Source organism: Mycobacterium sp. NTMscope_MAC_269, assembly GCF_976985695.1.
Genome location: NZ_OZ335668.1, coordinates 2,152,742 through 2,208,712, shown reverse-complemented (window position 1 = coordinate 2,208,712; position 55,971 = coordinate 2,152,742). Strand labels below are relative to the sequence as shown.

Genomic DNA, 55,971 nt, shown 5'->3' with positions numbered 1-55,971 from the left:
GACGTGCGAGATGTGGCACATCACCAGCGCCGGGGTGCCGGACTCGGCCAGCGACTCGGTGAGCGCTTGGGTCACAGCGGCTTTGAGCGTCGGGATGTTGGACCAGTCGGTGGCGGTCTCAAGGGTCTCGCACAGCGCGCCGGCCGCGAGCAGCGAGTCGCGCAGGTACGGCGCGCCGAATCGGCCGCGCTCCCACGCCCGCGCGGGCCCCTCGCCCAGTGAGGTTCCGCCCCGCGCTGCGAGCAGCGCGCTGGTTTCGGCGTGCCGGCTTTCGACGTGCTCCTCGGTGCCCTCGAACATCGTGATGCCCAAACACCCTCCGGTGATCTGAGATTCGCCGATCGCCTCGGTGGTGGCCAGGTTGACCCCCGTCTCGACCTCGTCGGAGAGCCGGACGACGGTGGGGCCGGTGGCAGTTTGAATGACGGCCCGCAGCGCCGCAGCGCCGGTCTCGAAATCGGGGAACGACCAGGCGTCGTAGCGCACGGCTTCCGGGGTGCGGTGGACCCGCAGCCGCACCCGGGTGATCACGCCCAGGGTTCCCTCCGAGCCGATCAGCAGCTGACGCAGGTCGGGGCCCGCGGCCGATTCCGGCGCGCGTCCCAGATCCAGCGTGCCCACCGGGGTGATCACGCGCAGCCCCCGCACCATGTCATTGAACCGGCCGTAGCCCGCCGAGTCCTGTCCCGAGGAGCGGGTCGCGGCGAAGCCGCCGATGGTGGCGTACTCAAAGCTCTGCGGGAAATGACCAAGCGAAAAGCCTTGCGCGCCAAGGAGTTTTTCGGCCGCCGGACCGGTGACGCCCGCCTCGAAGACGGCCTGGCCGGAGACCTCGTCGAGCGAGATCAGCCGGTCGAGACGGCGGAGGTCGAGCGAGACGACGGCGCCGAACTCGGCGCGCTCGGGGTCGAGTCCACCGACCACGCTGGTGCCCCCGCCGAAGGGGACGACCGCGATGCGGTGCTCGCTGCAGTGGCGCAGGACCGCGGCGACGGCGCCCTCGTCGGCGGGCAACAACACCGCGTCGGGTGCGTCCTGCGGGCCGCGTTCCGCGCGGTTGAGCAGGTCGAGGGTGGACTTGCCACCGGCGTGCAGCAGCCGGTCGGAGTCCGCGGTGCGGCAGTAGTCGGCGCCGACGATGGCGGCCAGCGCCTGCCGGTCCGAGCGGGAGAGCCTCGACGCGTGCAGTTCGACCTGGTCGGGCTGCAGTTCGGCCGTGGAGGACCCCTCGACCCCCACAGCCTGCTGCAGCAATGACCGGATCCCTTCCGAGAGGGGCTTGGCCGCGGCGGGATCTCCCCACGCGTTCCATTTCATGGGCGGCACGAGCCCCTTCGGATGCGTCATGCGTTACAGTATTACATATGTTGTCAATCCGTAACGAGCTGGATGTCGGTGAGCGGATCCTCGCGGCGGCCGCCAGCTGTGTGGTCGATTTCGGCGTGGACCGGGTGACGCTTGCCGAGATCGCCCGACGCGCGGGTGTCAGCAGGCCGACGGTGTACCGGCGCTGGCCGGACACCCACTCGGTCGTCGCGGCGCTGTTGACCCGCCACGTCACGGACGTGATGAGCGACGCGCCCCTGCTCGGCGATGACCGTGAATCGCTTGTGCGACAGATCGTTTCGGTGGCCGATGTGCTGCGCCGCGACCAGCTGGTGATGTCGGTCCTGCATTCGGAGCTCGCGACCACCTACATCACCGAGCGCCTCGGGACCAGCCAGCGCATGCTGATCGAGGCCCTGGCCGCCCGCCTGCGGGCCGCCCAGCGCCACGGCAGCGTCCGAAGCGGCGACCCGCTCCAGATGGCCACCATGGTGTTGCTGATCGCCCAGTCGACCATCCAGTCGGCGCGGATCGTCGAACCCATGCTCGACGCCGACGCGCTGGCCGCCGAGCTCGCCCACTCGCTGAACGGATATCTGTCGTGATCCCCGACCCGACCGCTCTGAACTCCGCGCGGCGCGCCGCCGACCTGACCGCGCTCGCCGAGGGTGAGCCGTTGGACGTCGTGGTGATCGGCGGCGGCATCACCGGCGCGGGGATCACGCTGGACGCCGCGGCCCGCGGGCTGCGGGTGGCGCTGGTGGAAAAACACGATTTGGCGTTCGGCACCAGCCGCTGGAGTTCCAAACTCGTCCACGGCGGCCTGCGCTACCTGGCGACCGGCAACGTGGGCATCGCCCGCCGCAGCGCCATCGAGCGCGGAATCTTGATGACCCGCAACGCGCCCCACCTCGTCCGGGCGATGCCGCAACTGGTGCCGCTACTGGGATCGATGAGCGCGAGCAAGCGGGCGCTGGTGCGCGGTGGGTTCCTGGCCGGCGACGCGTTGCGGTTCCTCGCCGGGACGCCGGCGTCGACGCTGCCCCGGTCGCGCCGGATTTCGGCGCGGCGCGTCGTGGAGATGGCACCGACCGTGCGCCGTGACGGCCTGGACGGGGGTTTTCTGGCCTACGACGGCCAATTGATCGACGACGCCAGGCTGGTCACCGCGGTCGCGCGCACCGCCGCGCAACACGGCGCCAGGATCCTCACCCATGTGTCGGCGTCCCGCGCCACCGGCACCTCGGTGCGGTTGACCGACGCGCGCAGCGGGGACTCGTTCGTCGTGTCGGCGGGCGCGGTCATCAACGCGGCCGGGGTGTGGGCGGGCGAGATCGACGGCTCGTTGCGGTTGCGGCCCAGCCGCGGCACCCACCTGGTTTTCGACGCGCAGACCTTCGGCAATCCGGTTGCGGCGCTGACGATTCCGATCCCCGGCGAGCTCAACCGCTTTGTCTTCGCCATGCCCGAACAGCTGGGCCGCATCTACCTGGGGCTGACCGACGAAGCCGCGCCGGGACCGATTCCGGACGTGCCCGAACCGTCGGTCGAGGAAATCACGTTCCTGCTCGACACGGTGAACACCGCGCTGAGAACCGGGCTCACCGCCACCGACGTGATCGGCGCCTACGCCGGGTTGCGCCCGCTGATCGACACCGGTGAGGGCCGCACCGCCGACGTCTCGCGCGAGCACGCCGTCGTCGAATCGGAGTCCGGGGTGATCAGCGTCATCGGTGGCAAGCTCACCGAATACCGTTACATGGCGCAAGACGTGCTGGATCGCGCCGTGCGGGTGCGGCGGCTGCGCGCCGGGAAGTGTCAGACCCGCAACCTGCCGCTGATCGGGGCGCCGGCCAACCCGGGGATCACCGCGGCGCCGGACGTCGGGCTGCCGGAGTCGCTGGTGTCGCGCTACGGCGCCGAGGCGGCCAAGGTCGTCGCCACCGCCGCCTGCGAGCGGGCGACCGAGCCGGCCGTCGAGGGAATCGACGTCACCCGAGCCGAATTCGAGTACGCGATCACCCATGAGGGCGCACTGGAGGTCTCCGACATCCTCGACCGGCGGACCCGGATCGGGCTGGTGCCCCGCGACCGTGAACGAGCCGTCGCGGTGGCCGAGGAGTTTCTGGCGCGGTTCGGCTAGGGCGCCCGCCCGATGTCCTCGTGCCACACATCGGGGTGCTCGGCGATGAAGTCGCTCATCATCCGCGTGCAGCGCGGGTCGTCGAGCACGGTCACCGCCACGCCGTGTTGCGCCAGCCACTCGTGCCCGCCGCTGAACGTGCGGGACTCGCCCACCACCAGCGCGCCGATGCTGAACTGGCGCACCAGGCCGCTGCAATACCAGCACGGCGAGAGCGTCGTCACCATGACGGTGGACCGGTAGTCGAGTTGTCTGCCCGCGGCGCGGAACGCGTCGACCTCAGCGTGCAACGACGGATCCCCTTGTTGCACACGGCGATTGCGGCCGCGCCCGAGCAGGGAGCCGTCGGCGGTGAACAGGGCGGCGCCGATGGGGATGCCGCCCTCGGTTAGCCCGGTCTGCGCTTCCTCGTACGCGACATCCAGCATTTCAGGCGCGGAGGGGTGCACGTGACGATCTTCCACCACGTCGTAGCGTAGGGAGAGCAATCTCGGTATTTAGTGTCGCGCCGGAGGGGGCGAGATGACGACTCGTGTTCCGGTCCTCATCGTCGGGGCCGGCGTCGGCGGGCTGAGCATGTCGGCGCTGCTGGCCCAGCACGGCGTCCGCTCGCTGCTGGTCGAGAAGCGTCGGGAAACCTTCCTGTATCCGAAGGCCCGCAACGTCAGCTTCCGCACCCTGGAAATCCTGCGCGGCCTCGGGCTCAGCGGCGCGGTCCACGAGGTGGCCGAACACGTTTCGAACATGGTGGTCAAGCCGGCGCTGAACAGTACCGCCGAAGAGCCGGCCATCGACCTCGACGCGGTGTTCGCGGGGCTCGACACGCTCAGCCCGGAACCCGTCGTGCAGTACTGCCCGCAGAGCAGGCTCGAGCCGATCCTGCTCGCCGAAACGCGTCGGCGTGGCAGCGAAGTGCGCTATGGGACCGAGCTTTTTTCGCTGGACCTGGACGGGGCCGGCGCCACCGCGGTGCTGCGCGACCGGGAGTCGGGCGCGTCGGAAACCGTGCGCGCCGACTACCTCGTCGGCGCCGACGGCGTGCACGGCCAGGTGCGAAAGCGGCTGGGTATCACCACCTCTGGGTACGGTGCGTTGCCGATCTATGTCGTCTTCATCTACTTTCGGGCCCCGTGGCGAAAGTTTGTCGCCCACTTGGGCGACGGCGACGCCGTACAAGTACGAAACGCCGACGTCGACGGAATATTCATCGTGGTCGAGGGTGGCCTCGGCATGTTCATCACCACGTACCTGCCCGCCAAAGGCGAGACCGCCGACCAGTTCACCCCCCAATACTGCCGGGTGCTGCTGACCAAGGCGATCGGCGAGCGGATCGACATCGACATCATCGAGATCGCGGCATGGCAGCCCTACGAACAGGTTGCCGACCAATTCGGTTGCGGACGGGCGTTTCTCGTCGGCGATGCGGCGCACACCATGCCGCCGTTCAAGGCCGGGGGAGCCAACACCGCGATCCAGAGCGCCCACAACCTGGCGTGGAAGCTGGCGGCCGTGCTGCGGGGCACGGCGGGGCCGGAGTTGCTCGCCACCTACCACGCCGAACGCCACCCGGTGGGCCGATTCGCCGCCCGCCAGTCCCTCAACAGCCCGATCGTCGATTTGCTGCAGTTGGGCGATGACCGCCCGCGATTGCCGGCTGACGAGGAGTGCTCGATGTTCGCCCTGCTCATCGGCTACCGCTACCGCTCGGCCGCCGTCGTGGCGGGCGATCCGGACGAGGGAGACCTGGTGGAGCAGCTGCGCGGCCAACCGGGCACCCGGGTTCCGCACGTCTGGGTGCGCGACGGGGTTTCCACGCTCGACCTGCTGGGCCCCGACTTCACCCTGCTGACCGGTGACGAGCGATGGTGTGCCGCAGCGGCTTCGGCGTCGGTGGCTGCACACCGCATCGATAGTGACGAGTGGGCGGCGATCACGGGACTCTCGCCGCAAGGGGCGCTCTTGGTGCGCCCCGACGACTTTGTCGGCTGGCGTGCCGACGAGCTACCCGCCGATCCCGAAGGGGAGCTGCGCCAAGCGCTCTCGGCGATCTTGCGCCGCTAGTAGCCCTGGCGAGCAGACGCAGAATCGTACGCGGGAGGCCCGCGCAATGCGATTCTGCGTCTGCTCGCGCCGATTAGCCAGCCTTGGGCAGACGATCTAGGTGCGTCGCGATTCGAGTGGCCAGACGGTCGGGTTCCAGTCTTACGTCATGGATGACGATGGGAATTACCGTCCACCCGAGTTCTTGAATTTTGCCCAACCGCCTTTTGTCACGGAGCATCTCGTCGCGCCCCGCGTGCCAGTCGATGCTCTCGTATTCGGCGGCCAGACGTGCTGCGGGCCATGCGAAGTCGACGCGCCACAGCTCGCCGTCGCGGCCATGGATTGGATATTGGAGCTCCGGAGGCGGTAGTCCGCGGTCGATCATTACCAGCCGAGCTTCGCTCTCCATAGGCGATTCGGCACGGCCGTCGGCGACAGCGAGGAGTTCGCGCACTGCTACGATTCCCCGACGACCTCGCTGCTCGGATACTGCGACTTCAATTTCGTTGCGGGAGCAATGCATTGAATGCAAGGCAGCGTCCAGAGTTGCCAGCGCCCGCGGACGGCGCTGCTGCCTTGCGACCTCGACAGCCGTCCATGCTGGGGCGGTTGCGAGACGCCCGGCCACCCGTTGTAGCCGAGCGCCTGTACGTTGATGAACCATCAGACCTACGGTGGGCCGCATCCGCACACCAGGATCAAGCACGTGGATGGCAGTCGTGTTCTCCGTGTCGAACCCGTACAGAGCGGCAGCTGTGCCCATACACGGCACAGCTTGCTGTCCCATGAAGATGTCAAGAGCCGCCAAGCGGCCCAACAGACCTTGGTCCTGGGCTGCGTAAACCCCATACCAGATGCGCTGGAGAGCGCCATTTTTGACCTGGACGTCGAGCTGTTGCCGAGTCATGACTGTCAACAGTTGGGCCGTCGTCGCGAACCCGCCGGCCATCTTCAGGAGTGCAATCGCATCGGCATGCACCGTGAAAGCATGCGAAGGTAGGCTCGAATCAGCTAGTCACCGCTGGGGATGACGCGCGAGCAGACGCAGAATCGCACGCGGGAGGACCGCGCAATGCGATTCTGCGTCTGCTCGGCAGAAACGCCCGCGGGAATCCAGGCGGGTTACAGCGGGATGTTCTTGTGACGCCCGCGGCGCGCCGGCGCCTGCGCGAGCGCCTCGGTGAGCTTGCTGCGGGTGTGCGACGGGTCGATCTTCTCGTCGACCACGCCGATCTCGATGGCGCTGTCCACACCGCCCGCGATCCGCTCGTGCTCGGCGGCCAGCTCGTCGTGCAGGGCCTCGCGCTCGTGGTCGGGCGCGGCGGCCAGCTTCTTCTTGTGCAGAATGCCCACGGCGGCCTTGGCGCCCATCACCGCGACCTCGGCGTCCGGCCAGGCGTACACCTTGGTCGCGTTGAGCGACCGGGAGTTCATCGCAATGTAGGCCCCGCCGTAGGTCTTTCGGGTGACCAGCGTGACACGGGGAACCGTGCACTCGCCGAACGCGTGCAGCAGCTTGGCGCCGCGGCGCACCACGCCGCCCCACTCCTGGTCGACGCCGGGCAGATAACCCGGCACGTCGACGACCACCACCAGCGGGATGCCGAAGGCGTCGCACAGGCGCACGAAACGTGCCGCCTTCTCGGCGCTTTCGGAGTTCAGGCACCCGCCCAGACGCAGCGGGTTGTTGGCCAGCACGCCGACCGTGCGGCCCGACAGCCGGCCCAACCCGATCACCATCGACGGCGCCCAGTTGGCCTGGAACTCGTCGAACGGCGTCTCGTCGTCGAGGATCGCGGTCACGATCGGGCGCACATCGTAGGCCCGCCGCGCCGACTCGGGCAGCAGCGCGTGAATGTCGGTGTCACCGGCCTCGGCCTTGGTGCGGTCGAAATGGCCCTGCTGGCAGAACAATCCGACCAGCCGGCGGCCGCGCTCGTAGGCGTCGAGCTCGTCGTCGGCGACGATGTGACAAACCCCGGACTTCTTGTGGTGGGTCTCGGGACCACCGAGCGAGGCCATGTCGACGTCCTCGCCGGTGACGCTGCGGACCACGTCCGGGCCCGTGACGAACACCCGGCTTTCCGGCGCCATCACGACGACGTCGGTCAGCGCCGGCCCGTAGGCGGCGCCGCCGGCCGCGAAACCGACGACCACCGAGATCTGCGGGACGTAGCCCGACGCCCGGATCATCGCCTCGAACACCAGGCCCACCGCGTGGAGTGCCTTGACGCCCTCGGCCAGCCGGGCACCGCCGGAGTGCCAGATGCCCACGATCGGGCTCTGCTCCTCGATGGCGGTGTCGTAGGCGTTGACGATGTGCGTGCAACCCTCGATGCCCATGGCGCCGCCCATCACGGTGCCGTCGGTGCAGAAGGCGATGGTGCGCACGCCGTTCACGGTCCCGGCGGCGGCAAGCACGCCGGAGCGGTCACGCTCGTGCAGGAGTTCGACGCTGTCGTCGTCGAAGAAATTGCTCAAGCGCAACAGCGGGTCGCGGGGGTCGAGCGACTCGCCAACCGCCTCGGGGGCCGTGATAGTCATCGCAGTCTCCTGATATTCCGGTGTTGCTCGGTTTAGTACCGCCCGAAGGCGATGGCCACGTTGTGTCCGCCGAATCCGAACGAGTTGTTGATCGCGTACTGGTAGTTGCCCGGGCGTGGTTTGCCCGCTACGACGTCGAGATCGATTTCGGGGTCGAGGTTTTCCAGGTTCAGCGTCGGTGGGACGACCTGGTCGCGCAGCGCGAGCACGGTCAGGATCGATTCGACCGCGCCGACGGCGCCGACCGAGTGGCCCAGGGCCGCCTTGGGTGCATAGACCGCGGCGTTGCCGCCGTGGGGGCCCAGCGCGTTGTTGATGGCCTTGCCCTCGGCGACGTCACCGACCGAGGTGCCGGTGGCGTGGGCGTTGACGTGGTGGATGTCGCTGGGGGACAGACCGGCGAGCTGGATGGCCCGGCTCATCGCGTGCCCGGCGCGTTCGCCGTTGGGGTCCGGGGCGACCATGTGGTAGCCGTCGGAGGTGATGCTGGCGCCCATGATGCGGGCCAAGATGTTGGCGCCGCGGGCTTTGGCGTGCTCCTCGGTTTCGATCACCATGAGCGCGCCGGCCTCGCCGAACACGAAGCCGGTCCGGTCGCGGTCGAACGGGCGGCACGCGCCGGCGGGGTCGTCGTTCTTGGTCGACATCACGATGCGCATCTGCGCGAACGCCGCGATCGGCACCGCTTCGATCTTCGTTTCGACGCCACCGCAGATCGCGATGTCGGCCTCCCCGAACACGATGTTGCGCCACGCCTGGGCGATGCCCTCGGAGCCGGACGCGCACGCCGACACCGGGGTGATGACCCCGGCCTTGGCGTGCCGTTCCAGACCCACCGCCGCGGCCGCCCCGTTGGGCATGTACTTCTGCACACCCAGCGGGGAGACGGCCTTCATGCCACGAGCGCGCATGTCGTCGTAGCTGAAAACCATCTCTTCCGACGAACCCAAACCGGTACCGATCGACACCAGCAGGCGGTCGCTGTCGACCTCGGGCGAGCCGGCGTTCTCCCAGACCCGCCGGCTCAAGATGGTCGACATCCGCTGCAGGTAACCCGACCGGCGCAACTCGACGCGGGTCAGCTGGCTGTCGAACTCCTCTAACAGATGACCGCCGATGCGTACCGGCAGGTCAAACTCCTCGACGAACGGGTCCTCGAGTGTGCGGATACCACTCTGGCTGTCTTGCAACAGCTTCCAGGTGGTCTCGGCGTCAGTCGCCAGTGCGGTCGTCATGGCAACGCCAGTGACGACCACGTTCGGGAGTGTCTTCCCGGTAACCAGCTCTGTCATGGGTCTTGCGAACGTTCCTTCCGTGCTTAGCGGTGATCGCGAACCCGGCGAGGCCGGGGGACGCGGGTCACCACCTTCTAGACCATCCAGCTTTAGTAACGCCCGAAGGCGAGTGCCACGTTGTGGCCACCGAAGCCGAACGAGTTGTTGATCGCGTAACGGAAATCGCCGTAGCGAGGTTCGCCCGCAACAACATCCAGGTCGATCTCGGGGTCGGGGGTTTCGTAATTCAAGGTGGGCGGAATGACGCCGTCGCGCAGGCTCAACACCGTGAGCACCGACTCCAGTGCCCCGACCGCACCGATCGAGTGGCCCAGCGCCGACTTCGGCGCGTAGACCGCCGCCTGCTGGCAACCGGCGACCCGGATGGCGTTGGCCTCCGCGGTGTCACCGATCGGCGTCGCCGTCCCGTGGGCGTTGACGTGGTCAACGTCCTTGGGGGACAACCCCGCCAGCTCGAGCGACCGCGTCATCGCCCGACCCGCACGCACACCGTCGGCCGCCGGGGCCACCATGTGGAACGCGTCGGAGGTGATGCCGGCACCCATCAGACGGGCCAGCGGCTTGGCACCGCGGGCCTTGGCGTGCTCCTCGGTCTCGATGAGCATCAGGGCCCCGGCCTCGCCGAACACGAAGCCGTCGCGGTCCTTGTCGAACGGCCGCGACGCGCGCTCGGGCTCGTCGTTGCGGGTCGACATGGCCCGCATCATCGAAAACGCCGCGATCGGCAGCGCCTCGATGGGGCCCTCGACGCCACCGCACACGGCGACGTCCGCGTCACCCATGACGATCTGACGCCATGCGTGGGCGATCGCTTCCGAACCCGACGAACACGCCGAAACCGGGGTGATCACCCCGGCGCGGGCGCCGAGCTGCAGACCCACCACGGCGGCGGCGCCGTTGGGCATGATCATCTGAACGGCCAGCGGCGACACCTTGCGGGGGCCGCCCTCGTTCATCAGGTCGTAGCTCTCCACGATCCTTTCGGCGCCACCGAGGCCGGTGCCGACCACGACCGAGAACCGGTCGGGATCGAGCTCCGGGTTGCCGGCGGTCTCCCACAGCTGGGTGCTGAGCACCTTGGCCAGCCGTTGGACGTACGACATACGCCGCATGTCGAGCCTGCTCATCTGGTCGTCGATGGGCTCCTTGAGGTGTCCACCGATCTTGACGGGCAGGTCCCACTTGGTGATGTATTCGTCTTCGAGGACGTGGATGCCGCTTTCGCCGGCCAACAAACCCTTCCACGTGCTCTCGACGTCCGGCGCGATCGACGTCGTCGCCGTGACGGCGGTTACCACAACGCTGGGGTAACCGCCGTTAGCAGTGGAAGGCTTACTCACTTGTCCGCTTCCAGCCTCGCCTTGACGTTGGCGACCGCGTCGGGGTTGTCGGACTCCAGCTTGGCGCGCAGCGCCTCGGCAGCCTCGGGGTTTTCTTCCTCGAGCTTCTGGATGTAGGAGACGACGTCACCGACGGTGCGCAGACCGGCGAGGTCCTCGTCCGGGATCTTGACGCCGTACTTGTCCTCGGTCTGGACGGCGATCTCGACCATCGACAGCGAGTCGATGTCCAGGTCGTCGACGAAGGACTTCTCCGGGGTGACCTCGGAGGGCTCGATACCGGTGACCTCTTCGATGATCTCGGCGATACCGGCGATGATTTCTTCCTGGCTGACAGCCACAGCGTGCTTCCCTTCGTAATGTGTTGTGAGTTAGTCGAACTGACGTGTTATGTGGTTGTACTGGGCCTTTGGGGAGTCGAGCTGGTTTAGAGCTCGGCCAAAGCGTCCAGGTCTGCGGGCGACTTGACGGCACGGGCCGTAACTCCCCGAAGTTCTCGTTTGGCGATACCGGTGAGCGTGCCCGCGGGCGGGAACTCCACGGCCGCACCAACTTCCAGCTCGCGCAGCGTGGCGGTGCACAGGTCCCAGCGCACGGGCTGGGTCAGCTGGGCGACCAGCGCCTCCATCGCCGCGGCCGCCGAGGCGACCGGCTTGCCGTCGCGGTTGGACAGCAGCGTCGCGGTGGGCTCCGCCGTCTGGACAGCGGCCGCCGCGGCGGCGTAGCCGTCGAGCGCCGACGCCATGTACTTGGTGTGGAACGCGCCGGCCACACCCAGCGCGCGCACCCGGGCCTTGGCCGGGGGGTCTTCGGCGAGCTTGTCCAGCGCGGCCAGCGACCCGGCGGCCACGATCTGCCCGGCGGCATTGCGGTTGGCGGGGAACAGGTCGAGCTGCTCGAGGCGCGCGAGGACCTCGGCCTCGTCACCGCCGAGCACCGCGGACATGCCGGTGGGCTCCACGGCGCAGGCCTTGGCCATCTCGGCGCCCCGCGTGGCGGCCAGGGCGACGGCGTCGTCGGCGGCCATCACGCCGGCGATCGCGTAAGCGGCGATCTCACCGACGGAGTGGCCGGCCACGACCAGGTCTTCACCGGCGAGCAGGCCGCGCTTGGCCAGCTCCTGGTGCGCGAGCAGCGTGGCGGCGACGACCAGCGGCTGGGTGACCGCGGTGTCGGTGATCTCTTCGGTCGATGCGGTGGTGCCCAGGCGCACGAGGTCGAGGCCACTGGCCTTGGACCACAGCGCCAACTGGTCAGCGGCGCCGGCGAGCTCCAGCCATGGCGAGAGCATCCCCTCGGTCTGCGAACCCTGTCCGGGCGCAAGCAATGCAATCACGTGTTTAAGAGAACACTGTGGAAACGGTTTTGGCGGGTGTAACAGATTATGAACCTCGTCTTAGGTTTTTGTGCACACCCTACAAAACGGCTCCGTAAGCTACGGGTTTGATATCGTCCCGCGACCTGTGCACTGGGTCACTATTACCCGATTTGACCGGTGGCAGCCCCCTTGACCGGCAGCGGAACCGCGGGCATGGCGTTGTTCGCGGCGCTAGCGGGAGTCGTCGGATAGTTGAGCTGGCCCACCGTCGCCGCCACTCGCAGCACATATGCATCGCGCGGCTGCATGGGATCGCGGCCGGTGAAGTCGGTGATCCGCCTGAGTCGGTAGCGCACGGTGTTTGGATGAACGAACAACTTTCTGGCACAGGCTTCAATCGCGCCGCCACAATCTAAGTAAGCGTCAAGAGTCTCGATCAGCGTCGGACCCGCGTCGGCCAACGGCCCCATCACGTCGGTGTGCAGCGCCACGATCGCCGACGCGTCGCCCATCAGGGCCCGCTCCGGCAGGAGCTCGCGGGCCAGCACGGGACGCGGCGCCCCGCGCCATCCGCCGACCGCGTTCATCCCGGAGATCGCCTCGCTGGCGCTGTGATAGGCCGCGGTCAGCATGGGCGCCGTCGGCCCGACGACCACGGGGCCGTCGGCGAACGCGGCCAGCAGTTCCCCGAGGAACTTGTCGGTCGGCGACAACTGCCCGGAGACGATGGCGACCAGCCAGGTGCCGTGCACGTCGGTGAGGGCGGCACGGCCGTGTTGTGCGGCGATGTCGCGGACGTGCTGGCTCGCGCGCTCGCTGTCGCCGGGGCCGGTCGACCCGTCGCGGCCCGGCGCCGGCGTCCCGACCACCACCGTCGCCGGCTCGGTGGTGTCCCAGTTCAGGGCGGCCGCGCGGGACAGCAGCTCCGGGCCGGTGTCGCCACGGACCACCGCGTCGACCACGCTGGCCTCCATCCGGCTGTCCCAGGTGCCCCGCGCCTCGGCCGCGTCGGCGTACGCCCCCGCCGCGGTGAACGCCAGGTCGCGGGTGTACTTCAGGATGCCCACCGTCAGCGCGGTCAGCTGCTCCTCGGAGCGGGCCAGCAGCGGGACGACCTCCTCGAAGATGTCCATGGTGACGCGCACCATGTCGACGCTGTGGCGCAACGCGATCCGGCGTTGCAGCTCCTGGGGCACCAGCTCGAAGGCCTGGGCGGTGTAGCTGACGTTGCTGTGCGGGTCTTGCATCCACTCGACGAAGTTCACGACGGCCGTCTGCACCACCAGCGCCACGCTGGCCCGCTGCGACGCCTCCAAATCGGCGAAGAACGGCAGCCGATCCTGCATGGCGTTGACCGCCTCGGTCGCCAACCGCCCGGAGTACTGCTTGAGCCGCCGCAGCACGGAGTCGGGGACCGAATCCAGCGTTTCCAGCGGTGACCGGGGATGCTTGGCGAACGGACCGGCGAAGGGGTTGTCACTCACCCCTAAAACCTACGCGACTTTTCTAGATGTTTCCGCCAAAGAAGGCGCAAGGCGTTCTTAAGAACGCCTCAAGGTAGCCGGCCGCGGGCCTTGGCGCGCCCCGGTGTGGCTCCGGCGGGCGTCGAGCGTGAAACTAACTTCACGCTCGACGCCCAGCGTGAAATCAACTTCACGTTCGGCGGGCGGTGGGCGTGGACCGGTGAGGGTGAGGTCCGCGTCAGGCCACGCCGGGGTCGGACGTCTGCTCCGGCGCGGCGTGCACGTCGTCGATCCGGTACTGACGGGCCGCCGCGACCGGCACCGAGGGGTCGATCTCGCCGTCGCGCGCCAGCGCCTCGAGCACGGCCACCACCTGCGACTCGGCGTCGGTGTTGAAGTAGCGCCGCGCCGCGGGCCGGGTATCGGAGAAGCCGAACCCGTCGGTGCCCAGGGTGACGTAGGTGCCCGGCACCCACGGCCGGATCTGCTCGGGAACCGCACGCATCCAGTCCGAAACGGCGACCACCGGGCCGACGGCGTTGGACAGCGCCTGGGTGACGTAGGGGACGCCGGCCGGCCGGTCCGGGTGACGCAGCCTCGCCCGATCCACCGCGACGCCGTCGCGGTTCAGTTCGCCCCAGCTGGTCACCGACCACACGTCGGCGGCGACGTCCCATTCGGCGGCCAGCATCTGCGCGGCGTCCAGGGCCGCCGGCATCGCCACCCCCGAAGCCAGGATCTGTGCCTTATTGGCGCGCTGCTCGGTGGCGACGTGGTAGCGGTAGAGGCCCCGCAGCACGCCCTCGGGATCGAAGTTGTCCGGCTCGGGGGGCTGCACGTAGGGCTCGTTGTAGATGGTGATGTAGAAGAACACGTTCTCCGGGTTCTCCCCGAACATCCGGGCCAGCCCGCTCTCCACGATGTGGGCGATCTCGAAGGCGAACGCCGGGTCGTAGGCGACCACCGCCGGGTTGCTGCTCGCCAGCAGCAGCGAATGGCCGTCGGCGTGCTGCAGGCCCTCGCCGGTCAGCGTGGTGCGTCCCGCGGTGGCTCCCAACAGGAAGCCGCGCGCCATCTGGTCGGCGGCCGCCCAAAGGCCGTCGCCGGTGCGCTGGAAGCCGAACATGGAATAGAAGATGTAGATCGGGATCATCGGCTCGTTGTGCGTGGCGTACGACGTGCCGACGGCGGTGAACGAGGCGGCGGATCCGGCTTCGTTGATGCCCTCGTGCAGGATATGGCCGGCTTCACTTTCCTTGTACGCCAACATCAATTCGGCGTCCACGGAGGTGTAGAGCTGGCCGTTGCGGTTGTAGATCTTCAGGTTCGGAAACCACGAGTCCATCCCGAACGTGCGTGCCTCGTCGGGAATGATGGGTACGAGGCGCGGCCCGATCTCCTTGTCGCGCAACAGTTCCTTGAACGTGCGCACCGTCGCCATGGTGGTGGCCACCTCCTGGTGGCCGGACCCCTTCCTCAGCGCCTTGTAGGTATCGCGGCCGGGCAAGGACAGCACCTTGGCCTTGGTGCGGCGCTCGGGCACGAAGCCGCCCAGCGCGCGGCGCCGGTCCAGCAGGTAGCGGATCTCGGGCGCCTCCGGGCCAGGGTGGTAGTACGGCGGCAGGTAAGGGTCCTCCTCGAGTTGGGCGTCGGAGACGGGAATCCGCATGCTGTCGCGGAAGTCCTTGAGGTCCTGCAGCCGCAACTTCTTCATCTGGTGGGTGGCGTTACGGCCGGCGAAGTAGCTGCCCAGGCTGTAGCCCTTGATGGTTTTCGCCAGGATCACCGTGGGCTGCCCCTTGTGGTCGACCGCGGCCCGGTAGGCGGCGTAGACCTTGCGGTAGTCGTGACCACCCCGCTTGAGGTTCCAGATCTGCAGGTCGGACAGGTCCTCGACCAGCGCCTTGGTGCGCGGGTCGCGACCGAAGAAGTGTTCGCGCACGTAGCCGCCGTCGTTGGCCTTGTAGGTCTGGTAGTCCCCGTCGGGGGTGGTGTTCATCAGGTTCACCAGCGCGCCGTCGCGGTCGGCGTGCAACAGGGCGTCCCACTCGCGGCCCCAGACCACCTTGATGACGTTCCAGCCGGCACCGCGGAAAAACGACTCGAGTTCCTGAATGATCTTGCCGTTGCCGCGGACTGGGCCGTCGAGGCGCTGCAGGTTGCAGTTGATGACGAAGGTCAGGTTGTCCAATCCCTCGAGCGCGCCGACGTGCAGCAGGCCGCGGCTTTCCGGCTCGTCCATCTCGCCGTCGCCCAGGAAACACCACACGTGCTGATCGGAGGTGTCCTTGATGCCGCGGTCGTGCAGGTAGTGGTTGAACCGGGCCTGATAGATCGCGTTCATCGGGCCCAGACCCATCGACACCGTGGGGAATTCCCAGAAGTCGGGCATCAGCCGCGGGTGCGGGTAGGACGGCAGCCCGCCGCCGGGATGGCTGTGCTCCTGACGGAAACCGTCGAGCTGATCGGCGCTGAGCCGGCCCTCGAGGAACGCCCGGGCGTAGATGCCCGGCGAGGCGTGGCCCTGGATGAACACCTGATCCCCGCCACCGGCATGCGATTTGCCGCGGAAGAAGTGGTTGAAGCCGACTTCGTACAGTGCCGCGGATGACGCGTAGGTCGAAATGTGGCCTCCCACACCGACTCCCGGGCGCTGGGCGCGGTGCACCATGATGGCGGCGTTCCAGCGGATCCACGCCCGGTAGCGCCGTTCGACGTCCTCGTCGCCGGGGAACCACGGCTCCAGTTCGGTCGGAATGGTGTTGACGTAGTCGGTGGAGGTCAGCGACGGAATGGCAACGCGCTGTTCGCCCGCCCGCTCCAGCAGTCGCAACATCAGATAGCGCGCCCGCGACGGGCCGGAGCGCTCCAGCAGTTCATCGAAGGACTCCAGCCACTCGGAGGTCTCTTCGGGATCGATGTCGGGGAGGTAAGAAGCCACCCCCTCGCGGATCACCCGGACGCGGTCGGGTTCGGTTGCGCTGTTGGGATTTGTGGCCAGATCGTGGCGCACGAATTCGGTTGTCAACCCACTACTCCTGTAATTGGCGGGATGTGTGACGTCAGGGTGGTTCGCACCCTGACCACCATCGTGCCGCACCGGTGTTTCGGGCGGGCAGCCGCCATCTGGTAGCCGATCGGGGACGCCAACTCGGCGGGTCTGGGGCGAGTAAGGAGGTCACCCGGTAACGTCAGGCCTGTGCTCATCCGGTGGCGTGCCGTCCCCCCGAGGCAGGTGGGGGCCTTCCCCCGGCGTGGTGCTTTGGCGGTGGGGTGTGCCGCCGCCGCGTTGATGGGCATCGTGGGATGTACGTCGGTCACGAACGGAACCGCGACCCCCGACACGAAAGTGGCCCCCGCCTACCGCCAGTCGGTGTCCGCGTCGGTGTCAGCCTCGTCGGCGACCTCGAGCGTCCGCGAGTCCCAGCGTCAGCAGTCGCTGACCACCAAGGCCGTGCGCACCGCTTGCGCGTCGCTGATCACCACCAGCAAGAACGCGATCGACAGGACCAACGAATTCGTCCAGGCGTTCAACGCGGGCCGCGGCACCGGCCCCACCGAGGGCCCGGCGATCGACGCCCTCAACGACAGCGCCACCACGGTGGCCAACAGCTTCAGTGACGCGATGTCGCAGCAGATGAAGGACGCGTTCAATGCGTACGTCGACGCCGCGCACTCGGTGGCCAACGCCATTGGGACACACGCGGGGACGTCGGAATTCAACAGGCGGGTCGATCAGCTCAACGACACGAAAAAGAAAGCAATCAAACTCTGCTTGGCAACGTAAAGAGGCGGAAGTGTGAACGGCGTTCGCGCTGTGCGACGATAATCGGCGAATCGCACATCGCGAGGATGTTGAAGGAGGCTCCACGGTGGTCGCGGCGGATCACGCCCCGAGCTACGCTCGCAAACTGGGCATCCAACCCGACCATGTTGTCCAGGAGTGGGGCTGGGACGAAGACACCGACGATGAGATCCGCGCGGCGGTCGAGGAAGCCTGCGGCAGCGAGCTGCTCGACGAGGACACCGACGAGGTAGTCGACGTCGTGCTGCTGTGGTGGCGCGACGGCGACGGTGACCTGGTGGACACGCTGATGGACGCGATCGGCCCGCTGGCCGAAGACGGTGTGATCTGGGTGCTGACGCCCAAGACCGGGAAACCGGGACACGTGCTGCCGGCCGAGATCGCCGAGGCGGCTCCCACCGCCGGTCTGATGCCGACCTCGTCGGTCAACCTGGGGGATTGGAGCGCCAGCCGGCTGGTGCAGCCCAAGTCCCGGGCCGGGAAGCGTTGATGCTGTCGGTCGGCACCGCCGCCCCGGACTTCACTCTGCGCGACCAGAATCAACAGCGTGTCACGCTGAGCTCCTACCACGGCGCCAAGAATGTGCTGCTGGTGTTCTTCCCGCTGGCGTTCACCGGGATCTGCCAGGGCGAGCTGGACCAGCTGCGGGATCACCTGCCCGACTTCGACAACGACGACAGCGCGGCGCTGGCCATCTCGGTGGGTCCGCCGCCCACGCACCGGGTCTGGGCGCTGGACAGCGGCTTCACCTTCCCGGTGCTGTCGGATTTCTGGCCGCACGGCGCGGTCAGCCAGAGCTACGGCGTGTTCAACGACGACGCCGGCTACTCCAATCGCGGGACGTTCGTCGTCGACCGGTCCGGGATCATTCGATTTGCGGAGATGAAACAGCCCGGCGAGTCGCGCGATCAGCGGCTGTGGACCGATGCCCTGGCGGCGTTGAAGGCTTGATTTTGGGGACTTGGCCGTCGGGCGGGTAGCCTGCCCGCAGCAACGGGCGCGTAGCTCAGTGGTAGAGCTCTGGTTTTACACACCAGCGGTCGGCGGTTCGATACCGTCCGCGCCCACTCTTTGGCCCGCCGGTCCGCGAGCGTAACCTGGCTGCGATTTTGACGGCCGATTTTCGCCGTGCCGTTACGCTCGCGGCGCCTCGGCACGAGCCCGGACCTTTGTGACGAAGGCGGCCCCGAACGCCTTGGCGGAGTACGGGTCTTGGCCGGTGATCAGTTCGCGATCCTCGACGACCTTGCTGCCCATCGGCAGGAAAGTCTGTTGAACCTTGGCGCCGCGCGCCTTCAACAGCTCGGTCGGGTCGTCGTTGAGTCGTCCCTTGAAGCGGCGCGCCAGTGGGGCCGTCGACAACATCGTGTCCACGCCGGTCTTGAAGCAGGTCATGCGGTAGCCCTCGTAGGTCCACCGGCCCTCGACGGTGGGAGCCGCCGCGAGCGCGGCCGGAGCGTGACAGATCAACCCCGTTGGTCGCCCAGCATCGTGAAAGTATCGGACGAGCGCGCCGAAGTGGTCGTTGAGCGAGTCGTCGGCAAACGCGTCGCGGTGCAGCAGGTCGACCAGGGGCTCATGACCGCCCGGCACGAACAAGGCATCGAACCCGTCCAGGCGCTGTGTGTCATGGGCGATTTCTTCGAGCTTGGCCGGCGTCGCGAGGCCGAGTTCGAGGAGTTCCCGATAGCTATTCAAGGCGGCGTCTCGCTTTTTCCGCGAGCCGGCGAAGTACATCAGGCTGCATGAGGTGCCGTCGATGACGGGAATTCGCGCACCCGGTGTGGCGAAAGCAAGCTCGAACCCGGCCCGGCGCATGGCGTCGGTCGGTTCGACCAGTTCACCGAGATAGGTGCCGGTCAGCGCGCTGCGGCCGTTGTTCAGCGGAATCCGGTCGGCCGCGGACACCACCACGAGTACGCGTGGCGCCGTCGTCGTTCCCATGGGTCAGCGATACCCCGGACCGCGCCGCGACAATCGCTGGCGACGGCGCGCGAGCGTAACGTGGCTGCGATTTCGGGCGCCGATTTTCGCAGCCCGGTTACGCTCGCGGGGTCTACGCTCGCCTGCCTACCAGGAGGGTCGGTATTCGGGCCCCGAAATCCAGGACCGGGCGCCGGCGAGCACCGCGGCGTGCACCGCGCGGGCGATCCGGGCGCCGAACACCGACCGCGGCCCGCCGTAGGTCTCCTCGGCGCCGTCCGTCGGGCAGTGCACGACGATCGCGTCCGACGCGGTTCCGGTGGCGCGCACCCCGACCTCGTGCAGCGCCTGCACCTTCGCCTCCGTGGCGGTGGCCACGGCGTTGACCAGGGCCGCCCCGGACAGCCGCACCGGCGCCGCGACCACGATGTTGATGGTCCCCACCCGGTATCCGTCGCCGTCGGTGAGCGGTCGGTACTCGACGATCTCGTAGTCGGTGAACGCGCTCGTGCGCAGGCCGGCCGGCACCTCGCGGCGGAAGTGCCGGTCGGGCGCGGCGGCCCAGGCGGGGCTGGACAGCCCGACCGTCGCGGTGGCGTGCACGCCGTCGTCCGCGGCGAGGTGGTGACGGGTCACGTCGACCGCGGTGAGCAACCCGCAGCCGGTGCCGACGAGCCCCAGCGCGGCACCGATCTCGGTCAGGTGGCGGCCCGGGTCCATCCGGTCGTAATCCAGCGGGACCGTCGCGTTGACCAACCAGTCGCGGGCGCCCACGCCGCCGCCGAGCGGGCCCGACGAGATGCACAGCCGCGGCTCGCCGAATCGCCAGACGAGCAACGGGATCGATCGAGCCTGTTCGACCCGCGCGGTCAGCCTGGGATCCATGGTCACATCCTCGCGTGCGGCGAGTCAGCTATGACGCGCGGCCGTGTTGAATCGAGGGCATGACCCCACAAGCACCCCTGAACATGCCTCTCGAAGAAGCGATGCGGACCCAGCGTGCCATCCGTCGTCTCAAGCCCGACCCCGTCGACGACGCCCTCGTCTTGCACCTTCTCGAACTCGCGATGAAGGCGCCGACCGGTTCGAACGCGCAGAACTGGGAGTTCATCGTGGTCAAGGACCGCGAGGTGGTCGCGAAGCTGGGCCGGCTGAATCGCACCGCCATGAAGGCCTTCGGACCCATCTACCAGCGTGCTCTGCAGCGCCGCGCGGACGACAAGATGCTGCGGGTATTGAAAGCGGTGCGATGGCAGGCGGAGCACTTCGACGACATCCCCGTGGTCGTGGTGGCATGCCTGAAGGGCTTTGTCGCGCCGTGGCCCCCGATCGGTGCGAGCAGCGCTTACGGTTCCATCTATCCCGCGATACAGAACCTGTTGCTGGCGGCGCGCGCGGCGGGGCTGGGCGCCGCGTTGATCACGATGCCGCTGTGGAGCACGCTTTTGGCCAAGCGGGTCCTGGGCCTGCCGCGCAATGTCACTCCGTGCGCGGTGATTCCGCTGGGCTGGCCGATGGGGAAATACGGTCCCACTACGCGACGGCCGGTCGGAGAACTCGTGTCGCTCGACCGATACGGCAACCGGGCGTTTCTGTAGCCGGGAGCGTGCATACAGTGAGCGGGTGAAGCCCTTTCGAATCGACGTCGCTGATGATGTTCTGGACGATCTGCGCGCGCGGCTGGCCCGAACCCGTTGGCCCGAGGCCGAATGCGTCGACGACTGGAGCCAGGGCATGCCGCTGGCGTACACCCGCGAACTGGCCGACTATTGGGCCAACGACTACGACTGGCGCGCGCGGGAGGCCGCGCTCAATCGTTTCGACCACTTCATCACCGAAATCGACGGCCTGGACATCCATTTCATCCACCAACGCTCGCCGTACGAGGGCGCCTTCCCCTTGGTGATCACGCACGGCTGGCCGGGCTCGATCGTGGAGTTCCACAAGGTGATCGAGCCGCTGACCAACCCCGCGTCGGGTCGCGCCGAGGACGCCTTCCACGTCGTGTGCCCGTCGCTGCCGGGCTACGGGTTCTCCGGCAAACCCACTGGCGCCGGGTGGGGCGTGGAAAAGATCGCCGAGGCGTGGGAAACGCTGATGCTGCGGCTCGGCTACGAGCGCTACGGCGCCCAGGGCGGCGACTGGGGCGCCGCGGTCACCACCCAGATCGGCCGCAATCGGGGCCATTGCGCGGCCATTCACCTGAACATGCCGGTGGGCCGACCCACCAAGGACGCACTGTCGAATCCCACCGACGAGGAACGACAAGCCATGGCCGGGCTGGCCAATCACCGTAAATGGGGCACCGGCTATTCCAAGCAACAGTCCACCAGGCCACAGACACTCGGCTACGGATTGGCCGATTCGCCTGTGGGCCAGCTCGCGTGGATCGTCGAAAAGTTCTGGGACTGGGCCGATTGCGACGGCCATCCCGAGAACGCGGTCAGCCGCGACGAACTGCTCGACAACGTGATGGTCTACTGGGTGACCAACACCGCCGCGTCGTCGGCCCGGCTGTACTGGGAGAGCTTCGCGGTCTGGGGCGGGGGAGACCGCGTCGAATTGCCCACGGGCGTCGCGGCTTTCCCCGGCGAACTGCTGAAAGCTCCGCGCAGCTGGTGCGAGCCGGCCTACAACATCACCCACTGGACCGACATGCCGCGCGGCGGGCATTTCGCGGCGTTCGAGGAACCGGAGTTGTTCGTCGAGGACCTGCGCGCGTTTTTCGCGACGGTGCGCTGAGCCGATCAGCCGGGCGGGTGTGAGACGCTGCCGGGGTGTTTGCGACGCGCGCCCGCGCGACCGGCGTGCTGGCCGGCTACCTGGCTGATCGCGCGCTGGGCGACCCGCGACGCGGCCATCCCGTCGCGGCGTTCGGCACGGCCGCCGCCGAGCTGGAGAACCTGACCTACCGCGAAAGCAGGGCGGCCGGCGCCGTGCACGTGGGCGTGCTGATCGGGTCGTTGGGCCTGCTCGGCGCGGCGGCGCAACGCGCCGCCGCGCGCGGCGGGCGGTCGTGGCCGATCGCGGTGACCGCCGCGGCCACCTGGGTCTGCCTGGGCGGAACCTCGTTGGCGCGCACCGGGTTGGCCATGTCGGAGCTGCTGGAGCGCGGCGACGTCGAGGGCGCCCGCGCGCTGCTGCCGTCGCTGTGCGGGCGCGACCCCGCCTCTTTGGACGGCGCGGGCCTGGTCCGGGCGTCGCTGGAATCGGTCGCCGAGAACACCTCCGACGCCCAGGTGGCGCCGCTCCTCTTCGCGGCGGCCGGCGGCGTGCCCGCCGTGCTGGCGTACCGCGGCATCAACACCCTGGACGCCATGGTCGGCTACCGCTCGCCGCGCTACCTCCGATTCGGCTGGGCCGCAGCGAAATTGGACGACGTGGCCAACTACCTCGCCGCGCGGGTGACGGCGTCGCTGGCGGTGGCGTTGGCGCCCCTGGTGGGTGGCTCAGCGTCGGGCGCGGCGCGGGCGTGGCGGCGCGACGCCGGACGCCATCCCAGCCCCAACGCCGGCCCCGTCGAGGCGGCGTTCGCCGGCGCGCTGGGGGTGCGCCTGGGCGGGCCCACCCAATACCGCCACGAGCTGCAGATCCGGCCCACGCTTGGCGACGGCCGAGAACCCACCGTCGCCGACCTGCGGCGGGCGGTCACGCTGTCGTCGCTGGTGCAAGCCGGCGCCACGCTCGTGGCGGGGCTGCTGGCCGGTTACCGGCGCCGACCGTAACGGTCGGCGAGTTTGTCCTGGACCGTCTGCGGCGCGTGTTCAGCCGGCGCGGCCTCCGGTGCGGGCCGCCGCTGTTTGTCCTGACGACGCGCCCGGATCTCCGAATACGCGAAGTAGCCCAACCCGATCGGGGCGAGAATGCCGAACGCGATCCACTGGATGCCGTAGGACAGGAACGGTCCGGCGTCCAACTGTGGCACGCCGACCACCCCGAGCCCACCGGGTTGCCCGTCGACCAGCTGCAGGTACGACCCGGCCAGCGGCACCTTGGTCAACACCGCGACCTGCTCGGTGTCGATCGAATAGACCTGCCGCACACCGTCTCCCATGAAGGGATCCTTGCCCGCCGCGGCGGGCTCGGAGTTGCGCAGGCGCGCCGTGATGGTCACCGTGTCGGCCGGTGGGCGGGGAATCGGTGGAACACGAGATCCCTCCAGTGGCCGCACGTAGCCGCGGTCGACCAGCACGGTGGGTCCGCCGTCGACGACGAAGGGCGCGAGCACCTCGAACGCGGGTTTGGAATCGATCACCCGCAACCTGGCCAGCACCTGGATGTCGGGCAGGTAATGCCCGGTCGCGGTGACCTGGCGCCACTGTTGCGCGGCGGCGGACGAATCCTGCTGCGGCAGCACGGTTTTCACCGGGACGGGCGCGGTGTTCAGAGAGTGCTCGATCTGGTGGTTTTCCCGCGAGGTCCTGCTGTGCTTTCCCAGCTGCCAGGGCGCGAGCACGGTGAAGCACAGATAGGCGAACGCGATGACCACCAGCGCCAACACGATCCAGCCCGGGCGCAGCACAAACGCCAATCGGCGCATCAACCCGACCCGTCCTGTGCGAGGCGTTCGTCGACCCAGTCGTGCAGGCCGGGCAGCGCGGCCTCGATGACGGTGTAGACGCGTTCGAAGTCTTTTGCGTCGCCGTAGTAGGGGTCGTCGACGTCGGGGGTGTGCGCGCCGGTGCGCGGATCGAACGACCGCAGCATCTTGACGCGGTCCTCGTCGGCGCCCAGGTGCCGAAGCATCCGGGCGTGGTTGCGGTCCAGGGCCACCACAAGATCGGCGGCCAGGTGCTCGGCGTCGACCTGCGCGGCGCGGTGCTCGCAGGCGTAGCCGTGGGCGCGCAGCACGCCGGCGGCCCGCTCGTCGGCGCACTCGCCGACGTGCCAGTTGCCGGTCCCGGCGCTGCTCACCCGCACCGCGTCCGCCAGGCCGCGGCGGCGCAGCTGGTCGGCGAACATCTTCTCGGCCATCACCGACCGGCAGATGTTGCCGGTGCACACGAACGTGATGTGCAGGGCTTCGCGCTCAGACACCCAACGCCCTCCGCAGCTCGTCGACGGTCGCGGCGTGCGTGACGCCGTCGGAACCCGCGGCTTTGTCGGGGAAGTCGGCCCTGCCGTATCCCCAGCCGACCACCACGGTGTCGATGCCGTGGGCGGCCGCGCCGTGCACGTCGTGGCTGCGGTCACCGACCATCAGCACCCGTTCGGGCAGCGGCGTCAGCTGCGAAAGCGCGTGGGCGAGCACCTCGACCTTGGCTTTGCGGGAGCCGTCGGGGCTCGCCCCGGCGATGACCTCGAAGTGCCGGTCGAGCTCGAAATGGGCGAGGATGCGCCGCGCGGTCGGTTCCAGCTTGGAGGTGGCCACGGCCAGCCGGACACCGGCGGCGCGCAGGTCGACCAGCAGCGCCTCGATCCCGTCGAACAGCGCGTTCATCGCCCACCCCCGGGCGCCGTACTCCGCGCGGAAGGCCGCGATCGCCTCCTCGGCGTCGTCGCCGAGTTCCATGGATCGGAAGGTGTCGTCCATCGGCGGGCCCACGATCTGGGCGACGAGGTCGCCGGGGGGCACCGGGGCGCCGATGTGGTTGAGCGCATGCAGGAAGCTGGCCACGATGCCCTCGGCGGAGTCGGTCAGTGTGCCGTCGAGATCGAAGATCACCAGCTGCGCCCCCGGGGCCTGGGGATCGGCTGACGTTGTGCCTGTCACCTCACCATTGTCCTCGATGGGCGCGGCCGGCTGCGACGGTGTTGCCGGTGTACGTCCGGCCGGCCCGCGCGGCGCACTAGTGTTTCACGGATGGCGAGTCTGAACCTGAGCCCGCCTGCGGCGCGCTATCACGGTGATCAGGCCGTCGCGCCCGGGATGCTGGACTTCGCCGTGAACGTCCGTCACGGCCAACCGCCGGAATGGCTGCAGCGACGGCTGGCCGCGCGGTTGCCCGACCTGGCGCGCTACCCGAGCATCGACGACGTCCACGCGGCGCAGGACGCGGCCGCCCAGCGCCACGGCCGGGCCCGCGACGAGGTGCTGCCGCTGGCCGGGGCGGCCGAGGGGTTCGCCCTGCTGGGCAACCTGCGTCCGGCGCGGGCGGCGGTCATCGCGCCGGCGTTCACCGAGCCGGAGGCGGCGCTAAGTGCCGCCGGGGTGCCGGTGCACCACGTGGTACTGCGGCCGCCCTTCGGCCTCGCGGCGGCGGCCGTTCCCGAGGACGCGGACCTTGTCGTCGTGGGCAATCCCACCAATCCCACCTCGGTGCTGCACCGCCGCGACGAGCTCCTCGCGTTGCGCCGGCCCGGGCGGATCCTGGTGGTCGACGAGGCCTTCGCCGACGCGATTGTCGGGGAGCCGGAATCGCTGGCCGGTGACGCGCTGCCCGACGTGCTGGTGCTGCGCAGCCTGACCAAGACCTGGGCGCTGGCCGGACTGCGGGTGGGCTACGCGCTGGGATCGCCGGAGGTGTTGGCGCGGTTGACCGCCCAGCGGGCGCACTGGCCGGTGGGCACGCTGCAGCTGACGGCCATCGCGGCGTGCTGCGACCCGCGGGCGGTCGCCGACGCGGAGGCCGGCGCGGCGCGACTGGGGCAGCTGCGCGCCGAGATGGTGGCCGGGCTGGCGTCGGTGGGCGCCGGCGTGGTCGACGGCCAGGCCCCGTTCGTGCTGTTCCGCGCGCCGGACGCCGTTCAATTGCGAAAACGACTGCAGGACAGGGGGATTGCCATCCGTCGCTGTGACACGTTCGTCGGCCTGGACGAGCAGTACTTGCGGGCCGCGGTGCGCCGGGAGTGGCCGCTGCTGGTGCAAGCGATCGCGGAGGTGCACCGGTGAGCGTCAAGCTGGCCGATGTCATCGCGGTGCTCGACGAGGCATACCCGCCGCGGCTCGCCGAATCGTGGGACTCGGTGGGCCTGGTATGCGGTGACCCCGACGACGCGCTGGAGTCGGTCACCGTCGCGGTCGATGCGACGCCCGCGGTCGTCGACGAAGTCCCCGACGCGGGCCTGCTGCTGGCCCATCACCCGCTGCTGTTGCGCGGCGTGGACACCGTGGCCGCCAGCACACCCAAGGGCGCGCTCGTGCACCGGCTGATCCGGGCCGGGCGTTCGCTGTTCACCGCGCACACCAACGCCGACTCGGCCAGCCCGGGTGTGTCCGACGCGCTGGCCGCCGCCCTCGGTCTCAGCGTCGAGGCCGTGCTGGAGCCGGCGACGGGTGCGCCCGGCCTCGACAAGTGGGTCGTCTACGTGCCCAAGGAGAACGCAGAAGCGGTGCAGGCGGCGGTGTTTGAGGCCGGCGCCGGTCACATCGGCGACTACTCGCACTGCAGCTGGAGCGTCACCGGGATCGGGCAGTTCCTGCCGCACGAAGGCGCCTCGCCCGCAGTCGGCAGCGTCGGCACCGTCGAGCGGGTCCCCGAAGACCGGTTCGAGGTCGTCGCGCCCGTGCCGGCCCGGGCCGCGGTGCTGGCGGCCCTGCGCGCCGCCCATCCCTACGAGGAGCCCGCGTTCGACATCTTCGCGATGGTGCCGCCGCCCAGCGACGCCGGGCTGGGCCGCATCGGCACGCTGGCCCGCCCGGAACCGTTGCGCGACTTCGTCTCCCGCGTGCACGCCGCACTGCCGCGGACCTCCTGGGGGGTGCGGGCGGCGGGCGATCCCGAGATGGCGGTGTCGCGGGTCGCCGTCTGCGGCGGCGCCGGCGATTCGCTGCTGGCCGCCGCGGCCGGGGCCGGGGTGCAGGCTTACGTCACGGCCGATCTGCGCCACCATCCGGCCGACGAGCATCGCCGCGCCTCGGATGTGGCCCTGGTCGATGTGGCACATTGGGCAAGTGAATTCCCGTGGTGTGAACAGGCCGCCGATCTGCTGCGGTCGCGTTTCGGTGGGGAGCTTGCCGTGCGGGTGAGCTCGATTCGTACCGACCCCTGGAATGTCGAGCACGGTGACAACGAGTCCGGGGGAGAACAGTCATGAAAGCCGAGGTGACACAGCAGCGTTCGCTGCTCGAGTTGTCGAAACTGGATGCCGAGTTGTCCCGCATCACGCACCGGGCCGCGCATCTGCCGGAGCAGGAGGCTTGCCGGCGGATGCAGGAGGAATACGAGGCCGCCGGAGACCGGCAGGGCGCGGTGCGGATCGCCCTGGAAGACATCGACGCTCACGTCAAGCGACTCGAGTCGGAGATCGACGCGGTGCGCCAGCGCGAAGATCGAGATCGGGCGCTGCTGCAGTCGGGAACGACCGACGCCAAGCAACTGGCGGACCTGCAGCACGAGCTGGAGACCTTGCAACGTCGCCAGGCCAGCCTGGAGGATTCCCTGCTCGAGGTGATGGAACGTCGGGAGGAGCTGCAGTCCCAGTTGGACACCGAGCAACGGGCGCTCGAGACTCTGGAGGCCGAGATGGCCGGCGCGCGCCAAGCACTCGACGCCGCGCTCGCCGAAATCACCGAGGCCCGCGAGGCTCATTCGTCGCGACGCGACTCACTGAGCGCCGCACTCGATCCGGCCCTGTCCGCCCTGTATGAACGGCAGCGCGCCGGGGGAGGGCCGGGCGCCGGGCAGCTGCTGGGAAAGCGGTGCGGCGCCTGCCGCCTCGAGATCGACCGCGGTGAGCTGTCCCGCATCTCGGCCGCCGCCGAAGACGACGTGGTGCGATGCCCGGAATGCGGCGCGATCCTGCTGCGGGTCAAGGGGTTCGATCAGTGAAGGTGGTCATCGAAGCCGACGGCGGATCACGCGGCAACCCCGGGCCGGCCGGGTACGGCGCCGTGGTGTGGACCGAGGACCGCACCACCGCGCTGGCCGAGAACAAGCAGGCCATCGGCCGGGCAACCAACAACGTCGCCGAATACCGGGGCCTGATAGCCGGTTTGGACGACGCCCTGAAGCTGGGCGCCAGCGAGGCCGCGGTGTATCTGGATTCCAAGCTGTTGGTGGAGCAGATGTCCGGGCGGTGGAAGGTCAAGCACCCCGACCTGATCGAGCTCAACGCCCAGGCCCGACGCCTGGCGGCGCGGTTCGACAAGATCAGCTACTCGTGGATACCGCGGGAGCGCAATTCGCACGCCGACCGGTTGGCCAACGAGGCGATGGACGCCGCGGCCGAGGCCAACGGTGCGGTCGAAAAGCCCGCACCGGCACAACAATCCGCCCCGGTGAAAAAGCCCGAACCCGTGACCGCCCCCGCCCCGTCGGCGCCCGGCTGGACCGGGGCGCGCGGCACCCCGACCCGGCTGCTGCTGCTGCGCCATGGGCAGACGGAGTTGTCGGTGCAGCGCCGCTATTCGGGGCGCGGTAACCCGGCGCTCACCGAAGTGGGGCGGCGGCAGGCCGATGCCGCGGCGCGGTATCTGGCTCAGCGCGGCGGGATCTCGGCGGTCTTCTCCTCCCCGCTGCAACGGGCCTACGACACCGCGGCGGCGGCCGCCAAGGCCCTGGGCCTTGACGTGACCGTCGACGACGACCTGATCGAGACCGATTTCGGAGCCTGGGAGGGGTTGACGTTCGCTGAGGCCGCCGAGCGCGACCCCGACCTGCACGGTCGTTGGCTGCGCGACACCAGCACCGCCCCGCCGGGCGGCGAGAGCTTCGACGCGGTGCTCGACCGGGTCTCGAGCATTCGTGAACGCATCCTCGCCGTCCATCAGGGCACGACGGTGCTGGTGGTGTCCCACGTGACGCCGATCAAGATGTTGCTGCGGGAGGCGCTGGATGCCGGGCCCGGCATCCTCTATCGGTTGCACCTCGACCTGGCCTCGCTGAGCATCGCCGAGTTCTATTCCGACGGAGCCTCTTCGGTGCGATTGGTCAACCAGACGGCGTACCTGTAAACCTCACTCCTGCTCCTGGTTGAGCCGGGGGATCAGGCCGCCGGCCAACACATCCTTGACTTGTCGCGGCGAGAGCCGATGCCGCACCGCGAACGACGATTCCTTACGCACATTGTCGACCTGCAGGGCATCCTCTTTGTCGATCGCGCGCAGATTTTGGATGCGGAGCGTGTCGTCCTGGTCGATCGAGTCGTAGTCGTCGGGATTCTCGAACTCGAGCGCCAAAATCCCATAATTGGCCAGGTTCTGCCAGTGGATGCGGGCGAAGGACTTGGCGATGACGACACGCAACCCGAGGTAGCGCGGGGCGATCGCGGCATGCTCACGCGACGAGCCCTGGCCGTAGTTGTCCCCGGCGACAATGATGTGCCCACCGTCGCCGGCCTGTTGAGCCCGTTCGGGGTAGGAGTCGTCGACCCGGGTGAAGCTGAACATCGCCAGCTTCGGGATGTTGGACCGAAGCGGAAGCGCCTGCACCCCGGCCGGTGAGATCTCGTCGGTGGAGATATTGTCGCCGACCTTGAGTAGCACCGGCGCCTCGATTTCGTCTGGCAGCGGCGACAACTCGGGCAGGCTGGAGATGTTGGGCCCCTTCACGGGTTCGACACGTTGTGCCTCCTCGGCGTCCAGCGGGGGCACCAGCATCGCGGTGTTAACTGAATTGCGCTCGGGCAGATCAAGTTTCGGATACTCCATCTGCTCCTCTTTGGCCCAGTCCCGTGGATCGGTGATCACTCCCGTCAGCGCCGACGCCGCCGCGGTCTCGGGCGAGCACAGCCAGACCGCATCCTCCTTGGTGCCAGACCGGCCCGGAAAGTTACGGGGCATCGTGCGCAGCGAGTTCCGACCGACCGCGGGGGCTTGGCCCATGCCGATGCACCCCATGCAGCCCGCCTGGTGGATGCGGGCGCCGGCCACCACCAGATCCAGCGTCGCTCCCATTTTGGTCAGGTCGGCCAGGATCTCGCGCGATGTCGGGTTGATGTCGAAGCTGACCTGCGGGGCCGTCTGGCGTCCCGCCACCATCGCGGCCGCGATCGCGAAATCGCGCAGCCCGGGGTTGGCGCTGGAGCCGATCACCGCCTGGGCGATCTCCTCGCCGGCCGCCTCGCGAACCGGTACCACGTTGCCCGGCGATGACGGTTTGGCGATCAGCGGCTCGATCTGCGACAGGTCGATGGTGTCCTCGACGTCGTAGCCCGCGTCGTCGTCGGCCAGCAACTCCGTCCAGTCGTCCTCGCGTCCCTCGGCGCGCAGGAATTCGCGCACGGCGTCGTCGCTGGGAAACACCGTCGTCGTGGCGCCGAGTTCGGCTCCCATGTTTGCGATGACGTGGCGGTCCATTGCCGTCAGCGTCGCCACGCCGGGACCGTGATACTCGATGATCCGGTTCACCCCGCCCTTGACGTCGTGGCGCCGCAACATCTCCAGGATCACGTCCTTGGCCGAACACCACTGGGGCAGCTCACCGTCGAGTCGCACCCCCCATACCTCGGGCATGCGGATGTGCAGAGGCCGCCCCGTTATCGCCAGCGCCACCTCGAGGCCGCCGACGCCGATCGCGAGCATGCCCAGCGATCCGGCCGCCGGAGTGTGGGAGTCGGAGCCCACCATCGTCTTGCCGGGGATGCCGAAGCGCTGCATGTGGGTCGGGTGCGAGACCCCGTTGCCCGGTTTGGAGAACCACAGGCCGAAGCGTTGCGCCGCGGTGCGCAGGTACTCGTGATCCTCGGCGTTCTTCTCGTCGCCCTGCAGCAGGTTGTGGTCGACGTACTGCACGCTGACCTCGGTGCGGGCGCGATCGAGGCCAAGCGCCTCGAGCTCCTGCATCACCAGCGTGCCGGTGGCATCCTGGGTCAGCGTCTGATCGATGCGGAGTGCGATCTCTTCGCCCGGGGACATCTCCCCGGACTCCAGATGCGAGCTGATCAGCTTGTGAGCGACGTTCATGGCCATACGTCGTTGCCTCCTGCACCATGTGTGATGACCTCACGCTGTGGGGTACCCCGAAGCGGTTGTTTTAGTGCGATTAGTGCGCGGCGGCGGTCGGCGGCTCCGCCGCACGGTAGCTTCGCTGCGTGCGGTCAATTCAGGCAGCAGCGCCGGGCCATTTCGTCGGGGCCCACGGTGACGGCGTTCGCAGTCGTTGTGCGCTCTCGAAATTCATGCAGTCCCCGGCGCATTTCCATGCGGTCGCATCTCGACCTGGCGTCGTTGAGCATCGCCGAGTTCTATTCCGACGGAGCCCCTTCGGTGCGGTTGGTGAACCAGACGGCGTATCTAGCCGGCTGACGGCGACGCGCCGCCGTAGTCGCCGAAGGACCATAGGTTGCCTTCGGGATCGCGCACGGTGAATTCCCGTGCGCCGTAGTCGGTTTCGGCCAGCGGACGCACGACCTCGGCCTTACGGTGTAGCACGCGCTCGTAGAGCGCGTCGGGGTCGGCGGTGACGATATAGCCGCCGGCGGTGCCGGGTTCGCGGCACCATTGCGCGCCGGGCTTGTAGGTGCCGAGCATGATGCCTCCGCATCCCTGCGGCCAATTCAGTTGCGCGTGATCGACGGTCTCGCCCTGTCCGTAGCGCGCCGCGAGGACGAAGCCGAATGTGTCGATGTAGTAGTCGATCAGCTTGGGTGCGTCATGGGCCTGCAATGTCAACCAGACGGTCGGATTCGAAGCGGTCATGGTCCCACTGTGCGCCGAACGAATGGCCGCCGTCTTGAATGTTTCGGAACTCCTCGGCCAGCCATTGCCGCGGCGGCACACCGGCGAACCGGACGAATTCACGGGTCATGTGCGCCTGGTCGCTGTATCCGGCGGCGGCCGCGACTCGTGCGAGATCGACGCGTCCGTACCGGCGCGCCGAACCGGCGATGCGCGCCGTCGCGCACTCGAACCTCATCAGCATCGCCACCGTCTTCGGCGAATGGCCGACCTCGCGGCGGAACAGCGTCGTCAGGTGCCGCGCCGTCACCCCCACCGAGTCCGCCAGGGCAGCAACCGGCATCAGGCCCCGGCTGCGCTCCAGCAGATGCCAGGCATAGGCAACCTCGGGGCGCACGGCCGCGCGCTCGCGGCGATCTTGCGCGTCGACGAGATAGCCGGCCACCAGCGCGAAAACGTCCGTCCACCCGGGCGCCTCGGTCACCCGATGATGCAGTTCGACGACGCCGCGATCCAGGACGGCGGTCGCGTCATATCCGGCGACGGGAAGCTCGGCGCTGGGCACGCCGAACAGCGCACGTGCTGCGAGTGGATGCACCGCCAGCTGCACCCCCGCCTGGCCGCGGCGCTGCCGCACATGACTCGCCTGCACGTGCAGGCCGCTCAGCAGCAGCGGGTTTGGGCGGGCGGCCTCGAGTGCGCTTGCGGTGTCACCGGCTTCCACCCCGTCGTCGAGGCTGACGATGAACGTCAACGTCGAGGACGGCATGCCGCGGTGCACGCCCCCGGGTGCCTGCAAGGTCCGGTAGCCGACCATCGACGTCACGCCCGGCGCGCTGCGCGGCGCGGCCACGGCGTATTCCGAGCCCCGGTCCACCACCACCACGCTAGCGCCGCGCCTGTCAGTCGTGCAGGTGAAGCCGCTCGCCGTGCGGGCCGAAGATCACGATGGCCTCCACCGGCCCGTCCACCACGCCGAACCAGTGCGGCGTCCACGTCGAGAACTCGACGGCCTGGCCCGGGTCGATCGTGAAGTCGCGGTCGCCCAGGATGAGCCGCATCCGGCCGGAAAGCACGTACATCCAGTCCTGCCCCTCATGCACGGGCAGGTCCGCGGGCGGGTTGCGGCGCCGGGCGCTGACGCGCACCTTGAATGCGTGCAGGCCGCCGGCGGGGCCCTGGCGGGTCAACGGCCAGTAGGTGACGCCGTGGTGGGTGTGCGCGGTGCCGCGTACCCGCGGGTCCGGCGCGTGCGAGGCCTGCAGCAACTCGTCGGTGCTCACCGACAGGGCCCGGGCCAGCCGCGGCAGATGATCCAGCGCCAGGCGGCGTTTGCCCGACTCGAGGCGGCTGAGCGTCGAGACGTCGATGCCGGCCCGCTCGCCGACCTCCTGCAGCGTCATGCCGCGCTGGACCCGCAGCTCGCGGAGTCTCCGCCGCACCACGAGGTCGATATCGGGGGTGGTTTTTGCCTGCATGGCAATTCAGCTTGGCAAAACGATCCACGATGGGCAAGCTCGCGGTGTGGACAGTTCTTGCAAACCCGACGATGCCCAGCAGTTCTGGGAAGAGCGCTACCGTTCCGCCGAACGGGTGTGGAGCGGACGGGTCAACGCCCGGCTTGCCGAGGTGGCCGCCGACCTGTCGCCGGGCCGGGCCCTGGACCTGGGCTGCGGAGAAGGAGCCGACGCGCTGTGGCTCGCGGAGCGCGGGTGGCAGGTGGTCGCCGTCGACGTCTCCGACACCGCACTGCGGCGCGCCGCTGAGGCCGCGTCGGCGCGAAACCTGGCCGATCACATTGACTTTCAGCGACACAACCTCGACGAGACTTTCCCGCAAGGGATGTTCGACCTGATCTCTGCCCAGTATTTTCATTCGCCGGCCCGCCTGGACCGGGAAAACGTGTTGCGGCAGGCCGCCGAACGGGTGAACCCCGGTGGTGTGCTGCTGATCGTGGACCACGGGGCGGCGCCCCCGTCGGCGCAGCACCACGACCACTCCTTCCTCGGCATCGAGGAGGTGATTGCCGCGTTGCGGCTGAACGCAGGCGCCTGGACTCGGCTGCGGGCCGATTCCGTCGAGCGCGAGATGACTGTCAACGGGGAAACGGCCAGGGTGCCCGACAACGTGATTGCGTTGCGGCGCGACGGATAACCCTTACGCCGCGTCGTGAAAGATCAGTCCCATGGCGTAGCGCTGCCCGGTGCGAACCACGGACACACCGTGGCGTACCGGCGCCGCGGACCAGCCGCGGGCCGAGGGCACCGGCCGCTCCCGCGTGGTGAAGACGTAACCGTGCCCCTGCGGCAATTGCGTTGCCATGCCCCGGGATTGGGCCCGCAATCGCTGCTCGACCAGGAGGAATTCCCCACCGGTGTAATCGGTGGCCGGATCGCTGAGGTTGATCACCACCTGCAGGGGGAACACCAGGTCCCCGTAAAGGTCACGATGCAGCGCATTCCAGTCGCCCGCACCGTATTTCAGCATCAGGGCGGTGGATCGGGTCTGGCCGGCGGCGTGGCAGGCTGCCAGCCAATCGTCGAGGCGGTCCGGCCAGGGTGTGTCCCGGCCGAGCCTGGCCCACCAGTCGCGGGCTATCGGCAGCAGCCGGGGATACAGCGCCTGTTTGAGTTCCTCGATCGGTTGGGGGTAGGGCGCGTGGAAATAGCGGTACTGCCCGGACCCATAGCGTTTGGGCGCCATGTCGATCGTGGAGCGGAACAGGGCGTCGTCGGCATAGAGCTTGCGCAGCCGCGCCGCTTCGCCGGAGGTGACCAGTCGCGGCAGCAGCGCTCCGCCGTACTCGTCGACCGCGGCGGCGATCGCCTCCCAATCGCCCGAATCGACACGCCTTTTCCACCGGGACATCCGCGTCCTTCCGATTCGTGATCCGAGTCCACGGTAAACCGGTTGCTGGCACTGGTCCCGCGCAGCGGGTACCGTTTATCGTCGCGGACGAGTTGGCCGGGCGGCCGCGGGCCGTCGCAAGGCGGTTCGAGGAAAGTCCGGACTTCACAGAGCAGGGTGATTGCTAACGGCAATCCGAGGCGACTCGCGGGAAAGTGCCACAGAAAACAGACCGCCACCCTCGCGGTGGTAAGGGTGAAACGGTGCGGTAAGAGCGCACCAGCATCCCGGGTGACCGGGATGGCTAGGCAAACCCCACCCGAAGCAAGGCCAAGAAGGCCGCACCTCTGGTGCGGCCGCGCAGGCGTTTGAGGGCTGCTCGCCCGAGCCTGCGGGTAGGCCGCTCGAGGCACCCGGTGACGGTGTGTCCAGATGGATGGTCGCCGCCGCACCGCCGTTGCTCACGCGCGGCGGTGGGGAACAGAATCCGGCTTACAGGCCAACTCGCCCGCCCCGGCGTCCGCGAAACTGCAACTAGCGACCCGTTCGCCGAGTGGAGGCGTCGGTAGTTGCAGTCTCGCGACCCTGGCTGGCGGTTAGTAGCCCGCCTTGCGCACCGCCTTGGCGAGTTTGCGTAGCGTGCCGTCGAGTTCGCGGCGGCACCGCTGCGCCAGGTCGGCCTCCCGCTGATACAGCAGCCCGTAGGTGAAGGTGTCCTCGCCGGCGGTGTGTGCGACTTCGGCCTCCTGGCGCAGGTGTTCGCGGCTGACCACGCTGTCTTGATGATCGCCGAGCAGCGACTGCACGGCCTTGGCCTGCTCGGACACCTTCGCCTCCCCGGTCGCGGCTGCGGTGTACCGAAGTCGCTTGGCGCGCTTGCGGATTCGGTGTATCGCCTCGTCGCGGTGGTGCGGGTCGTCGGGCTGCTCCCGATCGACCTGGGCGGCGGCCTTGGCGGCCTTGCGGACCTTTTTGTACGCGGCGTCGATGGTGACCGGGGCCTGCTCCTCGGCCGAGGCGGCCCCCGGGGTTTGGGCCGCAATCGCGTCCAGGGAGTCGAGCAACCGGAAGTAGCGCTGCGAGCGCATCGCGATCAACGACCGGCGCAGCCCGGTCTGGTAGCGACGTTGGGCGCCCCCGACCAGGCGTTCGCGCACCGGGCCGCGCACCAATTCCGGTGCGAGCCCGTCCAAGTCATGCTCGTATCGCTCGGCGAGCACCTCGGCGTCGCGCGCCATGCCCAGAATCCCGGCGAGCTCACGCAGCTCATCCAGGACCCAACCTTCGTCGGGCAACCCGAACGAATCCTGGTAATCACGCAGCAGGCTGCGCAGTTTGCGGGTGGTCACCCGCATCTGGTGGATGGAGTCATAGGCGTCGGCGCGCACGGCGCGATCCCACACCAGCAGCTCGCGGACCTGCTCGGCGATGGCGCGCTGCAACGGATCCTCCGATGGCTGCGCGCGGTTGGCCGGCGGCGTGGTGCCCAGCACCCGCGCCAGCTTGGAGCCATGTCCTGCCGGCGCGGCGCCGGCGTCCAGCAGCCGGTTGCTCAACCGGTCCAGCAGCTCGGTGCCGGCGGCCCCGTTGGATCCGCCGCTGGATTCGAGGAGTTCCAATTCCCATTCGCGCCACTCCAGCTCGGTGGGCGGCGCGGGGGTTTCATCGGAAGTCTCCTCGGCGCCGCGCGTCGACCATGCGGTGACGTGGTCGTTGCTGAACTCGGCCAGCGCGACGCCGGCGGCGTCGTACAACACCTGGCTCTCGCGCTCGGTGGTGATGCGCGCGACCGGTTGCAGTGGACGATCGCGGACGATCGCCAGCACGACATCCGCCAGCTCGGTGGGCACGGTGTTGTTCCCGCCGGGGCCGGATGCGTCCAGCGGCGCGCGGACCTCGGTGCGCGCGTCGGGCCCGGCCGGCAGCTTCAGGTGCCAGCCCGCGTCGGAGCCGCCGGTGCGGCGGCGCAGGGTGATCTTGTTGCGCGCCAGGTCATGTGCGGACGTGTCGAAGTACGTCGCATCCAGGGTTTGCGTCGGCGACTTCTCGACGTGGGCGACCGCGGCGATCCCGTCGAACGACGGTGACACGGTGGACTCGACGACGTCGAACTTGCGCTCTACCTCCAGATGACGCGAGGTCTGCGGCGTTTTTGCAGGCATCTTCGGCTCCGTTGACGGCGCGTCGCCGCGGCCTTGAACGTGGTGGACGGTGGGGACGAGACCCATAGCCTGCCATACGGAGGTGACGACGTTATGGCGGCGGAGGAGGGGCCGTCGTCTCGTCCTCCGGCAGCGGCGCATAGACCGCTGGCGGCGGGGCGTAGCGGGCGATGTTGTCGGCGATGTTGGTACAGCCGCTCACCGAGATGCGCCGGCCCGCACCCACGCACACGGTCGCCTCCACCCGATCGGCGGACGGCACCGCGGTAAGGATCGCGGGGACGGCAACCACACCCGAGAACACCAGCAATGCGGCAAGCCCGCGGCGGCGATTCATCTGCAAGCTCCTTCCTCGCGCTCCCTGCATTGTGCCGTCACCGCGCGGCGGGCGGGCTGAGAATCTGAATATCGCCGGGGCGGGCCGCAAAACGTCAGGCCGTGTGCACGTCCGGGGTGCGGACGTGTTCGGGCCGCAGGCCGCGTCCGAAGGCGATCGGCGGGATGGATTGCAGCGGGCCGCGACCCACGATCGCGGGTATCGGGATGGGGGAAAGGTCGCCGTTCAAGTTGGGTGCGATGGCCCGATCCTGGGCGACCACCTGAATGGCCTGGATGACCCGGGCGGGTAGCTCGCGGCGGCGCTGCACCTTGGCGAGGTCGGCGTCGCGCAGCCGGCCCTCGCGCAGCGGGGCGCTCAGGATGTTGGCCGCCGCCACCGCGTCGGCGACGGCGAGGTTGATCCCGACGCCACCGATCGGTGACATGGCATGGGCCGCATCGCCGATGCAGAGCAGGCCGGTGCGCCACCACGTCTTGAGTCGGTCCACCCGCACGTCGAGCTGACTGGTCTCGTCCCAGGAGCGAAGGTCGTTGACGTGTTCGCGTAGCTGAGGCCGCGCCGTCACGATGCGCTCTTTGAATGCCTCGAGCGATCCGTCGCGGGGGTTCGATCCCTTCGGCATCAGATGCGCGATCTGCCAGTAGTCGCCCCGGTAGATCAGGGCCATGATGAAGCCTTTGCGGGCCACGCCGTACAGCTCCTGCGGATCGCCGGGACGCCAGTTCAGCCGGAACCACAGCACGTCCATCGGCGAGTGCGCCCGGGCGACCTCCAGCCCGGCCGCGGCCCGCACCGCGGACTTGCGCCCGTCCGCGCCGACGACCAGGTCGGCACGCACCTCCAATTCGGGCGTGCGCGCACCGATCACCCGATCGCCGTCGAAGATCAGGTCTTTGACTTCGGCGTTGCGGATCAGCGTGAATTCCGGGTAGGCGGAGGCTTTTTCGGCGAGGAAGTCGAGGAAATCCCACTGCGGCATCAACGCGATGTACGGCTGTTTGAAACCCAGTCGTTTGAGCACACCGAAGTTGCCGAAGGTGCGAATCGTCCCGTCGGTGTCGAACGCGACACGATCGACCTTGGTGTGCGGCAGACGCAGGAGCTCATCGACCAGGCCGAGCTCGTCCATGATTCGCAGGGTGCTCGGATGCACCGTGTCGCCGCGGAAGTCGCGCAGGAAGTCATTGTGCTTCTCCAAGACGACAACCCGGACGCCCGCACGGGCGAGCAACAACGCGTGAACAAGGCCGGCGGGACCCCCACCGGCAACGCAAACCTGGGTCTGAAGGACTTCCGCCACGGCCCGACCCTACTTCTTTGCCGCCTGATTCGCGCGTGCGCGCCGCCGAAACCCCTTATGGTTTGCGGTACCAATACCGGATGGTCGACGAAGGAGCGTGTGCATGGGGTCATTTGTTCGCCCGGCGGCCCGAGCCGTAACCGGTGGGCTGGCGGCCTGCGCGGCCACTGTGGCAATGCTTTTCGCGACGGCCGGTTCGGCCGCCGCGGACCCGCCGATGGACGATCCGGCCCCGGCGCCCGCATCGCTGCCCAACTGCACGGCGGCCGATCTGGCCCAGGTGTCGGCGGGCGTCGCCGCGTCCACGTCGGCCTACCTGTTCACGCACCCCGACGTCAACGACTACTTCACCAGCTTGAAGGGCCAACCGCGCAGCGACATGCGTGATCAGTTGAAGCAGTACATGGACGCCAACCCGCAGACCCACGCCGACCTCGAGGGCATCCGCCAGCCGCTGACCGACTTCCAGAATCGGTGCCGCTAGACGCCTCCCGGTCAGCCGGCCGGCGGCGGCCGCAGATGCATCGCCAGGTCGCTCAACTCGAGAATCGTCTGAATCTCGGTGTCGCGGAACGGCCGTCCGTCGGGACCCAGCAGGTCGTGAAACCATTCTTGCGGCATCGCCGGATCCGGGTTCGGGTGGTCCCAGGAGTCCCACGGAAAGTACGTCTGGGTTTTGCCGGCGACCAGCCCCCAGTTGAACGCGCCGACGCCGGCACGCTTCGCGATCGGCAGGATGTTTTGCACCGTGCTGCCCAGCGGCCGGGCCATGTACTCGGTGCACAGGATCGGGCGCCCGAGCGGGACCAGCTCGGCGATGCGCCGCTCGAACTCCGCCGGCTCGCCGTAGGAGTGGAAGGTGATGACGTCGGAGTTGTCGAGCTGGATGCCGGCAATGACGCTGCGGCGTGCCGGGTCGGCCCACTCGCCGTGCCAGACGCCGCTCGTCAGCGGCTGGCGGGGATCGACCAAACGCGCCCACTCGAAGACCTGCGGGAGCAGGTTGGCGACCAGGTCGAGCTTGTCTTTGCGCTCGACCGAAGCGTAGGTGTCCGCGGGGTTGTCCGGCTCGTTCCACAGGTCCCAGCCCAAAATGCGGTCGTCATTGCGGAATTGGGTCAGGACGCCGGTGACGTAGCCGCGCAGGGTGCGGACGTAGCCGCGGTCGTCGAGCCGCTCGGCGCCCGGGCTCTGCACCCAACCCGAATTGTGGACGCCGGGCCGGGGCGCGCGCTGCGGACCGGGCCGGGGGAACGGATCCCAACACGAATCGAACAGGACGAACAGGGGTTTGATCCCGTGGCGGGCGGCGATGTCGACGAACCGCGCGAGCCGGCCCTGAAATCCCCGATGGTCCTGCGCCCAGAGCAGATCGTGCAGGAAGACCCGCGCCGCGTTGAACCCGTTGGACTGGGCCCAGCCCAATTCGGTGTCGATGCGCCGCGGGTCGAAGGTGTCGGCCTGGAACATCTCCAGTTGGTTGATGGCACTGGACGTGATGTAGTTCGCGCCCACCGGCCAGCCCTGCGCCTGATACCAGCGGTTGGCCCGTTCGGGTGACCAGCGGCTCGCTTGTGGGGTGGTGCGCGGGGGCTGCGCGGACGCGTGGGGTGCGCGGGCCAAAACGATGCCTCCTGCCGCCAGTAGCGGCAACTTCAACACCGTTCGGCGGTGCACGAAGTCACCTCGGTTCCCAGGGTCGATGTGGTCCACCCTTGCTGTTCGAGTCCGGATCGTCTCTCTACAAGCAATCGTACATCCCTGGCACACAACGCATTTCGGCGCTTTCGATGTGACCGGGATAACGTCGTCGACCAGGCGGGACCCTCAGATCATTGCGCTGCGGGCACGCCGCAGCGCGCCCGCTACTACCAGGTTACGCCGCGGATCAGAAGCAGTGTTCGTCGGCCGGGAAAACCCCGCCGGCCACCTCGTGCGCATATTGCGTTGCGGCCCGGCGCAATTCCCCGCCGATGTCGGCGAAGCGCTTGACGAAGCGGGCGGCCTTGCCGCTGCTCATGCCCGCCATGTCCTGCCACACCAGTACCTGCCCGTCGCAGTTCGGTCCGGCCCCGATCCCGATGGTCGGGATGGTCAGCTTGCCGGTGATCTGGGTAGCCAACTCGGCCGGCACCATCTCCATCACCACGGAGAACGCCCCGGCCTCGGCGACCGCGATCGCGTCCGCGACGGTCTGTTCGGCCGCGTCGCCGCGGCCCTGGACCCGGAAGCCGCCCAGGCTGTTCACGCTCTGCGGGGTGAACCCGATGTGCGCCATGACGGGGATGCCCGCGGCGCTCAGGCAGGCGATCTGCTCGGCGACGCGTTCGCCGCCCTCGAGCTTCACCGCGTGCGCGCCGCCCTCCTTCAGGAACCGCGTGGCGGCGGCCAGGGCGGCGGCGGGGCCGGCCTCGTAGCTGCCGAACGGCAGGTCCGCGACGACCATGGCGTGCTGGGCGCCGCGCACCACGCCGCGAACCAACGGGATCAGTTCGTCGATCGACACCGGCACGGTGGTGTCGTAGCCGTAGACGACGTTGGCCGCCGAGTCGCCGACCAGCAGCACCGGGATGCCGGCCTCGTCGAAAATGCGGGCGGTCGAATAGTCGTAGGCCGTGAGCATGGCCCACTTGTGGCCTTCGGCCTTCATCTTCTGCAGATGGTGGGTGCGGATCTTGGTGAGCGGCTGCGCGGGCGCAGACGAGTCGGCACCGTAAACGTTGTGCTCAGACATCATTGTCCTAGTGGTGGTCGGGTCGATCCTCGTGGCCCTGAACGGGTCCCCGGGTTCGTCTGACGGTGTCATTCTGCCATCTCTTGGGCGCGGTTGCACCGGCGCGGCAGTGTGACACAGGCCATGCTCCGCGTGCGGAGGTGGCGCTGATCAGGGTCTCAGGTTTCCTCTGGCAGCATATGTTGGCATGGGTTTGTCTCGCCGCGGCACGAGCGCGCGCACGTTGCTGGTCTGGACGTCGATCGCTGCGGTGGCGCTGCTGTTGTCGGGCTGCGCGCGGGTGGTGGTGGGACGCGCCGTTATGTCCGAACCCAAGCTGGGCCAGGCCGTGGAGTGGACGCCGTGCCGGGCCGCGAACCCGAAGATCAAACTTCCGGCCGGCGCGCTGTGCGGCAAGCTCGCGGTGCCGGTCGACTACGACGACCTCGACGGCGACGACGCCACGCTCGCGATGATTCGTTTCCCCGCCACCGGGGACAAGATCGGTTCGCTGGTGATCAACCCCGGCGGGCCGGGGGAGTCCGGCATCGAAGCGGCGCTGGGCGTCGTCCAGTCGCTGCCGAAGCGGGTGCGCGAACGGTTCGATCTGGTCGGCTTCGATCCCCGCGGGGTGGGCGCGTCGCGCCCCGCGGTCTGGTGCAACTCCGACGCCGACAACGATCGGCTGCGCACCGAGCCGAACGTCGACTACAGCCCGGCCGGTGTGGCCCACATCGAGGACGAGACCAAGCAGTTCGTCGGCCGCTGCGTCGACAAGATGGGCAAGGGCTTTCTGGCCAACATCGGGACGGTCAACGTCGCCAGGGACCTCGATGCCATCCGCGCGGCGCTGGGCGATGACAAGCTGACCTACCTCGGCTACTCCTATGGCACCCGGATCGGCTCGGCCTATGCCGAGGCCTACCCGAACAAGGTGCGGGCGATGATCCTCGACGGCGCCGTCGACCCCAACGCCGATCCCATCGAAGCCGACCTGCGGCAGGCCAAGGGATTCCAGGACGCGTTCAACAACTACGCCGCCGACTGCGCGAAGCAACCGACCTGCCCGCTGGGCACCGACCCGGCCAAGGCCGTCGACGTCTACCACAGCCTGGTCGACCCGATGGTCGACCCCAACAACACGATGATCGGCCGGCCGGTCCCGACCAACGACCCACGCGGACTGAGCTACAGCGACGCCATCGTCGGGACCATCATGGCGCTGTACTCACCGAACCTGTGGCATCACCTCACCGACGGCCTGTCCGAACTCGTCGACCACCACGGCGACACCCTGCTCGCCCTGGCCGACATGTACATGCGCCGCGACGTGCACGGCCACTACACCAACGCCACGGACGCGCGGGTGGCGGTCAACTGCGTGGACCAGCCGCCGATTACCGACCGCGCCAAGGTGATTGACGAGGACCGCCGCTCGCGGGAGATCGCGCCGTTCATGAGTTACGGGCAGTTCACCGGCAACGCGCCGCTGGGCACCTGCGCGTTCTGGCCGGTGCCGCCGACGAGCAAGCCGCACACCATTTCCGCGCCGGGCCTGGCGCCGACGGTGGTGGTGTCGACCACCCACGACCCGGCGACCCCCTACAAGGCCGGCGTGGATCTGGCCAGCCAGCTGCGCAGTTCGCTGCTGACCTACGACGGAACCCAGCACACGGTCGTCTTCCAGGGCGACAGCTGCATCGACAACTACGTGACGGCCTATCTGGTCGGCGGCACCACGCCGCCCAGCGGCGCCAAGTGCTGAGGCCGCCGCTCGCGCCGAACGTGCACTCCCGGCGAGATTTTCGCCGATTCGTCGCCGTGGGTGCACGCTCGGTGAGCAGGGCAGCCGAGACCAAGGCGTAATCGTTTCGCGCTGCCACGGGTACCCGCGGCTGCAACGATGACAGCCATGTCGCGCCTGAGATCCTTGAGCTCGGCGCTGCTTTCATTCGGTCTTGTGCTCGGCGGTTCCGCCACGCTGCCGCAAGCCGCCGCCACGCCCGAACCCGGTGCCGGGCAGACCCCCGCCCCGAACCCGCCCGCGGCCGCGGTTCCGCAGGGCTGGGGAGACTGCGGCCAATTCGTCTCGGACACAAGCGATATCCCCGCCGCGCGGTGCACCACGGTGTCCGTCCCGATCGACTACAACAACCCCGGCGGCGCCCAGGCCAAACTGGCGGTCATCCGTGTGCCCGCGACCGGACAGCGGATGGGGTCGTTGCTGGTCAATCCCGGCGGTCCCGGCGGCTCGGCGGTCGACATGGTGGCGGCGATGGCGCCGGACCTGGAGAACTCGCCCGTGCGGCGCAACTTCGACCTGGTCGGCTTCGACCCGCGCGGGGTGGGCCACTCCACGCCGTCGCTGCGCTGCCGCACCGACGCCGAGTTCGACGCGTATCGGCGAGAGCCGATGGTCGACTACAGCCCGGCCGGCGTCGCGCACATCGAACAGCTCTACCGGCAGCTGGCCCAGCAATGCGTCAACCGGATGGGCACCGCGTTTTTGGCCAACGCGGGCACCGTGTCCGTCGCGCGCGACATGGACGTCGTGCGCCAGGCGCTGGGCGACGAACAGATCAACTACCTGGGCTACAGCTACGGCACCGAGCTGGGCACCGCCTACCTGGAGAAGTTCAGCAACCATGTGCGGGCGATGGTGCTCGACGGCGCCATCGATCCGACCGTCGCCCCCATCGACGAGAACGTCAACCAAATGGCCGGATTCCAAACCGCTTTCAACGACTACGCCACCGACTGCGCCCGCTCGCCGGGCTGCCCGCTGGGCACCGACCCGTCCCAATCCGTCGCCCGCTACCACGCGCTGGTCGACCCGCTGGCCACCAAGCCGGGCCGCACCGCGGACCCCCGCGGCCTGAGCTACGCCGACGCGACCACCGGCACGATCAACGCGCTCTACACGCCGACGCACTGGAAATACCTGACCAGCGGCCTGCTCGGACTGGCGCGGGGCACCGACGCCGGCGACCTGCTGCTGCTCGCCGACGACTATCAGGGACGAGACCGCACCGGGCGCTACTCCAACGACCAGGATGCGTTCAACGCGATCCGCTGCGTCGACGCCCCGAATCCGACGGACCAAGCCAGCTGGGTGGCCGCGGATCAGCGGATCCGCCAGGCCGCGCCGTTCCTGAGCTACGGGCCGTTCACCGGAAACGCTCCCCGGGATCTGTGCGCGCTCTGGCCCGTCCCGCCGACGTCGGCGCCGCACGCCGCCCCGGCCATGGCGCCGGGCAAGGTCGTCGTCGTCTCCACGACGCACGACCCGGCGACCCCGTATCAGGCCGGCGTGAACCTGGCCCGCCAGCTGGGCGGCCCGCTGATCACCTACGACGGCACGCAGCACACGGCGGTGTTCAACGGCGACCAATGCGTGGACAACGCCGTGGTGCGCTACCTCGTTGCCGGCACGCCGCCGCCGGCGTCCTTGCAATGCCGCTAGCAGACGACCATCGCAACGGTTCTGAGCGGGCATCGGTAACACAGAATTAACAGCCGTTGCATACTGTCGAGCTATGGATCGTCAGAAGGAATTCGTGCTGCGCACGCTCGAGGAACGAGACATCCGCTTCGTTCGGCTGTGGTTCACCGATGTGCTCGGTTTCCTCAAGTCGGTCGCCATCGCCCCGGCCGAACTCGAAGGCGCCTTCGAGGAGGGCATCGGCTTCGACGGATCCTCGATCGAGGGCTTCTCGCGGGTTTCGGAATCCGACACCGTGGCCAACCCCGACCCGTCCACCTTCCAGGTGCTGCCGTGGGCCTCGCCCAGCGGCCACCACCACTCCGCGCGGATGTTCTGCGACATCACCATGCCGGACGGCTCGCCGTCCTGGGCGGACCCGCGCCACGTGCTGCGCCGCCAGCTGCAGAAGGCCAACGACCTGGGCTTCTCCTGCTACGTGCACCCCGAGATCGAATTCTTTTTGTTGAAACCCGGTCCCGATGACGGATCCGTGCCGCCCGTTCCCGTCGACAACGCCGGCTACTTCGACCAGGCGGTCCACGACTCCGCCTCGAACTTCCGCCGCCACGCGATCGAGGCGCTGGAGTTCATGGGCATCTCGGTGGAATTCAGCCACCACGAGGGCGCGCCCGGCCAGCAGGAGATCGACCTGCGCTTCGCCGACGCCCTGTCGATGGCCGACAACGTGATGACGTTCCGCTACGTCATCAAGGAAGTGGCGATCGAGAACGGCGCGCGCGCGTCGTTCATGCCCAAGCCGTTCGGCCAACACCCGGGCTCGGCGATGCACACCCACATGAGCCTGTTCGAGGGTGACGTCAACGCGTTCCACAGCCCCGACGACCCGCTGCAACTCTCCGATGTGGGCAAGTCCTTCATCGCCGGGATTCTCGAGCACGCTTCGGAGATCAGCGCCGTCACCAACCAATGGGTCAACTCCTACAAGCGACTGGTGGGTGGCGGCGAAGCGCCAACCGCCGCGTCGTGGGGCGCGGCCAACCGCTCCGCGCTGGTGCGGGTGCCCATGTACACCCCGCACAAGACGTCGTCGCGCCGCGTCGAGGTCCGCAGCCCCGACTCGGCCTGCAACCCGTACCTGACGTTCGCGGTCCTGCTCGCGGCCGGGCTGCGCGGGGTGGAGAAGGGCTACGTGCTGGGGCCGCAGGCCGAGGACAACGTGTGGGACCTGACCCCCGCCGAACGCCAGGCGATGGGATACCGCGAGCTGCCCACGAGCCTGGACAGCGCGCTTCGTGCCATGGAGTCCTCCGAGCTGGTCGCGGAAACCTTGGGGGAGCACGTCTTTGACTTCTTCCTGCGCAACAAGCGCACCGAGTGGGCGAACTACCGCAGCCACGTCACCCCGTACGAACTGAGCACTTACCTGTCCCTGTAGCCCGTATCCGGCGCCGCTCAGGCTGAAGATCGACGGGTTGCGCTACCGTCGTGGTCGTGACCAAACCCGCGACGCAGCGCCCCCGGCTGCCCAGCGTCGGCCGGCTCGGGTTGGTCGATCCGCAAGCGGCCGAACGCATAGCGCAGCTCGGCTGGCACGACCACGACGACCAGGCCCACGTCGACCTGCTGTGGTCGCTGTCGCGCGCCGCCGACCCCGACGCCGCCCTGCTCGCCCTCGTTCGCCTGGCCGAAAACCCCGACGCCGGCTGGGACGAGCTCAACGCCGCCCTGCTCGCCGAACGCCCCCTGCGCGGGCGCCTGTTCGGTGTGCTCGGCGCGTCGCTGGCCCTCGGGGATCACCTCATCGCCCAGCCGCAGTCCTGGAAACGCTTGCGCGGCAACGTCACACTGCCCACCCACGACCAGCTGCGCACACAGTTCACCGGGTGCGTCGAGGAGGCGCTGGCCGACCCCGGTTCGGCCATGGTGCGCCTTCGCACCCTGTACCGCGATCAGCTGCTGGTGCTGGCCGGGCTGGACCTGGCCGCCACGGTCGAGGACGAACCGGTGGTGCCGTTCACCGTGGTCGCCGCCCACCTGTCGGACCTGGCCGACGCCGCGCTGGCCGCCGCGCTGCGGGTGGCCGAGAGCACCGTGTGCGGCGACAAGACGCCGCCGCGCCTGGCCGTCATCGCGATGGGCAAATGCGGTGCCCGCGAACTGAACTACGTCAGCGACGTCGACGTCATCTTCGTCGCCGAGCACGCCGACACCCTCACCACCCGGGTGGCCGGCGAGATGATGCGGCTGGCCTCCGAGGCCTTCTTTCAGGTCGACGCCGGGCTGCGACCGGAAGGCCGCAGCGGGGAGCTGGTCCGCACCGTCGAGTCGCACATCGCCTACTACCAGCGGTGGGCGAAAACCTGGGAGTTCCAGGCGCTGCTGAAGGCGCGCGCGGCGGTGGGCGACGCGGAGCTCGGAGAGCGCTACCTGGCCGCGCTGATGCCGATGGTGTGGGTCGCCTGCGAACGTGAGGACTTCGTCGTCGAGGTGCAGGCGATGCGGCGACGTGTCGAGCAGCTGGTGCCCGCCGAGGTCCGCGGCCGCGAGATCAAGCTCGGCAGCGGCGGATTGCGCGACGTCGAATTCGCCGTGCAGCTCCTGCAGTTAGTGCACGGGCGCAGCGACGAGTCGCTGCACGTGGCGTCGACGGTGGACGCGCTGGCCGCGCTGGGCCAGGGCGGCTACATCGGGCGCGAGGACGCGGCGAACCTGACCGCCTCCTACGAGTTTCTCCGGCTGCTCGAGCACCGGCTGCAGCTGCAGCGGCTCAAACGCACCCATCTGCTGCCCGAACCCGACGACGAAGAGGCGGTGCGTTGGCTGGCGCGCGCCGCCCACATCCGGCCCGACGGCCGCCACGACGCGGCAGGCGTGCTGCGCGAGGAGCTGAAGCACCAAAACCTGCGGGTGTCACAGCTGCACGCCAAGCTCTTCTACCAACCGCTGCTGGAATCGATCGGCCCGGCGGGCCTCGAGATCGCGCACGGCATGACGTCGGAGGCGGCCGAGCGCCAGCTCGCCGCCCTGGGCTACGAGGGCCCGCAGTCCGCGCTCAAGCACATGTCGGCGCTGGTCAACCTCAGCGGCCGCCGCGGCCGGGTGCAGTCGGTGCTGCTGCCGCGGCTGTTGAACTGGATGTCCTACACCCCCGACCCCGACGGCGGGCTGCTGGCCTACCGGCGACTGTCCGAGGCGCTGTCGGGGGAGAGCTGGTATCTGGCCACGCTGCGCGACAAGCCCGCCGTCGCCCGCCGGCTCATGCACGTGCTGGGCACCTCGGCCTACGTGCCGGACCTGCTGATGCGCGCGCCCCGGGTCATCCAGGACTATGGCGACGGGCCCAGCGGCCCGCGGCTGCTCGAGGCCGACCCCGCCGCGGTGGCCCGCGCGCTGGTGGCCTCGGCCGCCCGCTATTCCGACCCGGTGCGGGCGATCGCCGGGGCGCGCACCCTGCGGCGCCGCGAGCTGGCGCGCGTGGCGTCGGCGGACCTGCTCGGCATGCTCGAGGTCGTCGACGTGTGCAAGGCGTTGACGTCGGTGTGGGTGGCGGTGCTGCAGGCCGCGATGGACGCGATGATCCGGACCAACATGCCCGAGAGCGGCAAGCCGCCGGCGGCCATCGCCGTCATCGGCATGGGCCGGCTGGGTGGCGCCGAACTGGGCTATGGCTCCGACGCCGACGTGATGTTCGTGTGCGAGCCGGCCTCCGGCGTCGAGGATTCCGCGGCCGTGCGCTGGGCGACGACGGTCGCCGAGCAGGTCCGGACGCTGCTGGGAACCCCCAGCGTCGACCCCCCGCTGGAGGTTGACGCCAACCTGCGGCCCGAGGGCCGCAACGGCCCGCTGGTGCGCACCCTGGCCTCCTACGCCGCCTACTACGAGCAGTGGGCGCAGCCGTGGGAGATCCAGGCGCTGCTGCGCGCGCACGCGGTCGCCGGCGACGAGGAGCTGGGGCAGCGGTTTCTGTTGATGGCCGACAAGACGCGCTACCCACCGAACGGGGTGTCGTCGGATGCGATGCGCGAGATCCGCCGCATCAAGGCGCGGGTGGATTCCGAGCGGCTGCCGCGCGGCGCCGATCCCAACACGCACACCAAGCTGGGCCGCGGCGGACTGGCCGACATCGAATGGACCGTGCAGCTGCTGCAGCTGCGGTACGCCCACGAGATCCCCGCGTTGCACACCACGTCGACGCTGGAGTGCCTGGATGCGATCGCCGAAGCCGACCTGGTTCCCGCCGACGAGGTGGAGTTGTTGCGGCAGGCGTGGCTGACCGCCACTCGGGCCCGCAACGCGCTGGTGCTGGTGCGGGGTAAGCCCACCGACCAACTGCCGGGCCCCGGGCGCCAGCTGAACGCGGTCGCCGTGGCCGCGGGCTGGCCGACCGACGAGGGCGGCGAGTTCTTGGACAACTATTTACGGGTGACACGACGCGCAAAGGCGGTCGTGCGCAAGGTGTTTGGAAGTTGAGTCAGGAGGCCGGCGCGTTGGACGCCATATTCGAGGTGCTCAGCGCGACGGAAGCCGATCGCGTGACCGCGCTGTATGCGCCGCTGGCCGATGCGGTCCGCGAGCTCGTCGACGCGACCATCCGGACCGAGGCCGACGACGACGTCGTCGCCGAGGCGCGGTCGGCGATCGAGGCCGTCACTGCGTCGTTGCGCCAACGCACCCGCCCGATGGGGGTGAGCTACCGCGTCGACGGCCGCCCGCTGCCGTTGGGCAACGCCGCGATCGGCGTGTGCAACCCCATCGCCCCGCCCATCGTCGTGCACCACGAGGGCGAGGGGCGGTGCTGGAGCGAATTCGTCCTCGGCTCGGCCTACGAGGGTCCGCCCAAGTTGGTGCATGGCGGCGTCAGCGCCCTGGTGCTCGACCACATGCTCGGCGAGGCGGCCAGCGAGGGCTTGTCCAAGGCGCGGTTCACCGGGACCATCACCGTGAAGTACCTGCGCGGCACCCCGCTGGGCCCGCTTCGTTGTGAGGCGTGGGTCGACGGCAAACAGGGCCGCAAAGTCTTTGCGCGCGGCACCATTTCGGATTCCGGGGGCGTCACGGTCGAGGCCGAGGGCGTCTTCATCGAGCCGGCCTGGGCTTCGGAGGAGCAGTGAAGTTCTACATCAGCAGTGCCTTCCTGAACACCCGCGAGATCATCGAGCTCGCCAAGGCGGCCGACGAACTCGGCTACGACGGGATCGGTATCCCCGACCACGTCGTCAACCTCGAGACGCTGGACACGCCGTACCCGTACACCAAGGACGGCGAGCGACGCTGGCAGCCCTTCACCGACTGGCCCGACCCGTGGGTGCTCGTCGGCGCGCTCGCCCAGGTCACCACGCGGTTGCGGTTCGTCAACACCGTCTATATTCCCGCGATGCGCAACCCGTATTCCGCGGCGAAAGCCATTGGTACCGCGGCGGTTTTGGCGTCGGGCCGGGTGGAGCTGGGCATCGGGGTGGGCTGGTGCCGCGAGGAATTCGCGCTGATGGGTGAGCGATTCGAGGCCCGCGGCAAGCGCACCGACGAAATGATCGAGCTGATGCGGGCGCTGTGGTCGCCGGGCTGGACGGAGTTCGAGGGTGAGTTCTATTCCGCGCCGCGCCTCGAGATGCAGCCCACCCCGCCGCCGATCCCGGTGTATGTCGGTGGGCTGTCCGAGATCGCGCTGCGCCGCGCCGCCCGTAACGATGGCTGGATCGGTGATCTGATCAACACCGAGCGGGCGCTCGAGGCCATCGGCCGGCTGCGGGAGATGCGGGCCGAAAACGGTTTGTCCATGGATGATTTCACGGTTCTCACCCCGTTGACCGACGCGTTCACCACGGCCGACTACCAGCGCGCGGAGGCGGGCGGCATCACCGGGATCATCACGATGCCGTGGATGTTCTACGCCGGGCCCGACGCCAGCCTGGACGACAAGATCGACGGCATGCAGCGCTTCCGTAAGGATCTCGCGCTCGACGGCTAACCCATCGTCAAGATCGCCGATGCGGCCAGCGCCATGATGATCGTCAAGGCCGCAAAAATCACCGCGATCGCCGCTCGCACGATTTCGTCTTCGCTGGCTGGCCAGCGAAGAGCGCGGGTGTTCACGGCAGCCCCGTTGCTTATGCCAGATCCGCGCGGCGACCCGAGCCTGACTTGTGCGATCGCAGCGGTTGCGATCGTCCAATCAGCCACCGCGAGGCCCGCGGTCGGCCACAATGGCTCAGTTGCAGGCGAAGACTCAAGGCTTGTCATGTATTCAACGATACGAAGTGAGTGTAGCGAGATCAGCCACTGTTGCGACAAGGCTGGCTAACGGTACGAGCACGGAATGATATCCAGCGCAAGACTCTTGGTGCGGGATCGGCCAACGAATTACTCCGAGGCCGGCGGGTTTCCTCGTATCCGGCCGACGCCACCATAGCTATGCCAAGCAGAACCAGCAGCGGCACGAAGCTGGTAGCGCACCGGCGTGGGAAGCGCCTCATAGAGGTGCGGTGGAACTTCGTGAGCAAACCCGTTGTCCCCGGCGAGGTCGTCATGGTGCATCCAGCACTCGAACAACTCACCGACACCCAAAACGAAACCACCCGCGCGGCCAGCGCCACGCGGGTGGTTTCCTCAAGCCGACTTAGACGTCGTAGTAGAGCGCGAACTCGTAAGGGTGCGGCCGGATCTGGACCGGCAGGATCTCGTTCTCGCGCTTGAAGTTGATCCACGTCTCGATGAGGTCGGGCGTGAAAACGCCGCCCTCGGTGAGGTATTCGTGGTCTTCTTCGAGCCGGTCGATCACCGCGGACAGCTGCGTGGGCGCCTGCGGGATGTTGGCGGCCTCTTCGGGCGGCAGCTCGTAGAGGTCCTTGTCGACCGGCGCCTGCGGCTCGATCTTGTTCTTGATGCCGTCCAGGCCGGCCATCAGCATGGCCGAGAACGCCAGGTACGGGTTGCCCGAGGAGTCGGGGCAACGGAACTCGAGCCGCTTGGCCTTCGGGTTGGTGCCGGTGATCGGGATCCGGACACACGCCGAGCGGTTGCGCTGGCTGTAGACCAGGTTGATCGGGGCCTCGTAGCCGGGCACCAGACGCTTGTAGGAGTTCACCGTGGGGTTGGTGAACGCCAGCAGCGACGGCGCGTGGTGCAGCAGGCCGCCGATGTAGTGGCGGGCGGTGTCCGACAGGCCGGCGTACCCGGTCTCGTCGTACATCAGCGGGCTGCCGTCCTTCCACAGCGACTGGTGGGTGTGCATGCCGGAGCCGTTGTCACCGAACAGCGGCTTGGGCATGAACGTGACGGTCTTGCCGTTGGCCCAGGCCGTGTTCTTGACGATGTACTTGTAGAGCATCATGTCGTCGGCGGCGTGCAGCAGCGTGTTGAACTTGTAGTTGATCTCGGCTTGGCCGCCCGTGCCCACCTCGTGGTGGCCCTTCTCCAGGCTGAAGCCGGCCGTGATCAGGTTGGTCAGCATCTTGTCGCGCAGGTCGACGTAGTGGTCGACGGGGGCGACGGGGAAGTAGCCACCCTTGGGGCGGACCTTGTAGCCGCGGTTGGGGCTGCCGTCGAGCTCGTTGGGGGAACCGGTGTTCCACCACCCCGAGATCGCGTCGATCTCGTAGAACGAGCCGTTGGTGCGCGAGTCGAAGCTCACCGAGTCGAAGATGTAGAACTCGGCCTCGGCGCCGAAGTAGGCGGTGTCTGCCACGCCCGTGCTGATCAGGTAGTTCTCGGCCTTACGGGCGATGTTGCGGGGGTCGCGCGAGTAGGGCTCGAGGGTGAACGGGTCGTGCACGAAGAAGTTCAGGTTCAGCGTCTTGGCCTCGCGGAAGAGGTCGATCTGCGCTGTGGCCGGGTCCGGCAGGAGCAACATGTCGGATTCGTGAATGGACTGGAATCCGCGAATGGACGAGCCGTCGAAAGCCAAGCCGTCCTCAAAAACGCTCTCGTCGAAAAATGAAATCGGAATGGTGAAGTGCTGCATGATGCCGGGCAAATCACAGAACCGCACGTCGACAAACTCGACGTTTTCGTCCTTCGCGAGTTTGAAGACGTCGTCGGGCGTCTTTTCCGTCACAGAGTGCTCCTTTACTTGGTGAGATCCGCGGCCTGACGCTAGGGAGCAGATGTTGCCCGTCAGTCAACCCGATGTTGCGCGCACGTTACGTGACCATGCCACACGCAAAAAGTGGCCGCTTTGGCGGCGGTTCTATTGTGGGGCCATGGATCGCAAGATCGTATCTTTTCTCCTGCCAGAGCGCACCGTCCGCCCACCGTTGCCGACCCGGCCGCCGGTTTATTCGGACCCCGGTCCGAGGCGATGATGCCGGAATCGCGATCCACCTATCCCGGCGAAAAGCTGGGATTGCCCGAAAGCGGGCCGGGCTCGCTGGCGCGGATGGGACGCCGGCTGGGTGCGCTGACGATCGACTGGCTGATCGCGTTGGGCCTGGCGGCGCTGGCGATGCGGTTCGGATGGTATTCCCCGTCGGCGCTGGCCACCGCCGAGCTGGTGATCTGGTTCGTGCTGGGCGTGATCTCGGTGCGACTGTTCGGCTTCACCCCCGGCCAGTTGGCGCTGGGTCTGCAGGTGGTGACGGTCGACGGGCGCGGGCTGGTCGGCACAGGCCGCGCGGTGGTGCGCGGCCTGCTCGTCGGCACGGTGGTCCCGGCCTTGTTCACCGACTGGGACGGCCGCGGGCTGCAGGATCGGTTGACCGCGACCGCCGTGGTGCGGCGCTGAGCTTTGACCGCGCGGATCGATTACTTGCGGCGGACCGTGCGCTGCACGCCGCGCATCTTGCCCGCGTTGGGCATCGGACCCTTGGGCATCACCGCGGCCCCGGCCCGCGTCCCCAGCGCCGCCAATCGGGACTCCAGCGTGTCCATCTGCTTGACGGTGATGTTGGCCGGGAGCCGGGTCAGGTGGCGCTCCAGCTTGGCCAGCGGGACCTCGTCCTCGCCGTTGCCGACGATGATGTCGTAGATCGGCACGTCCCCGATCAGGCGGGCGGTGCGCTTCTTCTCCTGCGCCAGCAGCGGCCGCACCCGGGTCGCCGACCCCTCGCCGACCAGGATCACGCCCGGCCGGCCGATGACCCGGTGCACGGCGTCGAAGTGGCCGGTCGCGGCCACGCCCGGGGTCACCCGCCACTTGCCGCGCAGGTTGTCCAATGCCCATGCCGCCGCCCCGGTTTGGCCCTCGGCCTTGCGGTAGACGGACTTCTGAGCACGGCGCCCGAAGACGATGAACGCGACCAGCGCACCCAGCACCACGCCGAGCGGGATCAAGGTGATCATCGTCAGCCCGCCGGCCCAGAGCCCGACACCCACCGAGACGCCCACGATCAGCACGAAGGCGCCGATCATGTACGGCAGCAGGCGCTTGTCCTCCTGGCGCTGAAGATTGAACGCCTGCCACAACTGGGTGCGGCGCTCCCGCGCGGCGGCCTTGCGGGCGGCCTGCGCCTGCGCTCGGGCGGCCTTGTTCTCAGCGGCGGTGCGGGTTTTAGCCATAGTCAAAGAATACGTAGGGCCGCGGCGGCTATCGGGCCGCGCCATCCGAGGCGCGTGCGCCGGCGGCTTGCTGATAGAGCCGCCCCGCGCGATAGGACGAGCGCACCAGCGGTCCGGCCAGCACACCGGAGAAGCCGAGCTGCTCGGCGTGCTGCGCGAACTCGACGAATTCCTCCGGCTTCACCCACCGCTCGACGGGGTGGTGACGCGCCGAGGGGCGCAGGTACTGGGTGATGGTGATGATGTCGCAGCCGGCGTGACGCAGGTCGGCCAGCGCGGTGCGCACCTCGTCGGGGGTTTCGCCCAGGCCCAGGATGAGGTTGCTCTTGGTGACCAGCCCGTCCTCGCGCGCCGCGGTGAGCACATCGAGGCTGCGCTGGTAGGTGAACGCTGGCCGGATGCGCTTGAAGATGCGCGGCACGGTTTCGACGTTGTGCGCCAACACTTCCGGGCGCGACTCGAACACCTCGGCAAGCCGGCCGGGCTCGCCGTTGAAGTCGGGGATCAACAGCTCGACGCCCGTCGAGGGGTTGAGCTCCTTGATGGCGCGCACCGTCTCGGCGTAGAGCCACGCGCCGCCGTCGGGCAGGTCGTCGCGGGCCACCCCGGTGACCGTGGCGTAGCGCAGCCCCATCGTGCGCACGCTGTCGGCCACCCGCCGGGGCTCGTCGCGGTCGAGCTCGGCGGGCTTGCCGGTGTCGATCTGGCAGAAGTCGCAGCGGCGGGTGCACTGGTCGCCGCCGATCAGGAAGGTGGCCTCGCGGTCCTCCCAGCATTCGAAGATGTTGGGGCAGCCGGCCTCTTCGCAGACCGTGTGTAGCCCCTCGCGCTGGACCAGGTTCTTGAGCGCGGTGTATTCGGGCCCCATCCGGGCCCGCACCTTGATCCACGGCGGCTTGCGCTCGATCGGCGTCTCGGCGTTGCGCACTTCCAGGCGCAAAAGCTTGCGTCCTTCGGGTGCGACAGTCACATCGCTGATGCTACGCGCGCGCCGGGGCGTTCCGCCCGGCGACGATGCCGGCCGGAACGGCGGGAGGAGGAGCCGGGCAAATGCTGCCGACCGGCAGGACCCCGTCGAGGGCATCGCAGACGGCGTCGGCGACGGTGGTCCGGATGTCGTCGACGGTCACCTGGCGGCGCAGTTCGGCCGACAGCGACGTCACGCCGGCGTCGTTGATGCCGCACGGCACGATGGCGCTGAAGGCGTTGAGATCACAATCACAGTTGAGCGCGAAGCCGTGCAGGGTGGTGGCGCGCGACACCCGCACTCCGATGGCGGCGACCTTGCGGTCGGGCCCGCCGTCGGTGCCCGGCACCCACACCCCGGATCGGCCGGCGACGCGGACCGTGTCCAGGCCCAGGTCGGCGCACACCTTGATCAGCGCTTCCTCCAGCCGGCGCACGTAGTTGACCACGTCGAGCGGCTCGGCCAGGCCGATGATCGGATACCCCACCAACTGGCCGGGACCGTGCCAGGTGATCTTGCCGCCGCGGTCGGTGTCGACGACGGGAGTGCCGCTTGCCGGCCGCTCGTGCTGCTCGGTGCGCCGACCCGCGGTGTAGACGGCCGGGTGCTCGAGCAGCAGCAGCGTGTCGCTGCCGCCCGCGACCCGGGCGTCGGCCAGGTCGCGCTGCTGCCGCCAGGCCGCGCGGTAGTCGACGGTTCCGAGCTGGCGGACGTCGATCAGGGACCGGCTGGACCGGATGGAATCGATCACGTTCGCGACGGTACTCGGTCCGCGTCGCTTCGGCCCAGTCCGGGCTCGTCGACAGCGCTAGTCGCGCTCGCGCCGGGCGGTGGCGTAGCCGAGTGCCTCACCAATGGTGTTGTGGTGGAACACAAAACCGGCGCGCTCGAGCGCCGACGGGATGGCCCGCTGCCCCGTCAGCAGGCCCTCGTCGGCGAACTCTCCCAGCGCGGCCCGCACGGCGAAACCGGGCAGCATCAACGGCGTCGGGCGGTTGACCGCCCG

General features: G+C 68.7%; 53 protein-coding genes, 1 tRNA gene and 1 other RNA gene (2 of these 55 only partly in view). 24 read left to right on the top strand and 31 right to left on the bottom strand.

From position 1 onward, the window contains the following. Positions 1-1,317 carry the 5' portion of an FAD-binding oxidoreductase gene (locus ACZ50Z_RS10370; protein ID WP_464486169.1) on the bottom strand. The gene continues 282 nt to the left of window position 1, outside the view, so only the first 1,317 of its 1,599 coding nucleotides appear in the window; it begins with the start codon at positions 1,315-1,317; its stop codon lies off the left edge, out of view. Between the two features lie 47 nt (positions 1,318-1,364). Here ACZ50Z_RS10370 and ACZ50Z_RS10365 point away from each other — a divergent pair, with 47 nt between their 5' ends. After that, entirely contained in the window at positions 1,365-1,931 is a 567-nt protein-coding gene (locus ACZ50Z_RS10365) for a TetR/AcrR family transcriptional regulator (protein WP_464483467.1), read from the top strand. Then, on the top strand, positions 1,928-3,469 hold the full coding sequence (locus ACZ50Z_RS10360) for a glycerol-3-phosphate dehydrogenase/oxidase (RefSeq protein WP_464483466.1): 1,542 nt from the start codon (positions 1,928-1,930) through the stop codon (positions 3,467-3,469). Before ACZ50Z_RS10365 ends, ACZ50Z_RS10360 begins: the two co-directional genes overlap by 4 nt. Here ACZ50Z_RS10360 and ACZ50Z_RS10355 read toward each other — a convergent pair. Next, positions 3,466-3,897, bottom strand: a complete 432-nt coding sequence (locus tag ACZ50Z_RS10355; protein ID WP_464486168.1) for a nucleoside deaminase — start codon at positions 3,895-3,897, stop codon at positions 3,466-3,468. The genes ACZ50Z_RS10360 and ACZ50Z_RS10355 overlap by 4 nt on opposite strands. Before the next feature lie 94 nt (positions 3,898-3,991). On the opposite strand from ACZ50Z_RS10355, the gene ACZ50Z_RS10350 reads away from it, so the two are divergent. Further along, entirely contained in the window at positions 3,992-5,530 is a 1,539-nt protein-coding gene (locus ACZ50Z_RS10350) for an FAD-dependent monooxygenase (protein WP_464483465.1), read from the top strand. Between the two features lie 73 nt (positions 5,531-5,603). On the opposite strand, the gene ACZ50Z_RS10345 is transcribed toward ACZ50Z_RS10350, so the two are convergent. From ACZ50Z_RS10345 to aceE, 8 genes are all read right to left on the bottom strand, one after another. Beyond that, a complete protein-coding gene (locus ACZ50Z_RS10345; RefSeq protein ID WP_464486167.1) occupies positions 5,604-6,461 on the bottom strand; it encodes a hypothetical protein in 858 nt (285 codons plus the stop codon). A gap of 173 nt (positions 6,462-6,634) precedes the next feature. After that, the gene (locus tag ACZ50Z_RS10340) at positions 6,635-8,056 is read right to left on the bottom strand and encodes an acyl-CoA carboxylase subunit beta (RefSeq protein ID WP_067172514.1); all 1,422 of its coding nucleotides are present in this window, start codon (positions 8,054-8,056) and stop codon (positions 6,635-6,637) included. A gap of 32 nt (positions 8,057-8,088) precedes the next feature. Continuing rightward, positions 8,089-9,348 carry a 3-oxoacyl-ACP synthase KasB gene (gene kasB / locus ACZ50Z_RS10335; protein ID WP_464483464.1) on the bottom strand — a complete coding sequence of 420 codons (1,260 nt, stop codon included), beginning with the start codon at positions 9,346-9,348 and terminating at the stop codon, positions 8,089-8,091. A 92-nt stretch (positions 9,349-9,440) separates the two neighbouring features. Continuing rightward, complete coding sequence (gene kasA, locus ACZ50Z_RS10330; RefSeq protein ID WP_464483463.1) at positions 9,441-10,691, bottom strand: 3-oxoacyl-ACP synthase KasA; 1,251 nt, start codon at positions 10,689-10,691, stop codon at positions 9,441-9,443. After that, positions 10,688-11,032 (bottom strand): meromycolate extension acyl carrier protein AcpM, encoded by a 345-nt coding sequence (gene acpM, locus ACZ50Z_RS10325; protein WP_464483462.1) that lies wholly within the window; start codon positions 11,030-11,032, stop codon positions 10,688-10,690. Before acpM ends, kasA begins: the two co-directional genes overlap by 4 nt. Before the next feature lie 86 nt (positions 11,033-11,118). Further along, positions 11,119-12,027 (bottom strand): ACP S-malonyltransferase, encoded by a 909-nt coding sequence (locus ACZ50Z_RS10320; protein WP_464483461.1) that lies wholly within the window; start codon positions 12,025-12,027, stop codon positions 11,119-11,121. 143 nt (positions 12,028-12,170) lie between these two features. Further along, positions 12,171-13,493 (bottom strand): PucR family transcriptional regulator, encoded by a 1,323-nt coding sequence (locus ACZ50Z_RS10315; protein WP_464483460.1) that lies wholly within the window; start codon positions 13,491-13,493, stop codon positions 12,171-12,173. Positions 13,494-13,710: 217 nt separating this feature from the next. Next, positions 13,711-16,500 carry a pyruvate dehydrogenase (acetyl-transferring), homodimeric type gene (aceE, locus tag ACZ50Z_RS10310; protein ID WP_464483459.1) on the bottom strand — a complete coding sequence of 930 codons (2,790 nt, stop codon included), beginning with the start codon at positions 16,498-16,500 and terminating at the stop codon, positions 13,711-13,713. 171 nt (positions 16,501-16,671) lie between these two features. Between aceE and ACZ50Z_RS10305 the strand changes: the two genes are divergently transcribed. From ACZ50Z_RS10305 to ACZ50Z_RS10290, 4 genes are all read left to right on the top strand, one after another. Beyond that, positions 16,672-17,259 carry a hypothetical protein gene (locus tag ACZ50Z_RS10305; RefSeq protein ID WP_464483458.1) on the top strand — a complete coding sequence of 196 codons (588 nt, stop codon included), beginning with the start codon at positions 16,672-16,674 and terminating at the stop codon, positions 17,257-17,259. 85 nt (positions 17,260-17,344) lie between these two features. After that, complete coding sequence (locus ACZ50Z_RS10300; protein WP_464483457.1) at positions 17,345-17,767, top strand: DUF3052 domain-containing protein; 423 nt, start codon at positions 17,345-17,347, stop codon at positions 17,765-17,767. Next, the gene (locus tag ACZ50Z_RS10295) at positions 17,767-18,228 is read left to right on the top strand and encodes a peroxiredoxin (RefSeq protein WP_464483456.1); all 462 of its coding nucleotides are present in this window, start codon (positions 17,767-17,769) and stop codon (positions 18,226-18,228) included. Before ACZ50Z_RS10300 ends, ACZ50Z_RS10295 begins: the two co-directional genes overlap by 1 nt. Before the next feature lie 44 nt (positions 18,229-18,272). Then, a tRNA-Val gene (locus tag ACZ50Z_RS10290) sits at positions 18,273-18,344 on the top strand. Between the two features lie 67 nt (positions 18,345-18,411). Here ACZ50Z_RS10290 and ACZ50Z_RS10285 read toward each other — a convergent pair. Both ACZ50Z_RS10285 and ACZ50Z_RS10280 read right to left on the bottom strand, forming a co-directional pair. Continuing rightward, the gene (locus ACZ50Z_RS10285; RefSeq protein ID WP_464483455.1) at positions 18,412-19,221 is read right to left on the bottom strand and encodes a DJ-1/PfpI family protein; all 810 of its coding nucleotides are present in this window, start codon (positions 19,219-19,221) and stop codon (positions 18,412-18,414) included. A gap of 126 nt (positions 19,222-19,347) precedes the next feature. Further along, entirely contained in the window at positions 19,348-20,085 is a 738-nt protein-coding gene (locus ACZ50Z_RS10280) for an adenosylcobinamide amidohydrolase (RefSeq protein WP_464483454.1), read from the bottom strand. A gap of 83 nt (positions 20,086-20,168) precedes the next feature. Between ACZ50Z_RS10280 and ACZ50Z_RS10275 the strand changes: the two genes are divergently transcribed. Genes ACZ50Z_RS10275 through ACZ50Z_RS10265 form a run of 3 tightly spaced genes read left to right on the top strand, consistent with a single transcriptional unit; the run spans position 20,169 to position 22,925 of the window. Then, positions 20,169-20,798 carry a nitroreductase family protein gene (locus ACZ50Z_RS10275; RefSeq protein WP_464486166.1) on the top strand — a complete coding sequence of 210 codons (630 nt, stop codon included), beginning with the start codon at positions 20,169-20,171 and terminating at the stop codon, positions 20,796-20,798. A gap of 25 nt (positions 20,799-20,823) precedes the next feature. Further along, a complete protein-coding gene (locus ACZ50Z_RS10270; RefSeq protein ID WP_464483453.1) occupies positions 20,824-21,942 on the top strand; it encodes an epoxide hydrolase family protein in 1,119 nt (372 codons plus the stop codon). Positions 21,943-21,977: 35 nt separating this feature from the next. Beyond that, the gene (locus ACZ50Z_RS10265) at positions 21,978-22,925 is read left to right on the top strand and encodes a cobalamin biosynthesis protein (protein WP_464483452.1); all 948 of its coding nucleotides are present in this window, start codon (positions 21,978-21,980) and stop codon (positions 22,923-22,925) included. On the opposite strand, the gene ACZ50Z_RS10260 is transcribed toward ACZ50Z_RS10265, so the two are convergent. Genes ACZ50Z_RS10260 through ACZ50Z_RS10250 form a run of 3 tightly spaced genes read right to left on the bottom strand, consistent with a single transcriptional unit; the run spans position 22,907 to position 24,913 of the window. Continuing rightward, positions 22,907-23,740: an SURF1 family cytochrome oxidase biogenesis protein gene (locus ACZ50Z_RS10260; RefSeq protein WP_464483451.1), complete on the bottom strand. Its 834-nt coding sequence runs from the start codon at positions 23,738-23,740 to the stop codon at positions 22,907-22,909. The two genes, ACZ50Z_RS10265 and ACZ50Z_RS10260, sit on opposite strands and share 19 nt — an antisense overlap. Beyond that, positions 23,740-24,237 (bottom strand): low molecular weight protein-tyrosine-phosphatase, encoded by a 498-nt coding sequence (locus ACZ50Z_RS10255; protein WP_464483450.1) that lies wholly within the window; start codon positions 24,235-24,237, stop codon positions 23,740-23,742. Before ACZ50Z_RS10255 ends, ACZ50Z_RS10260 begins: the two co-directional genes overlap by 1 nt. Then, on the bottom strand, positions 24,230-24,913 hold the full coding sequence (locus ACZ50Z_RS10250) for an HAD-IA family hydrolase (protein WP_464483449.1): 684 nt from the start codon (positions 24,911-24,913) through the stop codon (positions 24,230-24,232). The genes ACZ50Z_RS10255 and ACZ50Z_RS10250 overlap by 8 nt, the downstream gene beginning before the upstream one ends. 90 nt (positions 24,914-25,003) lie before the next feature. On the opposite strand from ACZ50Z_RS10250, the gene cobC reads away from it, so the two are divergent. The 4 genes from cobC to ACZ50Z_RS10230 are packed head-to-tail and all read left to right on the top strand — an operon-like array spanning position 25,004 to position 29,035. Continuing rightward, a complete protein-coding gene (gene cobC / locus ACZ50Z_RS10245) occupies positions 25,004-26,032 on the top strand; it encodes an Rv2231c family pyridoxal phosphate-dependent protein CobC (protein ID WP_464483448.1) in 1,029 nt (342 codons plus the stop codon). Further along, on the top strand, positions 26,029-27,177 hold the full coding sequence (locus ACZ50Z_RS10240) for a Nif3-like dinuclear metal center hexameric protein (protein WP_464483447.1): 1,149 nt from the start codon (positions 26,029-26,031) through the stop codon (positions 27,175-27,177). The genes cobC and ACZ50Z_RS10240 overlap by 4 nt, the downstream gene beginning before the upstream one ends. After that, a complete protein-coding gene (locus ACZ50Z_RS10235) occupies positions 27,174-27,911 on the top strand; it encodes a zinc ribbon domain-containing protein (protein WP_464483446.1) in 738 nt (245 codons plus the stop codon). Before ACZ50Z_RS10240 ends, ACZ50Z_RS10235 begins: the two co-directional genes overlap by 4 nt. Next, complete coding sequence (locus ACZ50Z_RS10230) at positions 27,908-29,035, top strand: bifunctional RNase H/acid phosphatase (RefSeq protein WP_464483445.1); 1,128 nt, start codon at positions 27,908-27,910, stop codon at positions 29,033-29,035. Before ACZ50Z_RS10235 ends, ACZ50Z_RS10230 begins: the two co-directional genes overlap by 4 nt. Positions 29,036-29,038: 3 nt before the next feature. On the opposite strand, the gene ACZ50Z_RS10225 is transcribed toward ACZ50Z_RS10230, so the two are convergent. From ACZ50Z_RS10225 to ACZ50Z_RS10210, 4 genes are all read right to left on the bottom strand, one after another. Then, complete coding sequence (locus tag ACZ50Z_RS10225; RefSeq protein WP_464483444.1) at positions 29,039-30,991, bottom strand: aconitate hydratase; 1,953 nt, start codon at positions 30,989-30,991, stop codon at positions 29,039-29,041. Positions 30,992-31,315: 324 nt separating this feature from the next. Then, positions 31,316-31,720, bottom strand: coding sequence for a VOC family protein (locus ACZ50Z_RS10220; protein WP_464483443.1), 405 nt, complete (start codon positions 31,718-31,720; stop codon positions 31,316-31,318). Next, positions 31,674-32,516, bottom strand: coding sequence for an AraC family transcriptional regulator (locus ACZ50Z_RS10215; protein ID WP_464486165.1), 843 nt, complete (start codon positions 32,514-32,516; stop codon positions 31,674-31,676). The genes ACZ50Z_RS10220 and ACZ50Z_RS10215 overlap by 47 nt, the downstream gene beginning before the upstream one ends. 85 nt (positions 32,517-32,601) lie before the next feature. Then, complete coding sequence (locus tag ACZ50Z_RS10210) at positions 32,602-33,177, bottom strand: helix-turn-helix domain-containing protein (RefSeq protein WP_464483442.1); 576 nt, start codon at positions 33,175-33,177, stop codon at positions 32,602-32,604. A gap of 46 nt (positions 33,178-33,223) precedes the next feature. Between ACZ50Z_RS10210 and ACZ50Z_RS10205 the strand changes: the two genes are divergently transcribed. Continuing rightward, a complete protein-coding gene (locus ACZ50Z_RS10205) occupies positions 33,224-33,853 on the top strand; it encodes a class I SAM-dependent methyltransferase (RefSeq protein ID WP_464483441.1) in 630 nt (209 codons plus the stop codon). 3 nt (positions 33,854-33,856) lie between these two features. Here ACZ50Z_RS10205 and ACZ50Z_RS10200 read toward each other — a convergent pair whose 3' ends face one another. Beyond that, the gene (locus tag ACZ50Z_RS10200) at positions 33,857-34,567 is read right to left on the bottom strand and encodes a 2OG-Fe(II) oxygenase (RefSeq protein ID WP_464483440.1); all 711 of its coding nucleotides are present in this window, start codon (positions 34,565-34,567) and stop codon (positions 33,857-33,859) included. An 88-nt stretch (positions 34,568-34,655) separates the two neighbouring features. On the opposite strand from ACZ50Z_RS10200, the gene rnpB reads away from it, so the two are divergent. Then, positions 34,656-35,057: RNase P RNA component class A (gene rnpB / locus ACZ50Z_RS10195), an RNA gene on the top strand. Between the two features lie 85 nt (positions 35,058-35,142). Here the strand turns inward: rnpB and ACZ50Z_RS10190 are convergent. The 3 genes from ACZ50Z_RS10190 to ACZ50Z_RS10180 form a co-directional block, all read right to left on the bottom strand. Further along, complete coding sequence (locus ACZ50Z_RS10190; RefSeq protein WP_464483439.1) at positions 35,143-36,708, bottom strand: CYTH and CHAD domain-containing protein; 1,566 nt, start codon at positions 36,706-36,708, stop codon at positions 35,143-35,145. Between the two features lie 91 nt (positions 36,709-36,799). Continuing rightward, the gene (locus ACZ50Z_RS10185; RefSeq protein ID WP_083019925.1) at positions 36,800-37,045 is read right to left on the bottom strand and encodes a hypothetical protein; all 246 of its coding nucleotides are present in this window, start codon (positions 37,043-37,045) and stop codon (positions 36,800-36,802) included. A gap of 94 nt (positions 37,046-37,139) precedes the next feature. Then, entirely contained in the window at positions 37,140-38,348 is a 1,209-nt protein-coding gene (locus tag ACZ50Z_RS10180; protein ID WP_464483438.1) for an FAD-dependent oxidoreductase, read from the bottom strand. A gap of 103 nt (positions 38,349-38,451) precedes the next feature. On the opposite strand from ACZ50Z_RS10180, the gene ACZ50Z_RS10175 reads away from it, so the two are divergent. Continuing rightward, positions 38,452-38,832, top strand: a complete 381-nt coding sequence (locus tag ACZ50Z_RS10175) for a heme-binding protein (protein WP_464483437.1) — start codon at positions 38,452-38,454, stop codon at positions 38,830-38,832. 11 nt (positions 38,833-38,843) lie between these two features. Here ACZ50Z_RS10175 and ACZ50Z_RS10170 read toward each other — a convergent pair whose 3' ends face one another. Together ACZ50Z_RS10170 and panB are read right to left on the bottom strand one after the other, a co-directional pair. Further along, positions 38,844-40,025: a glycoside hydrolase 5 family protein gene (locus ACZ50Z_RS10170; RefSeq protein WP_464483436.1), complete on the bottom strand. Its 1,182-nt coding sequence runs from the start codon at positions 40,023-40,025 to the stop codon at positions 38,844-38,846. Between the two features lie 211 nt (positions 40,026-40,236). Beyond that, positions 40,237-41,082, bottom strand: coding sequence for a 3-methyl-2-oxobutanoate hydroxymethyltransferase (gene panB, locus ACZ50Z_RS10165; protein ID WP_464483435.1), 846 nt, complete (start codon positions 41,080-41,082; stop codon positions 40,237-40,239). A gap of 187 nt (positions 41,083-41,269) precedes the next feature. On the opposite strand from panB, the gene ACZ50Z_RS10160 reads away from it, so the two are divergent. The 6 genes from ACZ50Z_RS10160 (at position 41,270) to ACZ50Z_RS10135 (ending at position 50,474) form a co-directional block, all read left to right on the top strand. Further along, positions 41,270-42,826 carry an alpha/beta hydrolase gene (locus tag ACZ50Z_RS10160; protein ID WP_464483434.1) on the top strand — a complete coding sequence of 519 codons (1,557 nt, stop codon included), beginning with the start codon at positions 41,270-41,272 and terminating at the stop codon, positions 42,824-42,826. Between the two features lie 138 nt (positions 42,827-42,964). After that, the gene (locus ACZ50Z_RS10155) at positions 42,965-44,524 is read left to right on the top strand and encodes an alpha/beta hydrolase (protein ID WP_464483433.1); all 1,560 of its coding nucleotides are present in this window, start codon (positions 42,965-42,967) and stop codon (positions 44,522-44,524) included. A 73-nt stretch (positions 44,525-44,597) separates the two neighbouring features. Further along, positions 44,598-45,941, top strand: coding sequence for a type I glutamate--ammonia ligase (gene glnA, locus ACZ50Z_RS10150; RefSeq protein ID WP_464483432.1), 1,344 nt, complete (start codon positions 44,598-44,600; stop codon positions 45,939-45,941). A gap of 50 nt (positions 45,942-45,991) precedes the next feature. Next, positions 45,992-48,976, top strand: coding sequence for a bifunctional [glutamine synthetase] adenylyltransferase/[glutamine synthetase]-adenylyl-L-tyrosine phosphorylase (locus ACZ50Z_RS10145; RefSeq protein WP_464483431.1), 2,985 nt, complete (start codon positions 45,992-45,994; stop codon positions 48,974-48,976). Then, positions 48,973-49,617, top strand: a complete 645-nt coding sequence (locus tag ACZ50Z_RS10140; RefSeq protein WP_464483430.1) for a PaaI family thioesterase — start codon at positions 48,973-48,975, stop codon at positions 49,615-49,617. Before ACZ50Z_RS10145 ends, ACZ50Z_RS10140 begins: the two co-directional genes overlap by 4 nt. After that, positions 49,614-50,474 (top strand): TIGR03619 family F420-dependent LLM class oxidoreductase, encoded by an 861-nt coding sequence (locus tag ACZ50Z_RS10135; protein WP_464483429.1) that lies wholly within the window; start codon positions 49,614-49,616, stop codon positions 50,472-50,474. Before ACZ50Z_RS10140 ends, ACZ50Z_RS10135 begins: the two co-directional genes overlap by 4 nt. Here ACZ50Z_RS10135 and ACZ50Z_RS10130 read toward each other — a convergent pair. Both ACZ50Z_RS10130 and glnA (ACZ50Z_RS10125) read right to left on the bottom strand, forming a co-directional pair. Then, a complete protein-coding gene (locus ACZ50Z_RS10130; RefSeq protein WP_464483428.1) occupies positions 50,471-50,746 on the bottom strand; it encodes a hypothetical protein in 276 nt (91 codons plus the stop codon). The genes ACZ50Z_RS10135 and ACZ50Z_RS10130 overlap by 4 nt on opposite strands. 376 nt (positions 50,747-51,122) lie before the next feature. Further along, positions 51,123-52,559, bottom strand: a complete 1,437-nt coding sequence (glnA, locus tag ACZ50Z_RS10125) for a type I glutamate--ammonia ligase (protein WP_464483427.1) — start codon at positions 52,557-52,559, stop codon at positions 51,123-51,125. 243 nt (positions 52,560-52,802) lie between these two features. On the opposite strand from glnA (ACZ50Z_RS10125), the gene ACZ50Z_RS10120 reads away from it, so the two are divergent. Further along, entirely contained in the window at positions 52,803-53,225 is a 423-nt protein-coding gene (locus ACZ50Z_RS10120; protein WP_464483426.1) for an RDD family protein, read from the top strand. A gap of 20 nt (positions 53,226-53,245) precedes the next feature. Here ACZ50Z_RS10120 and ACZ50Z_RS10115 read toward each other — a convergent pair whose 3' ends face one another. The 4 genes in view from ACZ50Z_RS10115 to ACZ50Z_RS10100 are tightly spaced (at most 57 nt apart) and all read right to left on the bottom strand, a layout consistent with a single transcriptional unit that may run on beyond the window. After that, positions 53,246-53,998 carry a DUF4191 domain-containing protein gene (locus ACZ50Z_RS10115; RefSeq protein WP_464483425.1) on the bottom strand — a complete coding sequence of 251 codons (753 nt, stop codon included), beginning with the start codon at positions 53,996-53,998 and terminating at the stop codon, positions 53,246-53,248. 28 nt (positions 53,999-54,026) lie between these two features. Beyond that, a complete protein-coding gene (gene lipA / locus ACZ50Z_RS10110; protein ID WP_464483424.1) occupies positions 54,027-54,968 on the bottom strand; it encodes a lipoyl synthase in 942 nt (313 codons plus the stop codon). A 10-nt stretch (positions 54,969-54,978) separates the two neighbouring features. Continuing rightward, positions 54,979-55,716 carry a lipoyl(octanoyl) transferase LipB gene (lipB, locus tag ACZ50Z_RS10105; RefSeq protein ID WP_464483423.1) on the bottom strand — a complete coding sequence of 246 codons (738 nt, stop codon included), beginning with the start codon at positions 55,714-55,716 and terminating at the stop codon, positions 54,979-54,981. A gap of 57 nt (positions 55,717-55,773) precedes the next feature. After that, a protein-coding gene (locus ACZ50Z_RS10100; RefSeq protein WP_464483422.1) for a TIGR01777 family oxidoreductase crosses the window boundary here: on the bottom strand, positions 55,774-55,971 show its 3' end. It continues 720 nt past the right edge of the window; 198 of the gene's 918 nt are visible here — the last part of the coding sequence; its start codon lies off the right edge, out of view; its stop codon occupies positions 55,774-55,776.

Bases quoted from the DNA above. Each gene is read 5' to 3' on its own strand.
- ACZ50Z_RS10365 (WP_464483467.1), top strand. From the start codon at position 1,365: ATGTTGTCAATCCGTAACGAGCTGGATGTCGGTGAGCGGATCCTCGCG.
- ACZ50Z_RS10355 (WP_464486168.1), bottom strand. From the start codon at position 3,897: ATGCTGGATGTCGCGTACGAGGAAGCGCAGACCGGGCTAACCGAGGGC.
- ACZ50Z_RS10350 (WP_464483465.1), top strand. From the start codon at position 3,992: ATGACGACTCGTGTTCCGGTCCTCATCGTCGGGGCCGGCGTCGGCGGG.
- ACZ50Z_RS10345 (WP_464486167.1), bottom strand. From the start codon at position 6,461: ATGGCCGGCGGGTTCGCGACGACGGCCCAACTGTTGACAGTCATGACT.
- ACZ50Z_RS10340 (WP_067172514.1), bottom strand. From the start codon at position 8,056: ATGACTATCACGGCCCCCGAGGCGGTTGGCGAGTCGCTCGACCCCCGC.
- kasB (WP_464483464.1), bottom strand. From the start codon at position 9,348: ATGACAGAGCTGGTTACCGGGAAGACACTCCCGAACGTGGTCGTCACT.
- ACZ50Z_RS10295 (WP_464483456.1), top strand. From the start codon at position 17,767: ATGCTGTCGGTCGGCACCGCCGCCCCGGACTTCACTCTGCGCGACCAG.
- ACZ50Z_RS10285 (WP_464483455.1), bottom strand. From the start codon at position 19,221: ATGGGAACGACGACGGCGCCACGCGTACTCGTGGTGGTGTCCGCGGCC.
- ACZ50Z_RS10280 (WP_464483454.1), bottom strand. From the start codon at position 20,085: ATGGATCCCAGGCTGACCGCGCGGGTCGAACAGGCTCGATCGATCCCG.
- ACZ50Z_RS10275 (WP_464486166.1), top strand. From the start codon at position 20,169: ATGCCTCTCGAAGAAGCGATGCGGACCCAGCGTGCCATCCGTCGTCTC.
- ACZ50Z_RS10260 (WP_464483451.1), bottom strand. From the start codon at position 23,740: ATGCGCCGATTGGCGTTTGTGCTGCGCCCGGGCTGGATCGTGTTGGCG.
- cobC (WP_464483448.1), top strand. From the start codon at position 25,004: ATGGCGAGTCTGAACCTGAGCCCGCCTGCGGCGCGCTATCACGGTGAT.
- ACZ50Z_RS10235 (WP_464483446.1), top strand. From the start codon at position 27,174: ATGAAAGCCGAGGTGACACAGCAGCGTTCGCTGCTCGAGTTGTCGAAA.
- ACZ50Z_RS10225 (WP_464483444.1), bottom strand. From the start codon at position 30,991: ATGGCCATGAACGTCGCTCACAAGCTGATCAGCTCGCATCTGGAGTCC.
- ACZ50Z_RS10220 (WP_464483443.1), bottom strand. From the start codon at position 31,720: ATGACCGCTTCGAATCCGACCGTCTGGTTGACATTGCAGGCCCATGAC.
- ACZ50Z_RS10215 (WP_464486165.1), bottom strand. From the start codon at position 32,516: ATGGTCGGCTACCGGACCTTGCAGGCACCCGGGGGCGTGCACCGCGGC.
- ACZ50Z_RS10210 (WP_464483442.1), bottom strand. From the start codon at position 33,177: ATGCAGGCAAAAACCACCCCCGATATCGACCTCGTGGTGCGGCGGAGA.
- ACZ50Z_RS10200 (WP_464483440.1), bottom strand. From the start codon at position 34,567: ATGTCCCGGTGGAAAAGGCGTGTCGATTCGGGCGATTGGGAGGCGATC.
- ACZ50Z_RS10190 (WP_464483439.1), bottom strand. From the start codon at position 36,708: ATGCCTGCAAAAACGCCGCAGACCTCGCGTCATCTGGAGGTAGAGCGC.
- ACZ50Z_RS10185 (WP_083019925.1), bottom strand. From the start codon at position 37,045: ATGAATCGCCGCCGCGGGCTTGCCGCATTGCTGGTGTTCTCGGGTGTG.
- ACZ50Z_RS10175 (WP_464483437.1), top strand. From the start codon at position 38,452: ATGGGGTCATTTGTTCGCCCGGCGGCCCGAGCCGTAACCGGTGGGCTG.
- panB (WP_464483435.1), bottom strand. From the start codon at position 41,082: ATGTCTGAGCACAACGTTTACGGTGCCGACTCGTCTGCGCCCGCGCAG.
- ACZ50Z_RS10160 (WP_464483434.1), top strand. From the start codon at position 41,270: ATGGGTTTGTCTCGCCGCGGCACGAGCGCGCGCACGTTGCTGGTCTGG.
- ACZ50Z_RS10155 (WP_464483433.1), top strand. From the start codon at position 42,965: ATGACAGCCATGTCGCGCCTGAGATCCTTGAGCTCGGCGCTGCTTTCA.
- glnA (WP_464483432.1), top strand. From the start codon at position 44,598: ATGGATCGTCAGAAGGAATTCGTGCTGCGCACGCTCGAGGAACGAGAC.
- ACZ50Z_RS10130 (WP_464483428.1), bottom strand. From the start codon at position 50,746: ATGACAAGCCTTGAGTCTTCGCCTGCAACTGAGCCATTGTGGCCGACC.
- ACZ50Z_RS10120 (WP_464483426.1), top strand. From the start codon at position 52,803: ATGATGCCGGAATCGCGATCCACCTATCCCGGCGAAAAGCTGGGATTG.
- ACZ50Z_RS10115 (WP_464483425.1), bottom strand. From the start codon at position 53,998: ATGGCTAAAACCCGCACCGCCGCTGAGAACAAGGCCGCCCGAGCGCAG.